Source organism: Mesorhizobium qingshengii (genome assembly GCF_900103325.1).
Taxonomy (GTDB): Bacteria; Pseudomonadota; Alphaproteobacteria; order Rhizobiales; family Rhizobiaceae; genus Mesorhizobium; species Mesorhizobium qingshengii.
In genome coordinates, this window is record NZ_FMXM01000011.1 from 1 (window position 1) to 57671 (window position 57671).

Consider the following 57671-nt stretch of genomic DNA (forward strand, 5'->3'; position numbering starts at 1 on the left):
CGCGAAACCGAGCGTGCCGAACTGGACAGACGTGGCGACCAGCGCGCCGAGCAGTTTCCGGAAATGAGGTTTGGTCATTTCTGCCTCCGTTGAACCGCGCCAAGTCTACCGAATTGATAGAAATAAGATGCATTCAATGTTGCCTTTTTTGCCCTCCTGAAGAAAATCTTCGACGAGATTTCGCCGTGTTGGGAAATATTTTCCTCGGCGTGCCCTGCGTGACGAATCCAGCCGCCACTTTGGCCTGTCTAGAAATGGGGGTTGTCGAGGCAAGGTCGTATGGAACTGGTCCCGCGATTTACTCTGCGGTAACCGCAAAATCGAAGCGCTCTTTCGCGAACGGTTCATCTGCCAGCGTGAAGTGCCACCATTCGCGGGCATAGTTCACAAAACCGCCGGCGCGCATGGCATCGACAAGCATCTTGCGGTTTGCCGCCGCTTCCTTGCCGAGCGGGCGGTGGGCGGTTTCGCTCATCGGGTCAAAGCAGTCGAAGCCGGTGCCGAAATCGAATGTGTCGGCATCGACAGCGCCGCACGCCGGTTTCGGGCTGGACCCGTGGTCGGTTCGGACGATGGCGAGATCGACGGTCGAGCCGCGCGAATGCGCCGACAGACGGGCGACATAGCCCTTGGCGATGAGATCGCCGCGCCTGACTTTCGGATACCATTGCGGATCGGGTGGCCCGCCTTTTTTCGTCCATTCGCCCATGTCGGCCACGGCGCGGACAGGGCGATAGCAGTCGAACACAACCAGCGTCAGGCCCCTGGCGGCAATTGCCTTCTGAACGCCGGAGAGGGCTTCCGCCGCCTGTCGGGTGAGGATGCAGGCCGGCGCGTCGTAGCCGGTCACCTTGCGGTGGAGGAAATTGTCGGATCCGGCGTAGTGGATGTCCTGGCGGATCGAGGCATCGATATGGGCGAGCCGAACAAAGCCGGCGGGCAGGGCGTCGGCATGTGCCGGCAGAACGAAGGCTGCAATCGTCAGAGCGCAAAAGCCAATGCGTTGAATCGCCTGGCGCATTCTATTCAAAGAACGCTTTCACTCGACAAAGACCTTCACGCTGGCCGCGCGTCCCGCGGCGTCGATGACGGTCAGGGTCGAATAGCCGGTCCCGTCCGGCTGCCAGGTCGCGGTGCGGCGGCGATCGATGCCGGTGAGCGGCTTGCCATTGGCCAACCATCGGAACGGCGCGCGGCCGCCTTGCAGCTTCAGCACCAGCGGCGAGGCATCGGCCGAGTTGGTGGCGAGATCGACTCGGGCGCCGTCAGGCGGGAAGATGATGGTCGGCGCGGGTTCCGTCACCGTTGCCTGCACCAGGCCGTCCGCGCCGGCGCCGAAGCGGGCGAGCGTTACCGGCAGGTCCTCCCGCTTGGGACTGAACACGCCGGGCGGCTTGCCTGGCAACGGCACGGTGGCCAGGCCAGAACGGACGAAGCCCTCGAACAGGATGGGGGCGGCCGAGACATAGCCGGACAGGCCCGGCACCGCGCCGGCATCGGGGCGGCCGACCCAGACGCCCAGCACATAACGGCCGTCGAAGCCGACCGACCAGGCGTCACGGTAGCCATAGGACGTACCGGTCTTGTAGGCGATGCCGCGCTGCGAGGCACCCTCGGGCGGCTTGACGCCCGACAGGATGTCGATGATCTGCCAGTTCACCTGATCGTCGAGGATGGTAGCGGTGGTGCGCTCGGCGTCTGCCGGCTCGGTGCCGTCATGCAGCGTGTGCGTCTTGCCGCCATTGGCGAGCCCTGTGTAGAGCTGGACGAGATCGCGCAACGTGATGCCGACGCCGCCAAGGCCTATGGCGAGGCCGGGCGCCTCGTTGACCGGCAGTATCGGGTTTACACCGGCCTGGCGGAAACGTGCGGTCAGGCGTGCCGGGCCGACCGCGTCGAGCACGCGGATCGCCGGCACGTTGAGCGACAGTTGCAGCGCTTGGCGGATGCTGACATCGCCCTGGTAGCCCATGTCGAAATTCTTTGGCCGGTAGCCGCCGAAATCGACCGGGCTATCCTCGATCAGCGTTTCCTGCGCCACCAGGCCTTGCTCGAAGGCGAGACCGTAGATGAACGGCTTCAGCGTCGAGCCGGGCGAGCGCACGATCTTGGTCATGTCGATCCAGCCGGAGCGGCTGGCGTCGAAGAAATTGGCCGAGCCGACTTCGCCAAGGATATCGCCGGTGCGAGCGTCGGCCAGCACCATGGCGACGGACAGGCGCGGTCCAAGCTTGGTGGCGGCATCCCTCGCCACCTGTTCCAGCCCCTCCTGGACGCTTTTGCGGATCGTCAATCGCAAGGGCTGGCCGGGCACCGCCTTGGGCAGCATCGCATAGGCGGCGTGGGCGGCGAGCGCCGGCAGCGTGCGGCGCAGGCCCGACACATCATCAAGCGCGGCGCGTGCCGCCTCGCGTTCGCCGAGCAGGCCGGAGGACACCATGCGGGTCAGCACCCGGTCGCGGGCGGCATGCGCAATCCGCAGATTGCGGTCGGGCCGGCGCTTTTCCGGAAGCTGCGGCAGAGCAACCAGAAGGGCGGCTTCCGAGACAGTCAGCCGCTTCGGCTCCTTGCCGAAATAGGCAAGCGAGGCGGCGCGCACGCCTTCGAGATTGCCGCCATAGGGCGCCAGCGTCAGGTAGCGCTCAAGAATCTCGCGCTTGGACAACCGCCGCTCGATCTGGATGGCGCGCAGCATCTGCTTGATCTTGGAGCCGAGGCTGCGGCTTTCGCGGGGTTCGATCAGCCGAGCCAACTGCATCGACAGCGTCGAGCCGCCGGAGACGATATGGCCGCTGGTGCCGAACTGACCGGCGGCACGGGCCAGCGCCAGCACGTCGACGCCCTCATGATCCCAGAAGCGCTTGTCCTCATAGGTGACCAGCATGTCGACGAACTGCTTGTCGACCTGGTCGAGTCGGGTTTCGAGCCGCCAGTAACCGTCCGGCGTGGCGAAGGCGCGCAACAGCTGGCCATCGCGGTCCTGGACTTCGGTGGAGACGGTGAGTTCTGCCGGGAGCGGGGGCGGGAAGGCGCGGTCTAGCTCCCAAAGGGAGGCGACGGAGAGGGCTGCAAGGCCGGCGCACGAAGCTGCGGTTATGGCAGCCCGGCGGAAGAATTTCTTGGAGAGCATGGCGCCGCCCCTCATCCCGCTGCCGCCACCTTCTCCCCGTATAGTGACGGGGAGAAGGGAGCTGTGATGAGCGCAATCGCCATTTGCATGATCGCCACCATCGGGCCTTACGGCGCCTTGATCTCCATCATGCCGGTGGCGGTGCGGGCCGAATATTGCGGCCGGTACATGTCCTCCACCGTTGCCGCCGGATGGGCATAGGTGCCCGGCGTCACCGCGCGCACGACATAGGCGAGCGTGATGTTGCGGTCGCCGTCGCCCTCATTGGGGTTGAAGGCCGCGACGAAACGGTCGTCGCGGAATTCGAGGTGGGCGGCATCGGTCTGCGCCAGCCAGGAGAAATTCGACAATTGCGCGCTGGACACCAGGCCCGGATTGTCGATCTCGAAACCTGCCGGCAACAGGTCGGTGATCAGCAGGCGCGAAGGCCAGCTGTTCTGCTCGTAGATCTTGAGCACGACAACATAGCGTTCGTTCTGGGTCGCTTCGGTGACGTTGGCTTCGGTGCCATCGAGCTTGTAGTAGGTGCGGTCGATGGTGAAGCCGTCGCCGCTCGCCGGCAAGGGCTGGATCGGCGACGCCACCGTGGTGACGACGGCCTGCAGCGGGGTCTTGCCGGTGTTGGCGATGGTCAGCGGGCTGTCGACCAGGTCGCTACCGTTGATCTGGTCGGAATAGCCGCCGGCATGCGGCGCGCCATTGACGGTCAGCGTTATCGAATCATTGCCTTCCTTCAACGCACGGGCCGCCAGCAGCATCCAGGATTCGTCCTGGGTGCTGGTCCAGCGGGCTTCGGCGCGTTCCCTGGTCACCAGCTTGATCAGCTCCGGCACGATCGTCGGCACCGGCTTCGATTCCGCCGCCAGCGCTAGCATCGCCGCGCCGTCACGCAGCGGCGAGCCATAGTCGGAGCGGTAGTAATCATACTCGGTGGTCGATTTGGCGAGCTGCAGGGCAGTCCGGAACGTGGCTTCCGAGCGTGGCGTGTCGCCGTAGAGCGCCAGGCTCGCCGCCAGCTGGGCAACCGCCATCGGGCTCGAGAAGGCTTCGAGCTGCGTGTCGGCATAGTAGCGCAGATCGCCGATCGAGGCCTTCTTGTTGCGGGCCAGAACGTAGAGGGCGTAGGCGATCTCGCTGCCACGGTCCTGTACGCTCTGGTCGTAGCCGAGCGAGTTCTGCAAATTGCTCAGCGCCTGGTTCATGGCGAGGCTCGGCACGTCGTATTTCTGCTCGCGCGCCCTGGTCAGGAAGTCGGTGACATAGGCGTCGAGCCACAGATCGCCGGAGCCCGGGCCCCACAGGCCGAAGCTGCCGCCCGCGGCCTGGTAGCTCAGCACCTTGTAGATGGCGTCCTGGACGCGGCCATGCAGGTCGGGGTCGCTGGCCATACCGATGCCGGATGCCATCTCGTTGACGTAGAGAAGCGGCATGGCGCGGCTGGTGGTCTGCTCGGCGCAACCGTAGGGGTAGCGGTCGAGCGTCATCAGCAGCGACGGCACGTCGAAGGCTGCCGCCTGCGAAACGCCGACACTGACCGAAGCGCCGTCAAGCAGGCTTGCCGCCAGGAGCTCCTTGTCGACGCGCAGCGCGCCGCCATTGCCCTTGAGGTCGACGACCAGGCGGGTGGTGACCGGCAACTGCGCCGGGCGCACCGGCACATAGAGCGTCTGTTCGACAGCTGTGCCGTCGGCATGGGCAAGCTTGACGGTGATCGAGGCATTGCCCGCCGTCTGGGCGACCAGCGGCACGGTCAGCGTCTGGCGTTTGCCTTTTGCCAGCGTCAGCTTTTCGGGCAGCGGCTTGTCGCCGGTCGACAGATCACCCGTCGTATCGATCGACAGCTTGTAGTCGCCGGCCGGACCATCGGTGTCGGCGACATCGAGGCGCATGACGGCGGCGTCACCAGGCGAAAGGAAGCGTGGCAGGCCGGCGGTGATCACTATGGGATCACGCACGATGACGTCCGTCTGGGCATGGCCGACCGCTTCCTTGGTCCAGGCGACGGCCATGACGCGCACGGTGCCGTTGAACTGCGGAATGTCGAAGTCGATCCGCGCCTTGCCGTCGGCGTCGAGCTGGACCGGGCCGGAGAAGAAGGCGACCAGCTTTTCGGTCGGCGGGCTGCCTTGCGTCTGCATGTTGGCGCCGTCGCCGCCGGTCCTGAGCTTGCCGGCGTTGCCCAGCGAGCCGTCGATCAGGCGGCCGTAGATGTCGCGTATCTCCATGCCCAGCATGCGCTGGCCGAAGAACCAGTTTTCCGGGTCCGGCGCCTTGTAATTGGTCAGGTTGAGGATGCCGACATCGACGGCGGCAACCATGACATAGGCGTTGCTGCCCGGCTGCACGCCGGCGACGGCGACGGGGATCGACAGTTGCTGGCGCGGCATGGTCTTGTCCGGCGGCGTCAGGGCAACAGTGAGCTTCTTCGAGCCCGGATCGACCTTCAGCCATTTCACGCCGATGGCGCGGGCCGGCATGCGCGTTTCCTGCGCATCGCCGGGCCGGAACAGGGTTGCCGTGACATAGGCGCCGGCGCCCCAGTCGTCGCCGACGGGGATATCGACGGTGCTGCCGCCGGCCGGCACGGTTGCCGTGACGGTCTTCAGCAGCTTGTCGGCGCCAATGTTGATCAGGAGTTCGCCGGCAAAATGCGGCGAGACCTTGAGCTTGGCCACTTCGCCAGCGGCATAGGTATCCTTGTCGAGGGCGATTTCCAGGCCATCTGGCGTTTCGGTGGTGGTCGAGGCGACATACCAGCCGGCATCGAACTCGTAGCTGGTCGCCGGTCCCTCGGGATCGGATGTCTCGACCTCGAGCCGATACTGGCCCCAGTCGACCGGTACGGAGACTGTCGCATCGCCATCGGCGCCGAGGTCGATCTGGCCGTTGGCGATCGACTTGGTGAAGGTGACCGGCTCGTAGTTCCAGGAGTTGTTGGAGCGGTACCACTGATAATTGCGCTCGACCTTGACCAGCGTCCACAGCGCGCCTTTCAGCGCTTCGCGCTTGCCGTCGGGGTCGACGGCGATCAGGCTGAACTTGGCCGTGCCGCCCTGCGGCACTTCACCATCGGCGAAGTCCGGACGGATGCCGATCATATGGCCTTGCGGACGGATGCCGATGTTGAGCGAACGCTCGATGGCGCGGCCACCGGTTTCGCGCATGCGCACCGTCACCTTGGCGTCGACCAGCTTGGTGGTCGAGGGCAGTTGCTCGACGGAGACCGGGAAGGTCACCTTGCCGTCATCGCCAACCACCGGCAGACCGGTGAGGGGGGTGACGGAGGGTTCGGCCGACTGCTCGTCGGCGAGGCCGAAGGAAAAGCCCTGGAAGCGGTCCCAATCGCGGGACGTCGACAGCGTCAACTCGCCTTCCAGCGCAAGGCCCGCCGCCGGCGCGCCATAGAGGAAGCGGCCGTCAATGTTGATGTTGGCGGTTTCGCCCTGCGCGATCTCCTTTTTGTCGGCGGTCATGTCGAATTCGATGCGATCCGGCACGAAATCCTCGACCAGAAACATCTGGCTGGCCACGGCCGGCTGCTTGGGATCGGTGTAGATAGACACCGACCAGGTGCCGCGCATGGCGTTGGGCTCGAGCGGCAGGTCGACGGCATGGCCGCCGGCCGATGCGCCGTCGCTGACGATGCGGCGGTCCTCGACGCCGTCGGGGCGCGAGAAGATGAAGGTCAGCGGCAGGTTCTCGACCGCCTTGGCAGCACCGTCGCGGGCAAGGGCGGCGACATGAACATCCTCGCCGGCGCGGTAGATGCCGCGTTCGGTCCAGGCATAGACGTCGAGCGCGCCGGGCGCCGCGCGTCCCGTGACACCACGGTCGGACAGGTCGAAGCCGGCCCGGCCCATGTCGAGGAAGACGAAATCATTGTCACCCTGCTTGGCCATCAATACGGCCGGCACCATGCCGCCGTCGCCGCGCGTCAGGCCGGGGTTGAAGACGGCGTGGCCGTCGGCATCCGATGTCGCGGTGCCGAGAACCTCGTTGTTCCGGGCAACCAGCGTCAGTTCGGCGCCCGCTATGGGCTTGGCGCTGCCCAGCGAACGGGCAAAGACATTGAGCCCGTCCTGGCCGGTATAGGTCGACAGGCCGATGTCGGAGACGACGAACCACTGCGTGGCCATCGAATTGTAGTCGTCGTTCTTGTCGTTGACGGCCTGGGCGGTCAGCACATAGACGCCAGGCTTGCGCTGCGGCAGCGCTTCGTCGACCGGGAAGGAGGTGGTGACCTCCTTGTTGAGGTCATTGACGATGTCGAGCTGGCCCTGCCAGACCGGCGCGCCCATCTGCTCGGAAATGTTGGAGATGTCGTAGCCGTCGAGCTGGTGGAGGAACTGGTAGCCAGACAGAAGCTGGGCCAGCGAGCGGTCGCCGATGCGGTAGAGCTTCATCTCGGCAGCGTTCATGTTGACGGTGACGACCGGAATGCCGCGGCGCGCGCCGGCCGGCAGCACGAAGCTGTCGCCGGTGAAGCGGGCGGACGGCGCTCGGTCCTGCACATAGATCGACAGCACCACGGGAGCGGCGGTGACTTCGCCTATTGCCGCCGGCAGGCCGGCGCGGAAGGTGACGTCGTAATGCTGGCCGTGCTCCAGACCCTCGACACAGATCTGCTTGTCCTTGGCCTCGACGCCCTTGGGCGGCGCATTGTCGACCGTAACGAATTGCGCGTAGTCGACGCCGGTCTTGACCAGGTCTTCGGAGAATTGCGCGCAGATGCGCGGCGCGCTGGTGTCGGCATCGACGGTGTGGTCGATGACGCGGAAACCCTTGCGGGCTTTCAGATCGGCATAGTCGGCCTGGACGGCCGGCGAGGGCACCAGCGCAAGGCTCGCCTCATAGGCCTGCAGGGCCGGCCGGTAAAGGTCGCGCTTGTCGAGGCCGTTGCCGAGCAAAGCCAGTACCTCGGCGCGCGTCTTGGTGGTGCGTAGCAGCTTGTAGGCGTTGAAGGCGGCCGAAGTGCCGTTTGCCGGCAGAGTGGAGGCATCGGATGTGTTGGCGGCGGGCTGCACCGCCAGCGTTTCGCGCGCCAGGTTTAGCCAGAGCTGGCCGTCATCGGGCATGACCGACACGGCGCCTTCGTATCTGAGCATGGCGGAGCGGTGGTCGCCGGTAAGCACGGACTGCTCGGCGGCGCTCGTCAGCGCCGCCAGCCCGTCGGTCGGCTTGATATAGGCCGGGCCGAGCAGCTTGTTGCGGTATTGCTGGGCCTGGTCGGCCATCCAGTTGGGGAAGAAGGCGAGGTCCGGTGGCGCGCCGATGTCGGGATCGCCATCGATTTTGACGACCTTGCCGGCGACCGCACCGTTGAAGGGCTTGAGCTGGTTGTAGTCGGATTTGAGGAAACACCATTTTGCCTTGGTGTTGTATGTGAATGCGCGGCAGGCCGGATCGCCCAGACATGTCGTCTTGCACTGATCGAGCGTGACATTCTGGTCGGACCTGAGGTCAAAGCCGAAATAGTCGGAATTGGCGGTGGTCGCGATTCGCCGGGCTTCGGCCGCTTGCGCGACGCCACTCCAGGCGAAGACATTGGCCCAGGCGAAAAACAGAAGGATCAGGATCGACAGACCACGAGCCGCGCGCATTGTCATAACACCCTCCAGACACTGCTGACGTCCGGGCATGATCAAGCTTCAGTCAAGCTTGTCAACACAGGGACGCGGCAGGGTTCCGCCTGCCAACGGTTTCCTTTCCGGCCGATGGCCGGTAGTACCTCCATAGGACAGGGGATCACGCATTCTTGCGGCAACGCAAAGAGGTGTGAATTCCAAGCCCGTGCTATTTCAGACAATTGGATTGTGGCCCCTTTACGAGCGCTTCAGAACTTCATTCCAATTTTAGTTTTATAACCTAGGTTGTCTTAATGCCGGCGCATGAAGAGCAGATGTCAGGAGGTACCGCGCCAGGGCGTGTGCTTTCGCGCGCCCTGCTTTTGGCGATGGTGTGCTCGACCGCGCTTGTCGCCGAATCGAGGCCGGCGGCCGCTTTCGAGCTTTTCGGCATCAAGCTGTGGGGTTCCTCCAGCGACCAGGATGCCGACATCGTCGATCCGCTGCGCTATGCCGTGACCATCAATGCGCCTGATGCCGACAAGGATCTGGTCAAGAAGCTCGAAAACGCCTCGACCCTCAAGGGCGACGAGGGGCACCCGGTTTCCGGGTCGCTGGGGCTGCTGGCCAAGGCGCGCAGTGATCGCGAACAGCTTGTCGCCGCCCTTTATGCCGATGCGCGCTACGAAGGCGTCGTCACCATCACCATCGACGGAAAGCCGCTTGACGATTTGCCGCCGGATGCCGAATTCAAGGGCCCGCAACCGGTCCCGGTGGTCGTCGACATCGCCAGCGGCCCGAAATTCACCCTCGGCAATATCCGGCTGGAGGGCGATGCGGCGGGGCTGATGAGCGCCGATTACGGCCTGATCGCCGGCGGCGACGCCGGGTCCGGCGCGGTGCTCAAGGCCGAGGCGCTGATCGTGCTGGCGCTGAAGCAGGAAGGCAGGCCGCTGGCCAAGGTGACGGATCGCCAGATCGTCGCCGATCATGCCACCTCGACGCTCGACGTGACGCTGACGGTCGCAGCCGGGCCGGTCGCCGGCTACGGCGATACCACGGTGGAGGGCACCGAGAAGGTCGACCGCGACTTCACCGAATACATGACGGGCCTCAAGCGCGGCCGGCAATACTCGCCCCAGGAGATCAGCGACGCGCGCGACAGGCTGCTGGCGCTCGAGGTCTTCAACAGCGTGACGTTGAAGGAGGCCGACAAGCTCGACGCCGACGGCAACATTCCGATCAGCGTCCAGGTCAGCGAGCGCAAGCCGCGCTATTTCGGGCTTGGTGGTACCATTTCCAACACCGAGGGGCTCGGCCTGGAAGGCTATTGGGGCCATCGCAACCTGTTCGGCCGGGCCGAGAAGCTGCGCATCGACGGCGCCATCAGCGGCATCGGCAACAACGACCTGAGTGAACTCAACTACAATGCCGGCATCATGTTCGAAAAGCCGGGCGTGATCGGGCCGGCGTCGAAATTCTTCGCCCGCTTCAAGACCGTGCTCGAGCATCCGGACGCCTACGATCATTTCTCGGTCAAGGGCAGCACCGGCCTGTCCTACGAACTGACCAAGAAACAGACGGTGTCGGCCGAGGTCGCGCTCGACTATTCACGGATCCATGACGCCTTCGGCAAGCACAAATATCTGATCGCCAGCATTCCGCTGCAATATGTCTATGACAACAGGGACAATCGGCTGAACCCAACCAGCGGCTTCAGGTTGCTGGCCTACGCGGAACCAAGCTACGACATCTTGAGCGGCGCGGCCTTCCTCAAGCTGAAGGGCGAAGGATCGGCCTATCAGTCGCTGGACACGGCTTCGAAATTCGTTCTGGCCGAACGTGTTACGGTTGGCTCGATCGTCGGCACCGGGCTTCAGAACGTTCCGGCCGACCGACGCTTCTACTCCGGCGGCGGCGGCTCGGTGCGCGGCTACGCCTATCAGGGCATCGGCCCCAAGGATTCCACCGGTCAGCCGATCGGCGGCCTGTCCTTCTTCGAGACCTCGGTCGAGATGCGGATTGCCGTCACCGACACGATCGGCATCGTGCCGTTCGTCGATGCCGGCACGGTGTCGACCAGATCGGTGCCCAACTTCTCCGACGTCAAGGTCGGCGCCGGTGTCGGCCTGCGCTATGTCACACCGTTCGGGCCGCTGCGCATCGACGCCGCCGTGCCGCTCAACCGGGATCCGGGCGACCCGCATTTCGGCATCTATGCCGGCATCGGACAGGCGTTCTGAGCGATGAAGATATTCAAGCGCATCCTTCGCATTGTCCTTTACACGCTGCTCATCGTGGTCGCCGGGGCGATCGGCGCGCTCGTCGTGCTGACCAAGACCGAGCGCGGCCGCGACAATCTCGCCGGCATTATTTCGCGCCTGGCATCGAGCGACGACCGCAAGATCACGATCAGCGGCATAAACGGTATCTGGTCGGGCGCCTTGACGGTGGATGATGTCGTGCTGGAAGACCGCGAGGGCGCCTGGCTGGTGGCCCGCAAGGTCGCCGTTGACTGGTCACCGCTGGCGCTGCTGTCGAAGAATTTCAGTGCCGACCGCATTGCCGCCGACCGTATCGAACTGGCGCGGCTGCCGGTGGCCGGTACGCAACAGCCCGCGCAGAGCGGTACCACGACGCTGCCTGTCTCCATCGACATCAAGCAGATCGACCTGCCTGAAATCGCGCTTGGCCAGCAGCTGGCCGGCAGCGGCATCGCCGAACTTGCCGCCAAAGGAATGCTCAAGGCCGATGCCGCGCCGCTGGCGGTCGAGACGAAACTCAACATCGCCCGCCATGACGGCAAGCAGGGCAATGTCGACGCCAAGATCCACTTTGCGCCAGCGGACAACAGGCTCGACCTCGACCTCAAGGCCTCGGAGCCGGCAGGCGGTATCATTGCCAACCTGCTCAAGCTGCCCGATACGCCGCCAGTCGACATAACCGTGTCGGGCACGGGACCGCTCGCCAACTGGAACGGCATCGCCACGTTCACGGTTGACGGCAAGATTGTCACTCAACTGACGGGCCGCCACCAGTCGACCGACAAGGGCAGCCATGTCGAGGCCAAGGGCGACGGTGAGTTCGAGCGTTTCCTGCCCGAAAATCTGAGGCCGCTGTTTGCCGGCAAGACCAGCTTCGATGTCGCGGGCACCGCAACATCGGCCGGTGGCATCAGTATCGATCGGGCCAGCATCGACACGGATGCCGTGCATGGCACCGCGACCGGAATCGCCGATCCTGCCGGCGCCAGCGATCTCTCGGTTGAACTCGCCGCCAAGGGCGCGCCTGTGCAGATCACCGTGGGAAGCGCCGCGCAGCCGATCGCGCTGGCGATCAGGAATGCCACTGCCCGTGCATTCGGCGACGGCAAGGCGCCGATCGTCGATATCAGTGCCTCGCTGGCTTCGGTGGTGGCTGGCGGCACCCAGCTGAACGATCTGGCCGCGCAGATACACTCCGACGGCTTCGATATCCAGAACCGTGCCGGGCTGGTTGCCGTCAAGCTGCAGGCGGGTGGCCTGAAGACCGATGTCGCGACGCTGGCGCCGCTGATTACCGGCAAGGTCGATGTCGACCTGGTAGGATCGGTCAGCAAGGACGCCATTGCCATCGACCAGGGCACGTTGCGCTCCGACGCGCTCAACGCCTCGCTCACCATGACGGTCGCGCTTGCCGATCTGTCGATGCAGCTCAAGATGAATGCCGACGCCGTGTCGACGGCGTTGCCGCCACAGATCAGTTCGGTGCTCGGCGAGCGGGTGAAATTCTCGGCCGCCGCGACGCGCGATCCGCAGGGGTCTTTTTCCGCCAATTCGATCTCATTCACCTCCGGTTCGCTCAGCGCCAGCGGCACCGCCAGCGTGCAAGGCACCGACATCCAGGCCGATATCAAAGGCAGGCTGGGCGACGTCTCGGTGCTTTCGCCGATGGTCGGCGTGCCGGTTGCCGGCGGCGTCGATTTCGCGCTGTCGGCCAGCGGACCCAGGACAGCGCCGGATTTCACGGTTTCCGCCGACAGCGACAGCCTGACGGCGTCCGGACGAACGGTGAAGGCGATCAAGCTCACCGCGAGCGGCAAGGCCGACATATCAAGCCCTTCCGCTGACGTTTCGCTGACCGGCTCCGTCAACAACCAGCCGCTCGACATCAAGGCTGCGCTGGTGACCAGCGAGGGCAAGCGTTCGATCAATGGTTTCCTGGTTTCGCTGGGCGACAACAAGGTTTCGGGCGACCTGGCGCTGGACGACAAGTTCATGCCGCTCGGCACGCTGACGCTCGACGCGCCGGCCATCGATCAGTTGGCGGCACTTGCCGGCCAGGCGGTGACGGGCGACATCAATGGCACCATCCGCTTTGCCAAGGAGGGCGACGCGCCCTCCGTCGCCATCGATGCGAAGAGCACGTCGATCGCGCGCGGCGAGGTGACGGCCAAGGCCATCACCGTCAACGCGCTGATCGCCAACTATCTCAAGGCGCCGGCGATCTCCGGCACCATCAAGGCCGACACCGTCACTTCGGGCACCACCGAAATCAGCGGCATCGGCGTCGACCTGAAACGCGATGGCGACTGGACCAATTTCACCGGCGGCGCCACCATAGCAGGCATTCCGGCGACCGCGGCTGGCCGGGTGAAGATCGCCCAGGGCACCACCAGCGTTGAAATCGCCTCGGGCGAGGCCACCGTTCGCGGCATCAAGGCGGCAATCGCGGCACCGTCGACGCTGACCATCGCCAACGGCACCACCAGCGTCGAAAAACTGGCGCTCGATGTCGGCGGCGGCTCGGTGGCCTTGTCCGGCACCGCCGGCCAGACGCTCGATCTGGCAGTGGAATTCTCCGTGCTGCCGGCAGCGCTTGCCAATGATTTTTCGCCCGGCCTCGATGCCGTGGGCACACTCGGCGGCACCGCACAGGTTACCGGTTCGCCGTCCGCTCCCGAGGTTCGGTTCAACGCGCAACTGGCTGGTGTCGAGACCAGCCAGACCCGCCAGGCCGGGCTCGGGCCGCTCGCGGTCGACGCGGCCGGCAGCTACACCATGGCCGGCGGCGTCGTTTTCGACCATGCGACGCTCTCCGGCGACAAGATTTCAGGCAAGGCAGCCGGTACCATCAATCCGAACGGCACCAGCGATTTCGCCGTCGATCTTACCTCGTCCGGTCCCAGCCTGCCGCTGACGTTCGGCAGTGCCGCGAGCCCGGTGAAGATCGAGATCCAGTCCCTGTCGGCAAAGGTTGCGGGCGAAAGCACGAAGGCCCGCCTGGATGTCTCCGCGATCCTACCGTCAGTCATCACCAGCCCGGCCAAGGTGGACGGGCTTGTCCTGGCATTGCATTCGGACGCGTTCGATCTCAAGAGCCGCGCCGGACCGGTTTCCGGCACGGTGTCTGTGGACAAGGTTGGTCTCGACAACGCCGCCATCGCGCCGCTGATCGCCGGCAAGGTCACGGCAGCGCTCAACGCCCGGCTGACATCGGACGCCGTCGCCATCGACAGCGGTTCGCTCAAGAGCGATGCGCTCAACAGCCAGGTCGCCGGCCAGGTATCCCTCAGCGACGGCGCCATCGACCTCAAGCTGAGCGCGGATGCCCCGTCATCGGCCTTGCCGGCGGCGGCGCGGGGCATGCTTGGCGAACGCGCGCAGATCAGCGCCACACTGACGCGCGACCCGAACGGCGGCATCAATGTCGATGGGCTGAAGCTGGTCTCGGGCGCACTGACCGCACAGGGGCAGGCGAGCCTTGCCGACAACAAGCTGGCCGCTGACATCACCGGCTCTCTTACCGATGTCTCGTTGCTGTCCAAAGACGCCAAGGGCGCCATTGCCTTTGCGCTGAACGCCCAGGGGCCGGCCATCGCACCGGATTTGTCGCTGACGGTCAACAGCGATCGGCTGCTGGTGGCGGAGCGCGAGATCACCGGGCTGAAACTCATCGCCACCGGCAAGGCGGATGCGGCCAATCCGGCGGCGAATGTGCAACTGACCGGCAATGTTGCCGGCCAGGCGCTGCAGGGCAGCGCGGTGCTGGCTACCGCCGACGGCAAGAGCGCCATCAACGGCCTGCTGCTGTCGCTCGGCAAGAACAGGATTTCCGGCGATCTGGCGCTGGACGAGAAGTTCGTGCCGGTCGGCACCATCTCGCTCGATCTGCCCGATATCGGACCGCTTGCAGCACTGGCGCTGGAAAAGGCCGAAGGCGACGTGCGCGGCACGATCGCCTTCTCGAAGAATGGCACAGTACCCCAAGTCGCGATCAAGGCGGCGGCGGCCTCGATCACGCGCGGCGACCTCCAGGCGAAAGCCGTCTCGGTCGATGCGCTGATCGTCAACTATCTGGCGGCACCGGTGATCTCCGGAAAGATCCGCGCCGACACCGTCATCTCGGGCGGCACCGTGATCAGCGGCATCGACGTCGATCTGACGCGGGACGGCGACTGGACCGGTTTTTCCGGTGGCGCCACCGTCAAGGGCATTCCGGCCAAGGCCACGGGTCGGGTGAAGGTGGCCAACGGTACCACCACCATCGAGCTTGCATCCGGCCAGGCCACCGTCCAGGGCATCAAGGCGGCCATCGCCCAGGCCTCGACGATCAGCATCGTCAATGGCACGACGACCCTGGACAGGCTGGTGCTCAACCTCGGTGGCGGGACGGCGACGGTGACCGGCAAGGTCGGTCAGGCGCTCGACATCAACGCGGCGCTGGCGCGGGTGCCGATGTCACTCGCCAACAGTTTCTCGCCGGGGCTCGATGCCGCCGGATCGATTTCGGGCACGGTAAAGGTGACGGGCGCGCCGGCAAGCCCCGCCGTTGCCTTCAATATCGACGCGACCGGCGTGCAGACGTCGCAGACCCGTGCCGCGGGTCTCGCCGCGCTGAGCGTTTCCTCTTCCGGTGCCTTTGCCGCCAACAAGCTGACCTTCAATGCCAATATCGGCGACGGCGCCGGCCTTGGCCTCAAGGGCGGCGGCACGGTGACGACGTCGGGCACGCCGGCGCTGGTGCTCGACTTCAATGGCGGCGTGCCGTTTGGTATCCTGAGCCAGAAGCTCGCGGCACTGGGCCTGTCGCTGAGCGGGACGGCCAATGTCAATGTGCAGGTGCGCGGTCCCGCGACATCGCCTGTCATCGGCGGCAGCGTCAGCACGTCAGGCGCCCGCCTGATCGATGCGCGCTCGGGGCTTGCCGTCAACAACATCGCCGCCGACGTGTCGATCGGCGGCGGCGTCGCCAGGATCAACCGGCTGACCGGAACGCTGTCGACACGCGGCAGCCTGTCGGCCAGCGGCACGGTCGGTATCAATCCGGCGCAGGGTTTCCCGGCCGACCTGTCGATCAAGCTGGTCGACGGCCGCTATACGGACGGCCGGGTGGTGACCGCCAATCTCGGTGGGGACCTGACGATCAAGGGACCGCTGACGTCGGCACCGGTGATTGCCGGAACCATCAATCTCGCCAAGACCGTGATCACGGTTCCGGACAAGCTGCCGGGCTCGCTGGCGGCGCTCGACGTCAAGCACAAGAATGCGCCGGGTGCGGTGCGGGCGCAGGACAAGGCGTTGCGCCCGGCGACGACCAGCGGCAGTGGCGGCGGCAGCGGTCTCGCCCTTGACGTCACGGTCAACGCGCCGAACCAGATCTTCATTCAGGGCAGGGGCGTCGATGCCGAACTCGGCGGCTCGCTCAGGCTGACTGGCCCGGCCTCGTCGCCGCAAGCGGTCGGCACTTTCACCCTGCAGCGCGGCCGGCTTTCGATCCTCGGCAAGCGGCTGACCTTCACTGAAGGCACAGTCGGCTTTTCCGGCTCGCTGGTGCCTTATCTCAATCTGACGGCGACAACCACGACTACCAGCGCCACCGTTACCATTGTCGTTTCGGGTGAGGCGACCAATCCGAAATTCACTTTCTCCTCGGTGCCGGCATTGCCGGAGGACGAGGTGCTGGCGCAATTGATCTTCGGTCGCTCCATGTCGAACCTGTCGCCGCTGCAGATTGCTCAACTCGCCGAAGCGGCCGGGCAGTTGGCCGGCGTCGGCGGCTCGACGTCGCTGCTTGAAAACCTGCGCAGCGCCATCGGCGTCGACGATCTCGACGTTACCACCGACGACAAGGGCGGCACCGCGGTTTCGGCCGGTAAGTATCTGAACGACCGCACCTATGTGACGATCCAGAAAGGCGACAAGCCGGGTTCGGGCAAGGCGACCATCGACCTCAATGTCGGGCGCGGCGTCAAGCTGCGCGGCGAGGCCAACGATGCTGGCGAAGCCAAGGGCGGCATCTTCTACGAGAAGGAATATTGATGTTTCGGCCGGGTTTTGGCCTTGTCGCGGCTTGAGACTGGCGCTGTCCGGCCCTGGGTAAATGTCTCAGTTTAATCAACTATCGAGATTCCAGCGGAATCCGTCGGGCAGTAGCAATTTTGCGTCAAGACTGTCGTTATCACGCGAACCGCCCCCCTTCCAAAGTTGCACATTCCTGGACATGTTCCCAATCCATGTCGTCTTTGACATCAGGGCCTGGATGCGGAATGTTAAAAGGCGGAAAGCCAACAATGGGAGTTAAGTCATGACGATTTACAAGAGTAATGGCGATCGCGTTCCGGATCACATCCTGGCCATGGCCGAAGAAGCCAAGGCAGGCAAGGTCGATCGCCGCGAATTCCTGGCCATGGCCAGCGTGTTCGGTGCATCGACGGCGATGGCCTACGGCTTGCTCGGCCTCGCCGACCCGACGCCGGCCAAGGCCGAAGAGGTAAAAGGCAAGAAGGGCGGCACGCTCAAGGTCGCGCAGTGGATCAAGGATCCGAAGGACCCGCGCAAGTCCGACTGGTCGGAAATCGCCAATGCCGAGCGCCAGGCGCTCGAGCCGCTGGTGAAGTACACCACCGAATACACGTTCCGCCCCTATCTGCTGGAAAGCTGGGACGTGAACGACGACGCCACCGAATACACGCTGCATGTGCGCAAGGGCGTGACGTGGTCGAACGGCGATGCATTCACCGCCGACGACGTCATCTTCAACCTGAAGCGCTGGGGCGACAAGAAAGCCGAAGGCAATTCCATGCCCGGCCGTCTCGGCTCGCTGGTCAAGGACGACAAGCTCGACGAAAGCGCGGTGACCAAGAAGGACGATCACACGGTCGTGCTGAAGCTCACCAAGCCTGACATCGCGCTCATTCCGAACATGTGCGACTATCCCGGCCTCATCGTCCACAAGAGCTTCGACGAGAAGGGTGGCGACTTCAAATCCTGCCCGATCGGCACTGGACCGTTCGAGCTCGTGTCCTACGATGTCGGCCAGAAGGTGGTCTACAAACGCCGCGCCGACAACAAGTGGTGGGATGGCGAGGTGTTCCTCGACGGCATCGAGTTCATCGACTACGGCACCGATCCGGCGGCCATGGTCAGCGCCTTCGAAGCTGGCGAAGTGCACACCAACTTCGAAACCTCGGCCGACTATGTGTCGATCCTCGACGGCATGAACCTGGTGAAGTCGGAAGTGGTGACCGCGGCGACCATCGTGTGCCGCACCAACGTCAAGAACAAGCCCTATGACGACCAGAAGGTGCGCAACGCGTTGCAGCTCGGTGTCGACAACAATGTCGTCCTCCAGCTTGGTTACGGCAATGCCGGCACCGTCGCCGAGAACCACCATGTCTGCGCCATTCATCCGGAATACTTCCAGCTGCCGCCGATCAAGCGCGACCCGGCCAAGGCGAAGGCCCTGATGGCGGAAGCCGGCCAGGCCGACTTCGAGCACGAACTGATCACCGTGGACGAGGACTGGCACAAGAACACCGGCGACGCGATCGCCGCCCAGCTGCGCGACGCCGGCATCAAGGTGAAGCGCACCGTGCTCCCGGGTTCCACGTTCTGGAATGACTGGACGAAGTATCCGCTGTCGATGACCAACTGGAACATGCGCCCGCTCGGCGTCCAGGTTCTGGCCATCGCCTACCGCACCGGCGAAGCCTGGAACGAGGCGGCCTGGTCGAATCCCGATTGGGATGCCAAGCTCAACGCCGCGCTTTCGGTCGCCGATGCGGCCAAGCGCAAGGAGATGATGAAGGATATCGAGCAGATCCTGCAGGATTCCGGCATCATCGTCCAGCCATACTGGCGCAAGCTCTTCAGCCACTCGGTCAAGGCGGTGCAGAACTACAAGATGCACCCGACCTACGAGCATGACTACGGCAAGGTCTGGCTCGACCAGGCCTGATCCGGATCGAAGGGGAGAGGGGCCTTGCTCCTTTCCCCTCACTCTTTAGCAGCGATCTGAAGCCACGAGTGTGCACCGCAAAAAAATGCGGACTCCCCGGACAAGGTCGTGCAATAAATCAAGAGCTGATCGCATCCGAGGGCCTGTTTGACAGCCGCCCCGCCGGTAACGGCGGGCAAGGCTTTGGAGCCGGCTCAAACCCCAACCCCATCGGCAGGGGGCCGCCATGCTTTCTTTCGTTATCAGGCGTCTCGGCACCATGGCATTGACGATGCTGTGCCTGACGATGATCGTCTTCTTCCTGATCAATCTCGAGCCCAATCTGAAGAAGCTGGCGATCAGCCAGACGGAGATGCACACGTCGGCCGAGCAACTCGAAGGATGGCTGGCCAATCACGGCTACCGGCAGAACTTCTTCGTCCGCTACGGTCAGTGGCTTGGCGTCCTGCCCAAGCAGCCGGTGACCGACCCGACGACAGGCAAGCCGGCGCAGCGTTTCACCTTTTGCAACGATCCGGTGGTGCCGACCTTCTCTGGCGTTCTCGAAGGCGATTTCGGCTGCTCGACCAAGTTCAAGGCGACGGTCGCCTCGAAGCTGTTCCCCGCTCTTGGCGCCACCGGCATCCTGATGTTCTGGGTGCTGGCGGTGATGGTGCCGATCTCGCTCTTGATAGGCATCCTGGCCGGCATGCGCGAGGGGTCGCGAACCGACCGCGTGCTTTCGGTGGCCTCGATCGCCTCGACCGCGACACCTGAATATGTGTCGGGCGTCATCTTCACCGTCATCTTCGCCTCATGGCTCGGCTGGCTGAACGGTTCGGCCGCATCGGCAAGCCAGGGCATCACCTTCTATAATTTCACGCTGCCCGTCATGACGCTGGCGATCTACGGCATCGGCTATATCGCCCGCATGACGCGCGCTTCGATGGTCGAGGTGATGACTCAGCAATATATCCGCACTGCCCGATTGAAGGGGCTCTCCTTCGGCAGCGTGGTTGTGAAACATGCGTTGCGCAATGCGTTGATCGCGCCCTTCACGGTCATCATGCTGCAGTTTCCGTGGCTGCTCACCGGCGTCGTCATCGTCGAAGTGATGTTCCGCTATCAGGGCTTCGGCTACACGCTGGTCGAGGCGGCCGGCAACAACGACATCGATCTGCTGCTCGGCTGCTCGCTGGTCTCGGTGTTCATCGTCCTGATCACGCAGCTCATTTCCGATGTCGGCTACGCGTTTCTCAATCCGCGTATCAGAGTCCAGTAGGAGATCAGGCGGATGCAGGTCGAATATATCAGCGCCGTCAATGTCGTACTGGGAGTGCTGTCGCGCTTCTGGCCGGTGTGGATCGCGCTCGTCATCGTGATGGGAGCAAGCTTCGCCTACAAGAAGAAGCTGGCGCTCTACGGGCAGCTGTTCGACAGCGGCGTCGGCATCGTCGGCGTCGGCATCTGCCTGTTCTGGCTGTTCACGGCCATCTTCGCCGCGACCATCTCGCCCTTCGATCCGCTCGCCCAGGTGCCGATCATGAAGGACGTGTTGCCGGGCGGGATCGAGCCGCAGTCGGGGCTGGTCTATCTTTTCGGCGGCGACAAGCTGGCGCGCGACGTGTTTTCGCGCATGGTCTATGGCAGCCAGATCGTGCTCATCATCGCCCCTGCCGCGACGGGCTTCGCGCTGATGGTCGGCATCACGCTCGGCCTGCCTGCCGGCTACTATGGCGGCAAGATCGACACCGTGCTGTCGTTCCTGGCCAACCTCGTGCTCGCCTTCCCGGTCATCCTCTTGTTCTACCTTCTGGTGACGCCGGGCATCATGGATACGCCGATCCCTTATGCGCTGGCTGGCGTGTTCTTCCTGTTTCCGATCATCTTCTTCAGCGTGCTGTTCTGGACGCGCTACAAGAACCGGCCCGACCGGATCTACATCCTGCTCGGCCTGACCTTGGTGATCGGCGGCTGGATCTATGTCGGCCTCGTGTTCGACCGTGACCCGCTGCACATCGTGCATATCGATCCCAACCAGCTCAATATCTTCGTGGCCGTGGTGTTCGCCTCCAGCCCCGGCGTGTTCCGCATCGTGCGCGGCCTGGTGATGGACATCAAGACGCGCGACTATGTGGCGGCGGCGCAGACGCGCGGCGAATCACCCTGGTACATCATGCTGTGGGAGATCCTGCCCAATGCGCGCGGGCCGCTGATCGTCGATGCCTGCCTGCGCATCGGCTACACCACCATCCTGCTCGGCACGCTCGGCTATTTCGGCCTGGGCCTGGCGCCGGAAAGCCCGGACTGGGGCACCGCGATCAAGGACGCCAGCCGTCTGCTGCGCTCCTTCATCCACCCGGCGCTGCCGCCGACGATCGCACTGATGTCGTTCGTGCTGGGGCTCAACCTGCTCGCCGACTCTTTGCGTGAACAATCGATGAAAGACTGATTGACGGGCTTCGGCCCGCATCTGGTAAAATTGGATTGGAGCGACCCATGAATGAGGCAGTTCGAAATCCCGCCAAGCCGACCAATGGGCCGATCATCGAGATCGAGAACCTGTCGATCTCCTTCTTTACCCGCAAGGGCGAGATACCGGCCGTCATGGATTTTTCCTGCACGGTCATGCCGGGCGAGGCGATGGGCATCGTCGGCGAATCCGGCTGCGGCAAGTCGACCGTGTCGCTCGGCATCATGCGCGACCTCTCCAACATCGGGAAGATCGTCGGCGGCAAGATCAAGTTCCAGGGCAAGGACATGGGCGAGCTCTCCGACGAGGAGCTGCGTGCCATCCGTGGCAACAAGATCGCCATGATCTACCAGGAGCCGATGGCCAGCCTCAACCCTGCGATGAAGGTCGGCCAGCAGCTGATGGAAGTGCCGCTGATCCACGACAAGGTGTCGAAGGAAGAGGCTTACAAACGGGCGCTCGAAATGGTGCGCTCTGTCAAGCTGCCCGATCCCGAGCGCATGATGCGCTCCTATCCGCACCAGCTTTCGGGCGGCCAGCAGCAGCGCATCGTCATCGCCATGGCGCTGCTGTCGAAGCCGGCGCTGCTGCTGCTCGACGAGCCGACGACGGCGCTCGACGTGACGGTGGAGGCGGGCATCGTCGATCTGGTCAAGGGGCTGGGCGAGAAGTTCGGCACCTCGATGATCTTCGTGTCGCACAATCTCGGCCTGATCCTCGAGACCTGCGACCGCATCACGGTGATGTATTCGGGCGAGGCGGTGGAGACCGGCAAGATCAAGGACGTGTTCGACCGGATGCGCCATCCCTACACGCAAGGGCTGTTCCGCTCGATCCCGCTGCCCGGCGCCGACAAGAATTCGCGGCCGCTGATCTCCATCCCCGGGCAATTGCCGCTGCCGCATGAGCGGCCGAAGGGCTGCAATTTCGGTCCGCGCTGCCACCATTTCGTCGAGGGCGTCTGCAACGCCGCCGAGATTCCGATGATCGCGGTCGAAGGCCATGAAGGCCATTTCTCGCGCTGCGTGCGCTTCAACGAGATCGACTGGGAAGCGCTGCCGCCCGGCGCCAAGAAGGTCAATGAGCGCGTCGTGCCCGGCGCGCCGGTGCTGAAGATCGAGGACCTGCGGAAGTATTACAAGGTCGGCGGCAACGAGGTGTTCGGCTCGAGCGAGGGGCGTGTCGTCAAGGCCAACGAGACGATCTCGTTCATGGCGCGCGAATCCGAGACCGTCGCCATTGTCGGTGAATCCGGCTGTGGAAAGTCGACGCTGGCCAAGGTGCTGCTCGGACTTGAGACGGCAAGCTCGGGCACTGTCACGCTGGGCAACAAGGAAATCCAGTCGACCGGCGTCGAGAGCCGCAGCGTCGATACCGTGTCGTCGATCCAGATGGTGTTCCAGAACCCGTTCGACACGCTCAACCCCAGCCATTCGGTCGGCTCGCAGATCATCCGCACGCTGGAGAAATTCAAGGTTGGCAAGACGGTTGCCGACCGCCGCAAGCGGATGCTGGAACTGCTCGACCTGGTGAAGCTGCCGCGGGCCTTCGAAACCCGCAAGCCGCGCCAGCTTTCGGGCGGCCAGAAGCAGCGCATCGGCGTGGCGCGCGCCTTTGCCGGCGACGCCAAGGTGGTGGTGGCCGACGAGCCGGTCTCGGCGCTCGACGTGTCGGTGCAGGCCGCGGTGACCGAACTCTTGATGGACATCCAGCGCAAGAACAAGACGACGATGCTGTTCATCAGCCACGACCTGTCCGTCGTGCGCTACATCGCCGACCGCGTCGTCGTCATGTATCTCGGCTATATCGTCGAGCAAGGCACGACCGACCAGATCTTCGCGCCGCCCTATCACCCCTATACCGAGGCGCTGCTGTCGGCGATCCCGATCGCCGACACCAGCGTGGTGAAGCGGCATATCGTGCTGGAGGGCGACATTCCCTCGGCGATGAACCCGCCATCAGGCTGTCCGTTCCAGACACGTTGCGGCTACAAGAAGCTGGTGCCGGACAATCTGTGCGAGACCAAGGTGCCGCCGGTGAAGCATCTCGGCAACGGCCATATGAGCCTGTGCTGGCTTTCCGACGATGTGCTGGCCAAGATGGAGCCGGTGATCAAGTTCGACAAGGAACATGCCGCGCGTGAAGGCGTGCCGGAGGACGCGCCGCATGTGACGGACGCGGGCCCGACGGCCGCCGCGCCCAGGCGCCCACGTGGCAAGAAGCCGAGCTGACCGATCGAGGTTAGAGGCGCGGCGCGTTCAGTTGCCGCACTGGCTCAGCTGCTTTTCATAGTCCCGAGCCATCTTTTCGGTGGCCCGGGCATAGCCCTGGACGCCGGCGTCGCCGCGGTTGCCGCGGCCATAGGCGGTCCAGCCGAGATAGTAGGCGAGATAGAGATTGTAGGTGTCGTTGCGGGCAACACCGTAGGTGTCGGCGGTCTTGGAATGGTACCAACCGACGAAATCGACGGCATCGGCGAATTTCGTCCGCCGCGCCGCCCAGTTGCCGGTTTCGTTCTGATATTGCGACCAGGTGCCGTCCAGCGCCTGCGAGAAGCCGGTGGCCGACGAGACGTGCGTCCACGGAATGAAGCCGAGCAGCTTGGTGCGCGGCGGCCGGGCATTGCTCTTGAAACCGGATTCCTTGCGCACCGTCGCCATAAGCACGGGAACCGGCACGCCGTATTTCTGTTGCGTGCGCTCAGCCGCCGACTGCCAGTTGTCGAACCAGCCGTCGTTCTGGTCGAAGACGGCGCAGACATTGTTGATGTGGCTGGGTGCCGTCGCGCAGGCCGAAAGTGCCAGCAGCACGCCAACCGCTACAATTTTACTAAAACTCGACCTACGCATTGGCAGAGCAATAGGCCGAAATCATAAACGGAATCTTGCCGCCGTCGTTAACCGCTCGCCAGCGCATTTGCCCGGGAAGATACCATATTGATAATCCGACGCATTTCGTCGTTTTTTCTAAAGAGATATTGCATAAATGCCGCCTTGGCTAAAATCGCGCCCGCAAACGGCGTATTTCTGACAGCTTGGCTGGTTCGCCGGGGCTTTGATGCCGGGCATGAACGAGCCAAGACGCAAACGTGGCGCCGAGCGCACCAGCAACAGGGGCCCAACGCCCATTCCGCAACTGCCGCTCAGGCGGGTAACCAATCCCTATCCGCCGATGGCCCTGCTGTCGCCCGACCAGATCGAGCAGATCCACCAGGCGTCGATGCATATACTGGAGAATTTCGGCATCGAGGTGATGAGCCCGCGGGCGCTGTCGCTGTTCGAGAAGGCAGGCGCCACAGTCGATCATGCGACGGCGAATGTCCGTATCGACAGGGGCCTGGTCGCAGAAGCGCTGAAGACCACGCGGTCCAGCTATGTGTTGACGCCACGCAATCCGTCGCATGCCGTTCATCTCGGCGGCAACACCATCAATTTCACGCTCGTTGCCGGACCGCCCAATGTGCACGACATGGAGCGTGGCCGCCGCGCCGGCAATCTGCGCGACTACGCGGATCTCACCCGTCTGGCACAGCATTTCAACTGCATTCACATGCTCGGCAACCAGGTCTGCGCGCCGGTGGAACTGCCGGCGAATTCCCGTCATCTCGACACCTATTTCACCAACCTGACGCTGACCGACAAGAGCTTCCATGTCTCGGCGATCGGCCGGGGCAGGGCGCTGGACGGCATCGAGATGATGGCGATCGCGCGCGGGCTGACACTGGACCAGATGCGCGATGATCCCGGCATCACCACCATCATCTCGGTCAATTCGCCGCGCCGTTTCGACGAGATGATGGCGGAGGGGCTGATGACGATGGCCGAGTTCGGCCAGTCGGTGGCGGTGACGCCGTTCACGCTGATGGGGGCGATGAGCCCGGTGACGCTGGCCGGCGCGCTGGCGCAGCAGAATGCCGAGGCGTTGTTCGGCGTGGTGCTGACGCAGCTGGTGCGTCCCGGTGCACCGGTCATGTATGGCGCCTTCACCTCCAATGTCGACATGAAGTCGGGCGCGCCGGCCTTCGGCACGCCGGAGAACACCAAGGCCAACGTCGCGTCGGGGCAGCTGGCGCGGCGCTACGGGCTGCCCTACCGCACGACGCCGGGCTCGGCCTCCAACGCCGCCGACGCGCAAGGGGCCTATGAGACGCTGATGGCGCTGTGGGGCGCGGTGCTCGGCCACGGCAACCTCGTCTATCACGCTGCCGGATGGCAGGAGGGCGGGCTGACGGCCTCGTTCGAGAAGTTCATCATCGATGTCGAGATGATCCAGCACATGATGGAATTCTTGCGGCCGATCGAGGTCAACGAGGCCGAGCTTGCCGTCGAGGCGCTGGGCGCGGTGCCGACCGGTGGCCATTTCTTCGGCGAGCCGCATACGCTGGAGCGCTATGCCACCGCCTTCTACCAGCCGATGCTCTCCAACTGGCAGAACTACGAAGCCTGGCAGGAGGCCGGCGGGCTCGACGCCACGGCGCGCGCGACGCGACTGTGGAAGAAGGCGCTGGAAGAGTACGCCGAGCCGGTGATGGATGTCGCCGTGCGCGAGGCGCTGGAGGCCTATATGGCCAAGCGCAAGGAAGCTATCGGGCAGGGCGAGCCGTGATGCGCCAGTCTTCCTGTCTTGATTCACTTCATTCATCCAACACTCTGAAATAACGAGAAAACCTATGAAGTCGCATGCAAAGGTCGTGGTCATTGGCGGTGGCGTCGTCGGGTGCTCCGTGCTGTTCCATCTCGCTCGCCACGGCTGGACCGACGTCGTGCTGCTGGAGCGCGATGAGCTGACCTCTGGCTCGACCTGGCACGCGGCCGGCGGCATGCACACGATCAATGGCGACCCCAACGTTGCCAAGCTGCAGAAATACACCATCAGCCTCTACAAGGAGATCGAGGAGCTTTCCGGCCAGGCTACCGGCGTGCACCTGACCGGCGGCGTTCTCCTGGCGGCGACCGAGGCGCGCCTCGACTGGCTGCGCGGCGTCGTCGCCAAAGGCCGCTATCTCGGCATCGAACTGGAGGAAATCTCACCGAAAGAAGCAGCCGAACTGATGCCGCTGCTTGATCCCAAGCAGTTCGTTGGCGCCGTCAGAAACAAGGAGGACGGCCATCTCGATCCCTCCGGCGTCACCCATGCCTATGCCAAGGCCGCGCGCAAACTCGGCGCCGAGGTCGAGCGCTTCACCAAGGTTGAGGACATCGTGCGGCGTGCCGACGGGATGTGGCGTGTCATCACCAACAAGGGCGAGGTGGTGGCCGAGCATGTCGTCAACGCCGGCGGCCTGTGGGCGCGCGAGGTCGGCCGCATGGTTGGCCTCGAACTGCCGGTGCTGGCCATGGAGCACATGTACCTGATCACCGAGGACATGCCCGAGGTCGCCGCTTGGAACCAGAAGACCGGTACCGAGATCATCCATGCGGTCGACTTCGACGGCGAGCTCTATCTGCGCCAGGAGCGCGGCGGCATGCTGATGGGCACCTATGAGAAGGCCAACAAGCCGTGGTCCGAATTCGAGACGCCATGGAATTTCGGCCATGAACTGCTGGCGCCCGACATCGACCGCATCGCGCGGTCGCTGGAGGTCGGCTTCCGGCATTTTCCGGCCTTCCAGAACACCGGCATCAAGCAGATCATCAACGGCCCGTTCACCTTCGCGCCGGACGGCAATCCGCTGGTCGGGCCGGTGCGCGGCCTGCCGGGCTTCTGGGTCGCCTGCGGCGTCATGGCTGGTTTCTCACAAGGCGGCGGCGTTGGCCTGGCGCTGTCCAACTGGATGATCGAGGGCGATCCCGGCGCCGACATCTGGGCGATGGATGTCGCGCGCTATGGCGACTGGGCGACGATGGCCTACACCAACGCCAAGGTGCGCGAGAATTACTCGCGCCGCTTCTCGATCCGCTTCCCCAACGAGGAACTGCCCGCCGGGCGGCCGCTGAAGACGACGCCGGTCTATGATCTGTTGTCGGCCAAAGGCGCACGTTGGGGCGTCGCCTATGGGCTGGAGGTGCCGCTTTGGTATGCGCCGGAAGGCGTCGAGGACGAGTTCTCCTGGCGTCGCTCGAGCGATTTCACGCATGTGGCCAACGAGGTGAAGACGGTTCGCACCGGTGTCGGCCTGTCGGAGATTTCGAGCTTCGCCAAGTACAAGGTGACGGGTGAGGGGGCCGCGGCGTGGCTCGACCGCCTGCTTGCCTGCAAACTGCCGAAACCCGGCCGCATGACGCTGGCGCCGATGCTGAAGGAAGATGGCAAGCTGATCGGCGACTTCACGCTGGCCAATCTCGGCAGTGGCGGCTGGTTCCTCGCCGGCTCGGGAGTTGCCGAGCAATACCACATGCGCTGGTTCGAAAAGCACCTGCCTGATGATGGCTCTGTCCGCATCGAGGCGCTGGGCCAGAAGCTCACCGGCTTGTCGATCGCCGGGCCGAAGGCGCGCGATGTGCTGGCAAAGGTTACGCGCTCGGATGTTTCGAATGCCGCGTTTCCATTCATGGCCATTGCCAGCATGGATATCGGCATGGCGCCGTGCCTGGTCGGCCGCGTCAGCTACACCGGCGATCTCGGCTACGAGATGTGGGTGGCGCCGGAGTATCAGCGCGCCGCATTCCGGGCTCTGATGGCGGCCGGTGAGGAATTCGGCATCGGCCTGTTCGGTTCGCGCGCGCTCAACGCGTTGCGGCTGGAGAAGAATTACGGCTCATGGGCGCGCGAATACCGGCCGATTTACGGGCCGCTGGAAGCAGGGCTCGACCGCTTCGTCGCCTATGGCAAGGAGGCCGATTTCATCGGCAAGGCGGGAGCGCTGGCCGAGCGCAAACAAGGCGGCAGGCTTCGCCTGCGTGCCTTCATCGTCGATGCCGACGACGCCGATGTCATCGGCGACGAGCCGATCTGGTTCGGCGGCTCGGTGCGCGGCTGGGTCACCTCGGGCGGCTACGCGCATCATTCGAAAAAGTCCGTCGCCGTCGGCTATGTGCCGAAGGAGATCGCCGACGAGAGCGATGGTTTCGAGATCGAACTGCTTGGCAAACGCCACGCGGCGCGCATGCAGGCGGCGCCGCTGTTCGATGCGAATTTCGAGCGCATGAGAGGGTGAAGGCTCACCCTCTGTTCCGGCCTCACCTGTTGCCGCGGTTGTCCAGCGCGAAGGCGCCGGCGCCAGCAAAGAACAGATAGAGGAAGATGAAGCAGAACGAGATTGCCGAATCGCCACCGTTGTTGACCGGGAAGAAGTCACGCGGCATGTGCGCCATGAAATAGGCGATCGCCATTTCGCCGGCCAGAAGGAATGCCACCGGCCGGGTGAAAAGCCCCATCGCCAGCAATATGCCGCCGGCGAATTCGAGGATGCCGGCGGTGAGCGTCAGCCCGGAGAGGGCGTGCGGGTCGGCACTTACGGGAAAATTGAACAGTTTTTGACTGCCATGCTCGATGAATTGCAGCGCGGTCATGATGCGCAGAACGCCAAGGGCCTGCGGCTGGCATCGGGCAACGCCTTCTAAAAGCTTCATCTAAAACTCCATTTCACCCTCCCGACCCGGCCATAGATTATCGCCCGGCAATGGACCATTCACTTCCCGTGGAATGCCATCAACAATCGGTGAGTGGAAATGTTCCCCAGTATGACTCTCAAATGTTCTCGTCAGGGTTGCATTCATATCGCCATGGTTGTATCGGTAGGGACACTCTAAACATCTGGGTCCCTTCGCCATGAAAAAAGTCATCATCAGCCTATTCGCAATCCTTGCAGGCACCAGCTTCGCCATGGCCGAAGACGCCGGCTGCGAGGCCTTCAAATGGCCGGTGACGCGGGAACAGGTGCTGTTTGCCGCGGCGCCCGCAACGCCGTCTGGAGCGACGCTGGCGGTGGGGGCTGCCGCGGATCTGGCCCTGGTCCCGGCGGAGAGAGCCGGTTTTACGCTGCCGCCCGAACATGCTCCTGCATCAGGCACGTTCGGTGCCGTCGCCAGCGTGGAGGTGCCGACCGAGGGGGCCATTCAGATAAGCCTCTCAGGCGAGGCCTGGATCGATGTCATCCAGGACGGCCACGCGATCAAGTCGGCGGGCTATAGCGGCGTGAAAACCTGCCCCGGCATCCGCAAGAGCGTGCGCTTCAAGCTCGCGGCCGGCCCGGCCACCGTCCAGTTCAGTGGCGCGAAAAAGGCTGAGCTGAAGGTCGCGGTGTTGACGCCGGAATAGGACGGCCAGGCGGAGGAATGCGACCTTTCATCTGTCGTGCGATGAGAGGTCGTCGCTTCGTGCCAGCGGTGTCTGTCGTCAGCGCACCGGCGCCATCAGCGCGAAATGTGCGCCTTGCGGGTCCGCGCATTGCACGATCCAGCTGCCGCCGGGAACTTCCATTGGCCCCATCAGGTTCTTGCCGCCATTGTCGGTGACGCGTTTGGCCGCCGCGTCGATGGCCGGGACGTTGAAGTAGAACTGCCAGACCGGCGCCGGGATCTGTTCGGGCTTGTTCATGATGCCGCCGCCGGATTCGGGGCCGGCCGTAAAGGTCTGGTAGATGCCCATCGGGCCCATGTCGAAGTCACCCGCATTGGCCCAGCCGAACTGGTCGGAATAGAAATCGAACGCGGCCTTCCAGTCCGATGTGTAAAGCTCGTGCCAGCCGATATGGCCCGGCGTTGCGGCCGGCACGATGGGCTGGTCCGGACCGTTCGGCTGCAGGAACATGAACGTTGCGCCTTGCGGATCGGCGACGACGGCAAAGCGGCCGACACCGGGGATGTCGTCGGGCTCGCGGGGGACAGCTCCGCCGGCAGCCTTCAGTGCCTTGGTCGAGGCATCAACATCCTTGGTGTGGATATAGCCGAGCCAGGCGGGCGGCATGCCCATCTTGGCGGCGTCCTCGGGCATCGTCATCAGGCCACCTACGCCACGTTCGCCGACATTCATGACGATATAGCGCGGCATTCCGGGGGCCTTGTCGAAAGGCTGCGCCGTCCAGCCGACCACCTTGGTGTAGAACGCCTCGGCGGCGTCGAGGTTTGATGTCATCAACTCGTACCAGAAGAAGGGCATCGGGGATTTCGGCATTGTCGGTCTCCTCACCTTTATGGATCGATCGTCGTCCGATCCATCCTAGGACGATCTTCACGACGGAAATCCGACACCCGCCCGGACAACAATGGCCGACTTGGAGCAAATGTTCCCAGGCTTGCGCGCGCCGTGGTTTTCGATTTCTCTGCGACAAAGACAAAGAGGGGACGTCGTTTCATGCGCCGGATGTCGCTCACGCCCGAGCTTGTCGCACTGTGCCATCGGGAGGAAGCCGATCCCGGCCCGGACCCGAACTGGACGCCTTTGGACGACGAGGATTTCCGGACCCTTGCCTCGCGGCTGTCCGGTGAAGCCGACGCGGGGCCGCTATGGGTGTTCGCCTACGGGTCGCTGATCTGGAAGCCGGAATTCGAGTCAGTCGAGCAACAGCTCGCCACGGCCTTCGGCTGGCACCGCTCCTTCTGCCTCGACATGGTGCGTTGGCGCGGCAGCGCCGACCAGCCGGGGCTGATGATGGCGCTCGAGCGGGGCGGCCGCTGCAACGGCGTGATCTACCGCTTGCCGGAGGGCGAAAAACCGGCCCAGATCGAAAGGCTGCTGCGGCGCGAGATCAGCGACCACGAAAGTATCGACTCGGTCAGGTGGCTGCCGGTGCATACGGGCCAGGGCGCGCTGCGAGCGCTTGGCTTCTGGGTCGGCGTGAAGGGCAGGGGGACGTCATTGAGCCAGCCGCTGGAGAGGGTGGCCGGCGTGCTGGCCAGGGCCTGCGGGCATATCGGCTCCGGCGCCGAATATCTCTACAACACGGTCAGTCATCTCGAAGCGTTCGGCATCCACGACCGCAATCTGTGGCGGCTGCAGCAGCTGGTCGCCGACGAGGTCCGGGCCATTCATGGCCACGCGCTCGATTTCGGTCGCCCGGGCGCTGTAGACGCAACCGACCGCGCAATAACATGAGTGAAAAAATCATATTATTACGCAGTCTTTTCAGTGCCTTGCTCCGAAAATTGACCAATTGATAAAAAAACAAAACGTGCTAGCCTTTCCCAAAACGAAAACATGGGGAACTGAGAATGCCAGAAGGCCAGTTCAGGGACGGCATCGCAGGCGGCAGGCTCTCGGCCGACCAGTACGCGGACAATTTTTCCGACCTGCACCCGCCGCTCGATCATCACGAGGCGCTGGTCGAATCCGACCGCTGCTATTTCTGCTACGACGCGCCGTGCATGAATGCGTGCCCGACCTCGATCGACATTCCGCTGTTCATCCGCCAGATATCGACCGGCAATCCGATCGGTTCGGCCAAGACGATCTTCGACCAGAATATTCTGGGCGGCATGTGCGCCCGTGTTTGCCCGACCGAGACGCTGTGCGAGGAGGTCTGCGTGCGCGAGGTGGCGGAAGGCAAGCCGGTGCAGATCGGCCGTCTGCAGCGCTACGCCACTGATATCGCCATGGCCGAGAACAAGCAGTTTTATCCGCGCGCCACGCCGACCGGCAAGACGGTGGCCGTGGTCGGTGCAGGGCCGGCCGGCCTTGCCGCCGCGCACAGGCTCGCCCGCCATGGCCACGACGTCACCATCCTGGAAGCGCGGCCGAAGGCCGGCGGGCTCAACGAATACGGCATCGCAGCCTACAAGAGCGTCGACAATTTCGCCCAGGCTGAAGTCGAATACGTGACCGCCATCGGCGGCATCGACATCCAGAACGGCAAGGCGCTTGGCCGTGACTATCAACTGTCCGACCTGATCCGCAATTACGACGCGGTGTTTCTCGGCATGGGGCTTGGCGGCGTCAACGCGCTGCGCGCCGACGGCGAGGACGCCGACGGCGTCACCAATGCGGTGGAGTTCATTGCCGAACTGCGCCAGGCCAGCGACCTCGCCAGCCTGCCGGTTGGCCGCCGCGTCGTTGTCATCGGCGGCGGCATGACGGCGATCGACGCCGCCGTGCAATCGAAACTGCTTGGCGCGGAGGAGGTGACGATCTGCTACCGGCGTGGCCAGGAGCACATGAACGCTTCCGAATTCGAACAGGATCTGGCCGCCGCCAACGGTGTCACCATCCGCCACTGGTTGCAGCCGAAACGGGTGATTGCCGAAGGCGGCAAGGTGTCGGGCATCGAACTCGAATACACCGCGCTCACCGGCGACAAGCTCGCCGGCACCGGCGAGACGCTGACACTCACCGCCGACCAAGTGTTCAAGGCGATCGGCCAGAGCTTTGTGCCGGCAGCGCTCAACGGTAGCAGTGCGGCGATCGAGCTCGAAGCCGGCCGTATCAAGGTCGATGCGGAAGGTCGCACTTCGCTGGCCAATGTCTGGGCCGGCGGCGACTGCATCTTCGGTGGCGACGACCTCACCGTCTCGGCCGTGGCGCAAGGCCGCGACGCGGCCGAGAGCATGCACAGGAGTCTGATGCAGGGATAGGGATCATGGCCACGCTGGAACCGGGCATCGCCCGTCACTACGACATATCGGGCCTGGAGGAACGGATCCTTGCCGCGCTCGCCGATACGGGCGTGGACGTTGCCCATCTGCGCGCCGGTGATCTCGAAGCGGCTGACGAATTCCACATTGGCGGCGTGGCCGCCACCAAGGAACTCGTCGATCAGATGGACCTCAAGCCCTCAGCCAAGCTTCTCGACATCGGATCCGGCATCGGCGGTCCGGCCCGCTTCGTCGCGAACAGCGCCGGTGCCGAGGTCACCGGCATCGACCTGACGCAGAGCTATGTCGATATCGCGACAAGCCTGTCGAAGCGAACCGGAATGGCTGGCAAGACGCGCTTCGTGCAGGGCAGCGCGCTGGACATGCCATTCGCAAACGACAGCTTCGATGCGGCTGTCATCCTGCATGTCGGCATGAACCTTCCCGACAAGCCGAAGCTGATGAGCGAGACCGCCCGCGTGCTCAAGCCGGGCGGCATCTTTGCCGTCTACGACGTGATGCGCCTGAAGGACGGAGCGCTATCCTATCCCTTGCCCTGGGCATCCGATGAAACCATGTCCTTCGTCGCCACGCCCGACGACTATCGCGCGGCTGCCGCCGCAGCGGGATTTTCGGTGATCGCCGAGCGGCGACGTGGCGCCTTCGCCGTCGAATTCTTCGCCACGATGCGTGCCCGGATGGCCGCCGCGCAGGCGGAAGGCAGGAAGCCGCCGCCCGGCGTCGGCCTCGTCATGGGCGAGAACGCCCGGACCAAGATCGCCAACCTTACCGCCGCGCTTGAAGGCGGCATTCTCGCACCCGTCGAATTGATCCTTCGTCTCGGCTGAAAGGGACCTGTCATGGCAGACATCCGCAACAATTTCGTCGGCATCAAGTCGCCAAATCCGTTCTGGCTGGCCTCGGCGCCGCCGACCGACAAGGCCTACAATGTCATCCGCGCCTTCAAGGCCGGCTGGGGCGGCGTGGTGTGGAAGACGCTGGGCGAGGAAGGCCCTCCGGTGGTCAATGTCAACGGCCCGCGCTACGGCGCGATCTGGGGCGCCGACCGCCGCCTGCTCGGCCTCAACAACATCGAGCTGATCACCGACCGCGACCTGCAGGTCAATCTGCGCGAGATCAAGCAGGTCAAGAAGGACTGGCCCGACCGCGCCATCGTCGTCTCGCTGATGGTGCCATGCGTCGAGGAGGCCTGGAAGGCGATCCTGCCGGTGGTCGAGGAGACTGAGGCCGACGGCATCGAGCTCAATTTCGGCTGCCCGCACGGCATGTCGGAACGCGGCATGGGTGCCGCCGTCGGCCAGGTGCCGGAATACATCGAAATGGTGGTGCGCTGGTGCAAGCAGAACACCCGCATGCCGGTCATCACCAAGCTGACGCCCAACATCACCGATGTGCGCAAGCCGGCGAGGGCAGCGCTTGCCGGCGGCACCGACGCGGTGTCGCTGATCAACACCATCAATTCGATCACCGGTGTTGACCTCGACCGTTTCGCACCACAGCCGACCATCGACGGCAAGGGCTCGCATGGCGGCTATTGCGGCCCGGCGGTGAAGCCGATCGCCATGAACATGGTGGCCGAGATCGCGCGCGATCCCGAAACGCATGGGCTGCCGATCTCCGGCATCGGCGGCATCACCACCTGGCGTGACGCGGCCGAATTCATGGCGCTGGGCGCCGGCAATGTGCAGGTGTGCACGGCGGCGATGACCTACGGCTTCAAGATCGTGCAGGAGATGATCGCCGGCCTGGAAAACTGGATGGACGAGAAGGGCCATGCCTCGCTCGACGACATTGTCGGCCGCGCCACGCCAAACGTCACCGACTGGCAGTATCTCAACCTCAACTATGTCGCCAAGGCGCGTATCGACCAGGACGCCTGCATCAAGTGCGGCCGCTGCCACATCGCCTGCGAGGACACCTCGCACCAGGCGATCACCAGCATGGTCGACGGCGTCAGGCACTTCGAGGTGATCGAGGCCGAATGCGTCGGCTGCAATCTGTGCGTCAATGTCTGCCCGGTCGAGAACTGCATCACCATGGAGCCGCTGGCGGCGGGCGTGATGGACCAGCGCACCGGCAAGCCGGTGTCGCCGATCTACGCCAACTGGACGACGCACCCGAACAACCCGATGGCCAAGGTGGCGGCTGAGTAGCCGCGCCTTCTGACGAAAAAGCGGCGCCTTCGGGCGCCGTTTTTCACTTTCCTATTGCAGATAAAAATTATCCACGATAAAAGATATCCATGAAAAGGAGAGCCACACAATGAAGCTGGGCGAGGGCGTCGAGGCAGCCATTCATTGCGCCGCCACGCTGGCGAGTGTCGATGGCAACAGTACCATGCCCGGCTCGGCCCTGGCCGAGTCCTTCGGCCTGTCGCCGAGCTATCTGCTGAAGCATCTGAATATGCTGACCGCCGAGCGCATCCTGGAATCGGTATCGGGTCCGGCGGGCGGCTACCGACTGGCGCGGCCGGCCGAGCGCATCACGCTGCTCGACATCGTGCTGGCGATCGAAGGGCGCGAACCGGCATTTCGCTGTGGCGAAATCCGCCGCAACGGTCCGGTCAAGCTCGATGCATCCGCCTATGTCAAACCCTGCGGCATCAATGCAGCGATGCTCAGGGCTGAGCGCGCCTATCGGGCAGCGCTCGCCGAAACAAAGCTGTCCGACATCGTGGCGGACTACGCGGCGGAGGGCGATCCGAGATCCTTTGCCGCGAGCTGCGCCTTCGTGGCGCGCCATCAGCGACCGCAGAAATCCAGTTCAACCAAGCAGACGTGAAAGGAAGACGATGAAACAGAGGCTGCAATTTTTCGCCAAGGCGCCGGAAATCATGAAGGCGGTGTCGGCGCTCAACAAGGCGGTGGACGAATGCGGGCTCGAGGAAAGCCTGCTGCACCTGATCAAGCTCAGGGCCTCGCAGATCAATGGCTGCTCCTACTGCGTCGAGATGCACAGTCGCGAGGCGAGGCGTGACGGCGAGACCGAGCAGCGGCTCTATCTGGTTTCGGCCTGGAAGGAATCGCCGCTGTTCTCCGAGCGTGAGCGCGCTGCCTTCGCCTGGACCGAGGCCGTGACCCTGATCGCCAACAACGGCGTATCGGACGAACTCTACGCTCGCACGCTCGAGCATTTCTCGGAAGAGGAACTGATCAAGCTTTCGGTGGCGCTCGGCATGATCAACACCTGGAATCGGCTGTGCATCCCGTTCCAGGCCATTCATCCGATGCCGGCGGCCAAGGCTGCCTGATCGACCGATTGTGTTTTGGAGCGCCGTCGAGAGGCGGCGCTCCACCTGTTTTTAAGGGGAGAGTTTGGTGCCCACCGATTTGCCTTCGACGTTTTTGTTTCTCGGCCGCCTGTTGCTCGGCGGCGCCTTCGTCTTCGCCGGCCTGCGCAACATCCAGAACAGAGCCTTCCTGACGGGGCTTATGGCCGCGCGTGGCGTGCCGCAGGCGCGATTGGCACTGCGGGCCGGCATCGTCCTGCAGATCATTGCCGGCCTGTTGGTGATGGCGGGCCTGTGGACCGCGACTGCCTGCGCGGTGCTGGTGCTGTTCCTGATCGTCGCCACGCCGATGTTCCACAATTTCTGGGACCATCAGGGCCCGGATCGCGCGTCCCGCATCAATGGCTTTGTGGGCAATGTCGCGCTGGGCGGGGGTTTTCTGACGCTGATCGCGCAATCGCTTTAGGGACAGGATTGGCAAACAGGCGCCGTTTGACTTCGGCAGGGGACGCTCTACCCTGCGTCAGCGACTTCTTGCCTAGGGGGTGGCCATGTCAGTCGTCTATCGACCTGCCCGCGCGCAAGATCTGAAGCGAGCTGACGAGCTTGTCGTTGCCAGCATCAACGAGCTTACCGAACGCCATGGCTTTGGGCCGATGGCTGTCTCGCGCCCAACCAATTTCCAATCGTTTTCCTTGAAGGATGACGCCGCTGGTTTGTGGGTGGCGCAAGACGCTGATGAAATCCTCGGCTTCGCCTGGAGCTGGGTTTGCGGCGATCTGTGGTTTCTCGCCCAGTTGTTCGTGTCGCCCGGTCATCAGGGCAGCGGGATCGGCAACGAACTGCTGAAACGAACGCTGGAGCATGCGCGGCAATCCGGTGCTACCAGCAAGGCCCTGATCACCTTCAGCTTCAATACGGTGTCACAAGGACTCTATATCAGGCACGGATTGTTCCCGCGATTTCCGATTTACAATCTCAGCGTCGCGCGGGATGTCCTCACAACTCGATTGCGAAATGCACCGCTGCGATGCTTGCCCCTGAAGGACACAGCTTCGCATGTGCGCAATCTTGCCCGGATCGACAGTCTGGCCTTGGGTGTTTCACGCGAGAAACATCATCGATATCTGATCAACGACGACGCGACGACAGGTTTCGGTCTCTATGACGGAGATGACTGCCTCGGCTACGCCTATGTCGGTAGCAACGGTCACATTGGACCACTTGCCGTCATGCAACCCGACGTTCTCGACGCCGCCTTCAGGACCGCGCTGAACCTGGCTGCGGAGACAGGTTCTTCGTCGGTGTCGGCGTTTCTCCCTGGCACGACGGACAGCGTTCTAAGCTCCGCTGTCGAGCACGGGATGCGCATCACGCTTCCCATGGTTCTGATGTCAACGCGGGATCTGGGCGATTGGTCGCAATATGTACCCCGGAATCCTGGTTTCATGTGACCGAGACATGCGCTGTTTGGCGACCGCGTGCTGCAGCGCCGCCGGGATCGATCATTAAATCGGAACCAATCGAGCCGTTGACGCATTTCGCACCTGTATGCCGAGCATCCAGGATGAAATATGAAGATCGCCCATGTCGCGCCGCTTTATGAATCGGTGCCGCCCAGACTCTATGGCGGCACAGAGCGCATCGTCTCGTACCTGACCGAAGCGCTGGTCGATCTGGGGCATGAGGTGACGCTGTTTGCCAGCGGCGACAGCCACACCTCAGGAACGCTGGTAGCGGGCCGGGAATGCGCGTTGCGCCTCGATCCGCGCCCGTTGAAATCCGAGACGGCGGCGCATCTTTCGATGCTTGCCGAGGTGAGGCAACGCGCGCGCGAGTTTGACGTCATCCATTTCCACCTCAGCCACTTCCTGCACTTTTCCTTCTTCGAGGACATGGCGCAGCGTACGGTGACGACGCCGCATGGCAGGCTGGATTACGTCGACCTGACGCCGGCCTATGAACGGTTCCCGCGTTTTCCGATGATTTCCATTTCGCGCAGCCAAAGGGCAGGCCTTGCCAAGGCCAACTGGCTGGCGACGATCCACCACGGATTGCCGACCGATATCTACGAACCGACTTTCGAGACGACGGCGGAAGAACCCTATCTTGCCTTCCTCGGCCGGTTTTCACGCGACAAGCGCCCCGATCGCGCCATCGAGATCGCCTTGCGTTCCGGGCTGAGGCTGAAGCTTGCGGCAAAGATCGGTGATGACGATCGCGCCTATTTTCACGAGGTGGTCGAACCTTTGATCGATGGTGATCGCATCGACTATGTCGGCGAGATCGAGGAGGATCAGAAGGCGGAGTTTCTCGGCAAAGCGGCCGGCTTGCTGTTCCCCATCGACTGGCCGGAGCCGTTCGGTCTTGTCGCCATCGAGGCAATGGCCTGCGGCACGCCGGTGATCGCCTGGAATTGCGGCGCGCTGCCCGAGATCATCGATCACGGCGTGACCGGTTTTATCGCGGATTCGGTGGATGGCGCCGTCGCCGCTGTGCCGGACCTGCTGCGGCTCGACAGGCGGAAAGTGAGAGCCGTTTTCGAAAAGCGGTTTTCCGCCAGAAGAATGGCCGGCGACTATCTGGCTGCCTATGCGCGCCTGGTCGGCGTCCCGACGCAAGCGAAGGCGTCGTGAACAGCGCCGCGTTCTGCCGACGGGAACGAAACGACAGGGATCTGTGACGAATGGCCCAACTCGACGAGCGCCAACTCGATCCCGCCGTAGCGCTTGCATCGCTCGACGCGACCGCTCCTCGTGAGCCACACCGGCTGTTCGCGCTCAAGCAGGGCGACTGCTTTGTCGTCGCCGATGCCTATGGCGACATACGTGGCGCCGGCGACGGTTTCTTTCGCGACGACACGCGGGTGCTCTCCGAATTCCGGCTGACTGTCGGCGGCAGGCAGACATCGTTGCTGGGCGCGTCGCTCAGCCAGGACAATGTGCTGTTCACAACCAACCTGACCAACCTGCCGATGCTAAGTGCCGGCGGCCACGACATTCCGCAGGGCGCGATCCATGTCGAACGCGTCCGGCTGCTCTGGCAGGACAGGCTGTTCGAACGCATCACCCTTTCCAACTACAGCCGGGAAAATTCGACGATCGGGGTTTCCCTGCACTTTGCCGCCGATTTCCGCGATATGTTCGAAGTGCGCGGCTCGACGCGGCTCAGGCGCGGCATGGCTCATGCGGCCGAGACTGGTGTGGCATCGGTCCTGCTGCGTTACGACGGGTTGGACGGGCTGGCGCGCGCATCGGCGATATCGTTTTCGCAGGCACCGGATCAACTGACGGCCGACCGCGCCGATTTCCTGCTCGCGGTGACCAAGCGCACCAGCAAGGTGCTCTATGTCGAAGTCGGTGCCGAGGCGGCGGACGCGCCTGATCGCGACCGGTTCCGTGCCGCCGCCGCCCGGGCGCGCTTTGGCATGCGGGCCAAGCGTCGCCATGGCGCGACAGTGCACAGCTCCGGCCGCGTCTTCAACGACTGGGTCGAGCGCGCCCGCGCCGATGTCGCGCTGCTGACCACCGAGCTTTCGACCGGACCCTACCCCTATGCCGGAATCCCCTGGTTTTCGACGGCGTTCGGACGCGACGGCGTCATCTCGGCGCTGCAGATGCTCTGGCTCAATCCGGGCCTTGCACGGGGCGTACTGGCCTTCCTTGCGCAGCATCAGGCGACCGAGACGTCGCCGTTCAGCGATTCGCAACCGGGCAAGATCATGCACGAGACCCGCAAGGGCGAAATGGCGGCGCTGCGGGAGCTTCCCTTCGGCCGCTACTATGGTGGCGTCGATACGACGCCGCTCTACATCCATCTCGCCTGCGCCTATGCCGATCGAACCGGTGACATGGCGTTCATCGACCGCCTTTGGCCGTCGCTGTGCGCCGCGGCCGAATGGACGGAGGAGGCTGGCCGCGAGACCGGGTTCGTGACCTATCTGCGGGCGGCGGAGTCCGGCCTCGCCAACCAGGGGTGGAAGGACAGCTTCGATTCCATCTTTCATGCCGATGGCCGCATCCCCAAGGGGCCGATCGCCCTGGTCGAGGTGCAAGGCTATGTCTTTGCCGCCTTCCGGGGGCTGGCGAAACTTGCCCGTCGCCGTGGCGAGGACGAGAAAGCCGATCACTGGGACGGCCGCGCCGAGGCCATGCGGGCCGCGGTGGAACGCGATTTTTGGCTGGATGATCTCGGCTTCTATGCCGTGGCGATCGACGGATCCGGGGAGCCTTGCAAGGTACGGACCTCGAATGCGGGACATCTTCTGTTTGTCGGGCTTCCCGAGCCGGCGCGGGCGCAGATGGTCGCCGAGCAGCTTCTTTCCGCCTCCTTCCATTCCGGCTGGGGCTTGAGGACGCTTGCCGACGACGCCGTGTTTTTCAACCCGATGTCGTACCACAATGGCTCGATCTGGCCGCACGACACCGCGCTCTGCGGTGCCGGCCTGGCGCGCTATGGCGAGCGTGAAAGCGTGGTTCGCCTGATGAGCGGCACGTTCGAGTCGGCGGTCCATTTCAACATGCGGCTGCCCGAACTATTCTGCGGTTTTACGCGCGCCCCGGGCGAAGCACCGATCGCCTATCCCGTTGCCTGCCTGCCGCAAGCGTGGTCGGCGGGTTCCGCCTTCATGCTGATGCAAGCCTGCCTTGGCCTGGAGATCGACGGCTGGGACGGGGAAATCCGCGTTACCCGCCCCAGGCTGCCGATCGGCATCGATACGCTCACTCTGCGGCATCTGGGCGTTGGCGACACAAAGGTCGACCTGACGTTCCAGCGTGTCGGCGATCGGGTGGTCGCTTTTCTCGCCGACCGGCATGAAGGGCTGGTGCCGCTCATCGTCCGGACATGATCCGGGTCAGGACATGATCCGGGCCAAATTGGCCGGAACCGATCCCGTCCTTGTGCGTTGCAAAATGCGGGTCCGAACGGCGGCCAAGTCGCCGACGGACAACTTCAGACCAGAAACACGAACAAATCGGCCGCCGAACGGCCGGAAACGAGTTGGCATTCAATGACAGACTATGGCGCGGACCTGCTTTGGGTTCTGATTCTTGCGAGCCTCGGCTTTTCCGCTTTTGCTGTTTTCTTCTCCATATCGCGGCAACGCCGCAGTCATCCTCCGGCGGTTATACATCCCGCCGGCGAAGACGTCGCGGCGGAAGCGGCGCGCAAGGTGATACGCGAGTTCGAAAAGAACGGCCAATCGGTCGATGCCGCCCTGGTGACATGGTCGCCCGAAACCCTGCGCAAGATCCTGGCCGACGATCTGCCGGATGCCCAGGTCATCGTGGTGTCCAACCGCGAGCCCTACATCCACAACAGCAAGGATGATGGCATTGAATTGCTGGTGCCTGCCAGCGGCCTGGTTTCGGCGCTCGAGCCGATCACCCGCGCCTGTGCCGGCACCTGGATCGCCTATGGCGGCGGAACGGCGGACCGTCTTACGGTCGACAAGGACGACCGCGTGCAGGTGCCACCCGGCAATCCTTCCTACACGCTGCGCCGGGTCTGGCTGACGGAGGAAGAGCATCAGGGCTATTATCTCGGCTTCGCCAATGAGGGCCTGTGGCCACTTTGTCATATCGCCTTTACCCGGCCGATCTTTCGCGCCTCGGACTGGGAGGCCTATGAAGCCGTCAACCGGAAGTTCGCCGATACGGTGGTTGCCGAAGCGCGCAACGAGCGGCCGATCGTGCTGGTCCAGGACTACCATTTCGCGCTGTTGCCACGGATGATCCGCGAGCGCCTGCCCGAGGCGATCGTCATCACCTTCTGGCACATCCCGTGGCCGAACTCGGAGGTGTACAGTATCTGCCCGTGGCGTGAGCGCATTCTCGAGGGGTTGCTCGGCAGCTCGATCATCGGCTTCCACACCCAGTTCCACGCCAACAATTTCACCGAGAGCGTCGACCGCTTCCTGGAAAGCCGCATCGAGCGGGCCGATGCGGCCATCTCCTATGGCGGACAAACAACGCTGGTGCACGCCTACCCCATCTCCATAGAGTGGCCGGCGGAACTTCTGGCAAAACTGCCTGATGTGGATGCGTCCCGCGCCAGCCTGCGCGAGCGGTTCGGACTGAAGGCGGACGTCAAGCTGTGCGTCGGCGTCGAACGCCTCGACTACACCAAGGGTATTCTCGACCGCTTCCAGGCGCTGGAAGAATTGTTCATCAAACATCCCGAATGGGTTGGGAAGCTGGTTCTGCTGCAGATCGCGGCACCCAGCCGCGGTACGCTGCCTGCCTACAAGCAACTCCACGACGAATGCCACCGCTACGCCGAAGAGCTCAACCAGCGCTATGGCAGCGAGGGCTACAGGCCGGTGGTCATGGTGGCCGAGCATCACTCGCAGGAACAGGTCTACGAGATCTACCGGGCCGCCGACATATGCATGGTCACCAGTCTGCATGACGGCATGAACCTTGTCGCAAAGGAATTCGTCGCGGCGCGCGACGACGAACAGGGCGTGCTGTTGCTCAGCACGTTTGCCGGAGCCTCGCGCGAACTGCTGGAAGCCCTGATCGTCAATCCCTACGATCCGGCAATGATGGGCGAGGCGCTGTTGCAGGCGCTGACCATGACGCCCGACGAGCAGCGCCAACGCATGCGCCCGATGCGCGAGATGGTCCGCAACAACAATGTCTATCGCTGGGCCGGCAGCATGCTTCTGGATGCGGCGCGCTTGCGCAAGCGTGGTGACGTCGATCGGGCAACGGGCACTGCCGACCGGCCGCCAGGTATCGACAATGTCGTTTCCATGTTCGAACGCAAAAGGGTGGCAATGTCATGAGCGACACCTTGCAAAAGCCGCAGACCTTGCTGACCGGCGAATGGGCGCTGTTCCTCGACATCGACGGCACCCTGCTGGAACATGCGGAACACCCAGATGCTGTCTCGGTCAGTGACGAGCTTCGCTCTTTGCTGCAAGGCCTGGATCACAAGTTGAACGGAGCATTGGCCTTCATCACCGGCCGCTCCGTTGCGGCTGTAGACCATCTGTTTCAGCCTCTGAAGCTGCGCGCAGCCGGGCTTTATGGTCTGGAACACCGGCTCCTGCCGGACGACGACGTGGAGGTCGCGGGAGAGCCGGCGGATATTGCCGCACTTGCCGAAGAGATAGAGGCAGAGCTCGGTCGCGGGCAGGTCTATATCGAACGCAAAGGGCGGGTGCTGGCCATCCACACGCGCGCCGCCCCGCATCTGCTTCCGCGCGCGACGCAGCTTGTCGAGCAAGCGTTGGCCAGCCTGCCCAAGGGCTACCGGGTGGTTCCGGGCAATGCCGGTGTGGAACTTTTGCCGCTCGAGGCCGCCAAGGGCGCCGCGATCCGGCGTTTCATGGACATCGCGCCCTTCACAGGCCGCCGCCCGGTCTTCCTGGGCGATGACACGTCGGACGAAAACGGCTTCGAAGCCGTAAATGATGCCGGCGGCATATCAATACGGGTCAGACCACCAACGCATACCACCGCGCGGTACGGCCTTGCCGGTGTTGCCGAAACGCTCGCCTGGCTGAGAGGTCAACTTTAGGGAGAGCCGAGGGACGCAACGCGATCGGGCATCTTGGAAAAGGTATTTCGGTCAGGAAAGGAACGTTCAATGGGACGCTTTGCACGTTTGGTTCGCGAGATCACGCCGAGCTGGCTTAATCCTCAATCCCGCCATGGGGCCGCTGGCGCCTCACTGTCCGGCGACGCGGATTCGAGTTGGCGGGAAGCGATCGATAACAAGATGTATGGGGCCGATACCTCCGACTATTCCCATGTCCCGGAACAACCTGCTTCAGGAGCGGCGAGACCGGCCGGCGACAGGCCCAAGAAGATGGCTCCAAGGAAAGCCAAATGAGGTAGCAGATCCTGGCGGTGCCTGATGGCTCGCCATGATCTTTGTTCGCCGCGCCTGCTTTCCCACTTTGACAGGTCTGGGGCGGCCTCACGGCCGCCACAATGACGTCCATCAGGCCGCAAACCGCAGGCCGCCGTCGCAGGTCAGCACCTGGCCAGTCATGAAGCCGTTCGAGACGAGAAAGGCGATGGCGTCGGCGACGTCCTCGGCGCGGCCGATACGGCCGACCGGGGTCTTGCCGGCATAGTCGGCAAAGATTGCCCGCCTTTGCTCTTCGGCCAGAAAGTCCCACCAGGGCGTGTCGATGACGCCGGGCGCCACGACATTGACGCGCAGCGGCTTCAACTCCACCGCCAGGATCGGCACCACGGTCAAAAGCATGCCGTTGATGGCGGCAATGCCGGCGACACCCGGCATGGCGAGCTGAGCCGAGACCGCCGAGATGAAGGTGACCGACCCGCCCTTGTTCAGGGTCGGTAAGGCGGCCTGCAGGCAGGACAATTGTGGCCTTACTTTCTCGTCGACGCCGCTGCCGATGTCGGTCAGGTCAAGCGTATGGAAGGGGCCAAGGCCCTTGCCGCCGCTGGCCGCCAGCACCAGGTGATCGAAAGGGCCTAGGCGTTCGAAGAAGCTGCCGACCTCGTCCGGCTTCGAGGCATCGAAAGCAGCCTTCTCGGCGGCGCCGCCAATGCTCTTCCACGCGCTGTTGAGCTTGTCCTGGTTGCGCCCGGTGATCGTCACCTTCATGCCCAGCCCAAGCAGTTTGCGCGCGGTCGCGAGGCCGATGCCGGATGAGCCGCCGATGATGACGGCGTGTTGGATTGTCTCGGTCATGAATGCTGTTCCTTGGATGGTGGGGAAGTCGGGCCGACGAGGTCGAGGCTCAAGGCTCGCAATTGCTGTCTTGCCTTGGCGTCGTAGGTCTGGGCGTCGGCGCGGGATTCGCGCAAGCCGTCGAAATAGAGGCCGCTGCGCCCTTCCAGTGCCGGGGAGGTGGCCAGATTGAGGATGGCGTCGGCGCCGGTCTCGACCGAACTCCATGGCGTCACGCCGGCCTGGCGGACCATGGTGGTGTTCATGTAGCTGGCCGGATGCAGCGCGTTGACGGTGACGCCGCTGCCTTTCAGGTCCTGCGCCAGGCCGACGGTGAACAGGATCTGCGCCAGCTTGCTCTGGCAGTAGGCGCGCACGCCGTCATAGGAACGGGTCAGCATGACGTCGCTGAAATCGATCGCCTGCTGGCCGGCCGAGGCGACATTGACGATGCGCGCCGGAGCGCTGGCCTTGAGCAATGGCAGGAGCTCCGCGGTCAGCAGGAAACCGGCGAGATAGTTGACCGCGAAGCGCAGTTCGTAGCCGTCGGCGCTGACCTGCCTTTTGGCGCCTTGGCCTGCCGTGCCGATGCCGGCATTGTTGATGAGGATGTCGAGCCGGTCTGTCCTGGCGCGCACGGTCTCGGCGAGACGGCGGACCTCGGCCAGCGAGGAGAGGTCGGCGACCAGAAGCTCGGCCTTGCCGCCGGCGGCTTCGATTTCGGCCACGGTCGCCTTGCCGCGCGCCGCGTCGCGGCCGTGCACCAGGACGCGGGCGCCAGCGGCGCCGAGCCTGTGCGCCACGACACGGCCGACGCCGTCGGTCGAGCCGGTGATGAGGATTGTCTTGTCTTTCAGTTCCATGTTCGGAGCCTCCATTTCGTCGCTCCGAACCAAACATGGGACAGCTGGCGCGCGCCAAACAGTTCAAACTTTATCCTGGTATCAATACTGCTATAATGTGCCCATGGAATCCCGACCCCCCACTCAGTCCGCTGAAGACAGCCGCCGACGTGAGCTCGGCGCTTTCCTGCGTTCGCGCCGTGAAAGGCTGACGCCTTCGGCCACGGGCATCGCCACCGGATTGCGGCGGCGCACGCCCGGGCTTCGGCGCGAGGAGGTGGCGATGATCGCCGGCGTCGGCACCACTTGGTACACATGGCTGGAGCAGGGGCGGGACGTCAGGCCCTCCGCGGAAGTGCTGACGGCCCTCGGCGAGGCATTGCGCCTCGACGCCGCGGAAAAACAGCATCTGTTCATTCTCGCCGGCCGCCAGCAGCCGGAGCGTCGTGCCGTGGCGCCGGAAAAGGTCGATGGCCCCTTGCTGCACATGCTGCAAAGCCTCGTCCTGCAGCCAGCCTATGTGATCGGCCGGCGCTGGGATGTTCTGGCCTGGAACCCGGCGGCGGTGGCGGTGTTCGGCGACTATGGTCTGCTGGAGGAGGACGCCCGCAACATCGTCCACATGGTGTTCACCAGTCCGCACCACCGGCGCCTGCTGGTCGACTGGGAGCAACTGGCGCGCAGCGTGCTGGCCTCGTTCCGGGCCGCAAGCGCCAGATATGTCGGCGATCCGGATTTCGAGCGGCTGATCGAGTTGATGACGCGATCAAGCCCGGAGTTCCGCAGTTGGTGGCCGCAGCGCGACGTCGCGCGCCGATTGTCGGGGGTGAAGCATGTGCGGCACCCGATCGCTGGCGCGATGACGTTCGAGCATATGAGCTTTTCGATCGACGACGGCTCCGATATGAAGCTGATCGCCTACATGCCGCTTGCCGAGCAGAACTCGGTCGCCAAGCTGCAGACATTGCTGGACGCACTGCCGGCCGAGCGGCGCAGCGCGTGAGCCCCGCCGGACAGGGGTCAGCTTTTCGGCTTCAGCCCCTCGAGGAACAATTGCTCCAGGAAGCGGGCGGCGTCCTCGAAACGGCCGTCGCCGCCACGGTTCGGCCCAAGCACGGCGCGGACCTGGACGTCGAAATCGGCATAGTGCTGGGTCGTCGCCCAGATCGAGAAGATCAGGTGCCACGGGTCGGTCCTGGCAATCTTGCCGGCGCGCATCCAGCCCTTGATGACGGCTGCCTTCTCGTCGACCAGCGTTTTCAGCTCGCCGGCCAGCAGCGGCATGATGCGCGGCGCCCCTTGCAGGATCTCATTGGCGAACAGCCGGCTCTCGCGTGGAAAATCGCGTGCCATTTCCAGCTTGCGCCTGATGTAGCTGCGCAATTCGGTCAGCGGATCGCCGATGTCGTCCAGCTCGCGCAGCGGCGCCAGCCAGGTATCGAGCAGCCGCTGCATCAGCGCCTCGTGGATGTCCTCCTTGCGGCGGAAGTAGTAGAGCAGGTTCGGCTTCGACATGCCGGCGGCTTCGGCGATCTGGTCGATGGTCGAGCCGCGAAAGCCATGGGTCGAGAACACCTCAAGCGCCGCCTCGAGTATGAGTTCACGCTTTTCCTGCTGGATGCGGGTGCGGCGGGGAGCGTCCATGCTGGTGTTCACCGTTGCGAGCCCTCGCGTTGACGGTCATCTGGACCAATTCTCTGGACCAGTTTTTCCTTAGGCTGTGGAGCGCGCTTCCGATGCCGCATTTCCGCTAGTAATCCCTTGACCGCCGACAGGGCGGTGCTAACGTTTGTCCAATCGGTCAAAAATTTGCGTAGCATGAAAACGTCGCGAAGACCAACAGTTGGGAAGACCAAGCGTTAGGCGCACCGAAACAGTTACAAGGGGAAGTCTTGGTCATGTCCAACCGGCTGAAAGTCACGCCGAACGATCTCAGCGCATTCTGGATGCCGTTCACGGCAAACCGGCAGTTCAAGCAGGCGCCACGCATGATGGTGTCCGCCAAGGATATGCATTACACTACGAGCGATGGCCGCAAGGTGCTGGACGGTACCGCTGGCCTGTGGTGCGTCAACGCCGGCCACTGCCGACCCAAGATCACCGAAGCGATCCAGCATCAGGCCGCCGAGCTCGACTATGCGCCGGCCTTCCAGATGGGCCATCCGATCGTGTTCGAACTGGCCAACCGCCTGGTCGATCTCGCGCCGAAAGGCATGGACCATGTGTTCTTCACCAATTCCGGCTCGGAATCGGTCGAGACCGCGCTGAAGATGGCGATCGCCTATCATCGCGCCAGGGGCGAGGGCGCGCGCACTCGCCTGATAGGCCGCGAGCGCGGCTATCACGGCGTCAATTTCGGCGGCATCTCGGTGGGCGGCATCGTCACCAACCGCAAGATGTTCGGCACGCTGCTCGGCGGCGTCGACCACATGCCGCACACGCATCTGCCGGAGAAGAACGCCTTCACCAAGGGTGTGCCGGAACATGGCGCGGAACTCGCCAACGAACTGGAGCGCATCGTCGCCCTGCATGACGCCTCGACCATCGCCGCCGTCATCGTGGAGCCGGTCGCCGGCTCCACCGGCGTCATCCTGCCGCCCAAGGGTTACCTGCAGAAGCTGCGCGAGATCTGCACCAAGCACGGCATCCTGTTGATCTTCGACGAGGTCATCACCGGCTTCGGCCGCCTCGGCACGCCATTCGCCGCCGACTATTTCGGCGTGACGCCCGACATCATGACAACTGCCAAGGGCGTCTCCAACGGCGTCATCCCGATGGGCGCGGTGTTCGTGAAGAAGGAAATCCACGACGCCTTCATGACCGGCCCCGAGCACATGATCGAGTTCTTCCACGGCTACACCTATTCGGGCAATCCGATCGCCTGCGCGGCCGCGCTGGGCACGCTCGACACCTACAAGGAAGAGGGTTTGCTGACCCGTGGCGAGGAACTGGCGCCCTATTGGGAAGACGCGCTGCATTCGCTGAAGGGCGAGCCGAACGTCATCGATATCAGGAACATCGGCCTGATCGGCGCGATCGAGCTGGCGCCGATCGCCGGCCAGCCGACCAAGCGTGCCTTCTCGGCTTTCGTCAAGGCGTTCGAGCGCGGCGCGCTGATCCGCACCACCGGCGACATCATCGCGCTGTCGCCGCCACTGATCATCACCAAGGGCCAGATCAACGAACTGATCGACCATGTGCGTGATGTGCTGCGCTCGGTAGACTAGATCTAGCTTGCCTGGACGGGTGGCGGCGGGAATCGCCGCCCGCCCAGGATATGAAATGGAAGGACTTTGAATGGCCGCGCCCGGCGAGAATCTGCGAATCAATTCAGACCGTTTGTGGGATTCGATAATGGAAATGGCGAAGATCGGCCCCGGCATTGCCGGCGGCAACAATCGCCAGACCGTGACCGACGAGGACGGCGAGGGCCGGCATCTGTTCAAGCGCTGGTGCGATGCGGCAGGGCTCGAAATGGGCGTCGACGAAATGGGCACCATGTTCGCCCGTCGCGAAGGCACCGATCCCAGCCTGCCGCCGGTCTATGTCGGCAGCCATCTCGACACGCAGCCGACCGGCGGCAAGTATGACGGCGTGCTCGGCGTGCTCGGCGGGCTGGAAGTGGTGCGCTCGCTCAACGATCTCGGCATCAAGACCAAGCACCCGATCGTCGTCACCAACTGGACCAACGAGGAAGGCGCGCGCTTTGCGCCTGCGATGATGGCGTCCGGCGTGTTCGCAGGCGTGCTCGACCAGGCCGATGTCTACGAACATGTCGACAAGGACGGCAAGAAGTTCGGCGAGGAACTGGAGCGCATTGGCTGGAAGGGCACCGAGAAGGTCGGCGACCGCAAGATCCACGCCTTTTTCGAACTGCATATCGAGCAGGGGCCGATCCTCGAGGACGAAGGCATCGACATCGGCGTCGTCACCCACGGCCAGGGGCTGAAATGGCTGCAGGTCACGCTGACCGGCAAGGAGGCGCACACAGGTTCGACACCGATGCCGAAGCGCCGCAATGCCGGGCTTGGCATGGCGCGGGTGATCGAACTGGTGCACGAGATCGCCATGGACTATCAGCCCGACGCCGTCGGCGCGGTTGGGCACATGGAGGTCTATCCGAACTCGCGCAACATCATCGCCGGCCGCACCGTCTTCACCATAGACATCCGCTCGCCCGAGAAGGAAGTGCTGGATGCGATGGACGGCCGCATCCGCGAAGGCATCGACACGATCTGCGAGGCGCTGGACATCCAGTACAAGATCGAGCAGGTCGGCCATTTTGATCCGGTCACCTTCGACAAGGGCTGCGTCAAGGCAATCCGCGATGCCGCCGAACGGCTGGGTTATACGCACCGCAACATCGTCTCCGGCGCCGGCCATGATGCCTGCTGGATCAACCGCGTCGCGCCGACCGCGATGGTGATGTGTCCCTGCGTCGACGGGCTCAGCCACAACGAAGCGGAAGAGATCACAAAGGAATGGGCTTCGGCCGGCGCCGACGTGCTGTTCCATGCGGTGGTGGAGACTGCAGTCATCGTGGAGTGAGCCTAGAAATCTGCATTCCAAACGCCGCTCGCAAAGAAGCGCGAAGAGAACAAGGGAACACAAAAATGACCAAAGTCATCAAGAACGGCACCATCGTCACCGCCGACCGCACCTGGAAGGCCGATGTGCTGTTCAGCCACGGCAAGATCGTCGCCATCGGCCCGGATCTGCATGGTGACCACGAGTTCGATGCCACCGGCTGTTACATCATGCCGGGCGGCATCGACCCGCACACCCACCTCGAAATGCCGTTCATGGGCACCTACTCGGCCGATGATTTCGAATCCGGCACGCGGGCGGCGCTCGCCGGCGGCACCACGATGGTGGTCGATTTCTGCCTGCCGGCGCCGCAGCAGTCGCTACTCGAAGCCTTGCAGATGTGGGACAACAAGACCTCGAAGGCGTCCTGCGACTACTCCTTCCACATGGCGATCACCTGGTGGGGCAAGCAGGTGTTCGACGAGATGGCCACTGTCGTCGACAAGGGCATCACCTCGTTCAAGCACTTCATGGCCTACAAGGGCGCGCTGATGGTGGACGACGACGAGATGTATGCGTCGTTCCAGCGCTGCGCCGACCTCGGCGCGCTGCCGCTGGTGCATGCCGAGAATGGCGACGTGGTCGCAGCCCTTTCACAGAAGCTGCTGGCCGCCGGCAACAATGGGCCGGAGGGACACGCCTATTCGCGTCCGCCGGAGGTGGAAGGCGAGGCGACCAACCGCGCCATCATGATCGCCGACATGGCCGGCGTGCCGCTCTATGTCGTGCATGTCTCCTGCGAGCAGAGCCATGAGGCCATCCGCCGGGCGCGCCAGAAGGGCATGCGGGTGTTCGGCGAACCGCTGATCCAGCACCTGACGCTGGATGAGAGCGAATATTTCAACAAGGATTGGGACCATGCGGCGCGCCGCGTGATGAGCCCGCCCTTCCGCAACAAGTTGCATCAGGATTCGCTGTGGGCGGGCCTACAGGCGGGGTCGCTGCAGGTGGTGGCGACCGACCATTGCGCCTTCACCACCAGCCAAAAGCGCAACGGCGTCGGCGACTTCACCAAGATCCCCAACGGCACCGGTGGTCTGGAAGACCGTTTGCCGGTGCTGTGGACCACGGGCGTCAACACCGGCCGGCTGACGATGAACGAGTTCGTCGCGGTGACCTCGACCAACATCGCCAAGATCCTCAACATGTACCCGAAGAAGGGCGCCATCGTCGAAGGCGCGGATGCCGACATCATCGTCTGGGATCCGAAGCGCAAGAAGAAGATCACGGCCAAGAAGCAGCAGTCGGTGATCGACTACAACGTCTTCGAAGGGTTCGAGGTGACCGGCCTGCCGCGCTTCGTCTTCTCGCGCGGCGAACTGTCGATCCAGGAAGCCGAGGTCAAGGCCAAGCCCGGCCATGGCGAATTCGTCGGCCGCGAACCGAATGCGGCGGTCAACCGCGCCCTGTCGACGTGGAAGGACATCACCGCGCCGCGCAAGGTGGAACGCACCGGCATTCCGGCGACCGGGGTTTGATGGTGAGGCGCGCGGGGCTCTTTTCAGCCGCTCTTCTTGTCCTGGCCACCGGCCATACGTCGGCTGCCGGCATCGATCTGTCCAAGCCCTATGGCAACAAGTCCGGCTGCATCAACAAGAACGGCCAGCAAGTCTATGCGGAGGACATGCTGCTGCTGAACGATACGGAATTCATCACCGCGACCAGCGCCTGCACCTTTACCGAGAAGAAGACACAGGCTGACGGTTCGCTGGTGGTGAAGTCAATGTGCGAGGCGGAAGGCGAGGATGGTCAGTCGCCGATACAGTTCACCGTAAAGCGCAGCCCTAAGAACGCCAAGAAGCTGATGATTGCCGACGAGGACGGCACTGTCTACGGGGAAGTGTCCCGTTGCCGATGACGGCCTCTGCATCGATGCCGACTTCAGGCGACCAGCGCATCCAGATCCGGCAACAGGACGACGCTTTCCTGTTCGTTGGGATCGGTGCGGGAAATGACGGCCGAGGCGGGAGCGCCGCTCAGATTGGCCGGCAGATGCGGCACGCCGGCGGGAATGTAGAAGAGATCACCTGCCTTGACGACGATATGATGCTCCAGCCGGTCGCCGTACCAGGTGTGGACTTCGCCGGAGAGCACGTAGATCGCCGTTTCATGGCTTTCGTGCATGTGCGCCTTGGCACGGGCGCCGGGCGGCATGGTGAGCATGTGCATGCAGATGCCGGAGGAGCCGACCGTTTCGGCGGCAATGCCGGCGAAATAGGTCAATCCCTGCTTGCCTTCATAAGAGCTTTCAGGGCGGATAAGATGACAAGTCGGTTTAGGCGACATCGGGGAAACTCCGGGCGTCGATCGAGTGGGACAGGACCAATGGGACGGGGCGAGTGGAAAACAACATCGCGATAAAAGCAATCGGAATCCGGCCGGCGCCCCAGGGACGGGAACAGGCAGGCCGTAGCCGATGACAGGGACTTCGCCAGCCGTCGTTGCGGCAAGCAGACTCGGACTGACCTTCCAGACCAATGACGGGCCGGTGCAGGCGCTGTCCAATGTCGACCTGACCATCGGCAAGGGTGAGTTCGTCTCCTTCATCGGGCCTTCGGGCTGCGGCAAGACCACCTTGCTGCGCGTCATCGCCGATCTGGAGAAGCCGACCTCGGGGACGATCTCGGTCAACGGCATGACGCCGGAACAGGCGCGCGAGAAACGTGCCTATGGCTATGTCTTCCAGGCAGCGGCCCTGTTTCCATGGCGCACCATCGAGCGCAATGTGGGGCTGCCGCTCGAGATCATGGGCCTGTCCAAGGCTGAGCAGGCGGAGCGCATCAAGCGCACGCTCGACCTCGTCAACCTGTCCGGCTTCGAGAAGAAATATCCCTGGCAGCTGTCGGGCGGCATGCAGCAGCGCGCCTCGATCGCCCGCGCGCTGGCCTTCGACGCCGACCTTCTGCTGATGGACGAGCCGTTTGGCGCTCTGGACGAGATCGTGCGCGACCATCTCAACGAGCAATTGCTGGAACTGTGGGGTCGAACGAACAAGACCATCTGCTTCGTCACCCACTCCATTCCCGAAGCCGTCTATCTGTCGACGCGGATCGTCGTCATGTCACCGCGGCCGGGCCGGGTCAGCGACATCATCGAATCGACGCTGCCGAAGGAGCGGCCGCTCGACATCCGCGAGACGCCGGAGTTCCTGGCGATCGCGGCCCGGGTTCGTGACGGGCTCCGGGCAGGGCACAGCTATGACGATTGAGGCGGTGAGCAAGCGAGCGGCCAGCCACGCCTTCGTCATCCTAGGGCGGAGCAGGCGCGAAGCGGCCTGCGTAGACCCTAGGATCCATGCCGTGACGCCGGCCGAAGGATGCAGGCGGTTCAGAATGTCTGCGCGGCAAGCGATGTTCCGTACCGTTGCGGAGCGGGAAGGTAACGGCATGGATCCTAGGGTCTGCGCCGCGTCGCTTCGCTCCTTGCTTCGCCCTAGGATGACGAAGGATGGGTATAGCCGCTCTCTCCCGTTGCGGAGAGGGGGGGAGCTCTGCTGATGGACTCCTTCCGCGACAAGCTCATTCCCGTAACCTCGATTCTCGCCGGCGTGGTCGTCCTCTGGTACGTTTTCGCCGTCATCCTCAACGCGCCGTTCCAGCGCGATCTCGACCGTCGCGCCAATGAAACGCCGGCCTTGAGCGAATTCATCGGCAAGACGCTGTCGCAGCCGAAGCCGACGCTGCCGGCGCCGCACCAGGTGGCGGTGAACTTCTTCGAAAACACCTTCCTGCGGCCGATCAATTCGAACCGCAGCCTCGTCTACAACGCCTGGGTGACGCTGTCGTCGACGCTGCTCGGTTTTGCTTTCGGCACCGCGCTCGGCATCATCATTGCCGTCGGCATCGTACATGTGGCGACGCTCGACCGCAGCCTGATGCCGTGGATCATCGCATCGCAGACCATTCCCATCCTGGCGGTGGCGCCGATGATCATCGTCGTGCTGGCGGCGATCGGCATCACCGGCCTGATCCCGAAGGCGATGATCTCGACCTATCTGTCGTTCTTCCCGGTGACGGTGGGCATGGTGAAGGGCCTGCGCTCGCCCGAGATCATGCATCTCGACCTGATGCATACCTACAATGCCAGCGGCGCGCAGACCTTCTGGAAGTTGCGCGTGCCGGCCTCGGTGCCATTCCTGTTCACCTCGATGAAGGTGGCGGTGGCGGCAAGCCTCGTCGGCGCCATTGTCGGCGAACTGCCGACCGGTGCGGTCGCAGGCATTGGCGCCAAGCTGCTGGCCGGCGCCTATTACAGCCAGTCCATCGACATCTGGTCGGCACTGGTCGCCGGCTCGGTGGTGGCGGCACTTCTGGTCATGGTGGTCGGCATTGCCGGCCGCATCGTCGATCGCGCCATGGGCGGGAGGCCGGCATGAGCTGGCTGAAACCCTCCTGGCAAGCGGTGTTGGCCATCGTGCTGTGCGTGGCCGGACTTGCGCTTGGCGCGATCGCCGCGCCAAAAGTCGATCCGCTGGTGCAGCCCGCGGGGACGTTGATATATCCCTATGCGGCGACGAGCTGGCTGATCTTCGGCGCGCTGCTTCTCGCTGCTTTGATCTCGATGGCCAGAATACCGTCCGTCGTCGAAGCTGTCGTGCTTTTCATCGGCGCGCATCTGGTGGCCTGGCTGCTGATTGGTGGCATCGCCGGCTTCGAAGGTCTGGCGCGGGCACCGTATTTCCTGCTGCTCACGGCTGCCTGGCTGCTTGGCTGGCGCTGCGTGGCCGTGCTGTCGGGGCTTCGGCCGATGGCGAGCTGGGCCCGGAGCGCGCTGCGTCTGGTCATACCGGCCATCTTCGGCGCCTGGATCCTGATCCTCTGGGAAGCGGTGACGCGCGGCGCCGGCATCCCCTTCATCCTGTTGCCGCCACCGAGCGCTATCGGTCAGCGCATCGCCAGTTCGCTGCCGGTGCTTGGCGCCGATGTCCGGCAGACCATCTTCAAGGCGGTGATCTTCGGCTACATCGTCGGCAGCGGCGCCGGCTTCATCACCGCCGTGCTCGCCGACCGCGTGCCGTTTCTGCGGCGCGGGCTTTTGCCGATCGGCAACATGGTCTCGGCGCTGCCGATCATCGGCGTGGCGCCCATCATGGTCATGTGGTTCGGCTTCGACTGGCAGTCCAAGGCGGCTGTCGTCATCATCATGACGTTCTTCCCGATGCTGGTGAACACGGTCGCCGGGCTTGCCGCTTCCGGCCATATGGAACGCGACCTGATGCGCACCTACGCGTCGGGCTACTGGCAGACGCTGCTGAAGCTTCGGCTGCCGGCCGCCGCCCCTTTCATCTTCAACGCGCTGAAGATCAACTCGACGCTGGCGCTGATCGGCGCCATCGTCGCCGAGTTCTTCGGCACGCCCGTCGTCGGCATGGGCTTCCGCATCTCGACCGAGGTCGGGCGGATGAACATCGACATGGTCTGGGCCGAAATCGCAGTTGCAGCACTTGCGGGTTCGGTCTTTTATGGCGTGGTCGCTCTGGTCGAAAGAGCCGTCACGTTTTGGCATCCCTCTGTCCGTGGTGGATAGGGGCGGTGGGTTTAAGGGTGCTAACTTCAGAGGGTAAAAACATGAAAAGACTTGTTATTCCTGTTCTGGCCGGCGCGATGTCGCTGGCTGCGTTCCAGGCGATGGCCGCAGACAAGGTGACGTTGCAGCTGAAATGGGTCACGCAGGCCCAGTTTGCCGGCTACTATGTCGCCAAGGCCAAGGGTTTCTACGAGGCCGAGGGTCTCGACGTCGACATCAAGCCGGGCGGCCCCGATATCGCGCCCGAGCAGGTGATCGCCGGCGGCGGTGCCGATGTCATTGTCGACTGGATGGGCGGTGCGCTGGCCGCACGCGAAAAGGGCGTGCCGCTTGTCAACATCGCCCAGCCGTTCAAGAAGGCCGGCATGGAGCTGGTCTGCCCGAAGGACGGCCCGATCAAGACCGAAGCCGACTTCAAGGGCCACACACTCGGTGTCTGGTTCTTCGGCAACGAATATCCGTTCTACGCCTGGATGAACAAGCTTGGCCTCAAGACCGATGGCGGCCCGGATGGCGTCACCGTTCTCAAGCAGAGCTTCGACGTGCAGCCGCTGATCCAGAAGCAGGCGGATTGCATCTCGGTCATGACCTACAACGAGTACTGGCAGCTGATCGACGCCGGCTACAAGCCGGAACAGCTGACCGTGTTCAACTATTCGGCGATGGGCAACGACCTGCTCGAGGACGGGCTCTACGCGTCGGAAGACAAGCTCAAGGATCCGGCCTTCGAAGACAAGATGGTGCGTTTCGTGCGTGCCTCGATGAAGGGCTGGAAATACGCCATCGACAACAATGACGAGGCAGCAGGCATCGTCATGGACGGTGGCGGCCAGGACGAGAACCACCAGAAGCGCATGATGAGCGAAGTCGCCAAGCTGATCGACAATGCCGACGGCAAGCTCGACCCGGCGACCTACGAGCGCACCGCCAAGGCGCTGCTCGACCAGAAGATCATCACCAAGGAGCCGAAAGGCGCTTATACCACCGCAATCACCGACAAGGCGGTCAAGTAAGCCTCGCCGGCAACATCTCGATCTTGAGAACGGCGCCTCTGGCCAAGTGTCAGAGACGCCGTTCCTTTATGGTGTTCATGACGAAGCTGGTTTCGATCGAGGCGACGCATTTCAGCCGCGCGATCTTTTCCTTGATAAAGCGCTCGTATTGTTCGAGGCTGCCTGTCACCACTTTCAGCACATAGTCGCGCGAACCGGTGACGAGGTGGCATTCCAGCACTTCTTCCCAGCCGCGGATCGCGTCCTCGAACATGACGATCTCGTCCTCGTTCTGGCGGCCGAGCCGGATGGTGGCGATGGCGACCATGCTCCAGCCGAAGGCGGCCGGATCGACCAGCGTGGTGTAGCCCCTGATAATTCCGGTCTCCTCCAGCCGTCGCACCCGCCTCAGGCAGGGCGACGGTGACAGGCCGATGCGCTCGGCAAGCTCGTTGTTGGTGATGCGGGCGTCGGCCTGCAATTCACGCAGGATCTTGCGGTCGAAATCGTCGGCTATCTTCTGCTGCATTTTTGCGCTCTTTCAGCAATTCGTTGCGCAAACGCAGCCATAGCAGCCCAGAAATAGCAAGGACTGCGTGCTGGAGATCGAATAAATTGCCGCGCAATACGCTCGAAAAGTAGGAAAAAGCCATGCCAGCGCCACGCCCGTCGAAAACCCATATCGGCAACCACAAGCTCCATCCGGAGACGCTGATGCTGAGCTATGGCTTCGATCCGCAGCTTTCGGAGGGCGCGGTCAAGCCGCCGGTGTTCCTGACCTCGACCTTCGTGTTCAAATCGGCCGAAGAGGGACGCGACTTTTTCGACTACACGTCCGGCCGCAAGGAGCCGCCGAGCGGCACTGCGTCCGGGCTCGTCTATTCGCGCTTCAACCACCCCAACAGCGAGATCGTCGAGGACCGGCTGGCGATCTATGAAGGGACGGATGCCTGCATCCTGTTTTCGTCCGGTATGTCGGCGATCGCGACGACGCTGCTCGCCTATGCC

42 protein-coding genes (1 of these 42 running past the window's edge) are annotated in these 57671 nt (G+C 63.7%); 31 read left to right on the top strand and 11 right to left on the bottom strand.

Translation table 11 applies throughout. The annotated features are described in order from the left end of the window. Positions 1-298: 298 nt before the first annotated feature. The 3 genes from BLS48_RS18170 to BLS48_RS18180 all read right to left on the bottom strand — a co-directional run bounded on the left by BLS48_RS18170 (position 299) and on the right by BLS48_RS18180 (position 8736). Positions 299-1021 (bottom strand): M15 family metallopeptidase, encoded by a 723-nt coding sequence (locus BLS48_RS18170; RefSeq protein ID WP_091580115.1) that lies wholly within the window; start codon positions 1019-1021, stop codon positions 299-301. Positions 1022-1039: 18 nt separating this feature from the next. Beyond that, on the bottom strand, positions 1040-3130 hold the full coding sequence (pbpC, locus tag BLS48_RS18175) for a penicillin-binding protein 1C (protein ID WP_244529694.1): 2091 nt from the start codon (positions 3128-3130) through the stop codon (positions 1040-1042). 107 nt (positions 3131-3237) lie between these two features. Then, positions 3238-8736, bottom strand: a complete 5499-nt coding sequence (locus BLS48_RS18180; RefSeq protein ID WP_091580120.1) for an alpha-2-macroglobulin family protein — start codon at positions 8734-8736, stop codon at positions 3238-3240. 272 nt (positions 8737-9008) lie between these two features. Here BLS48_RS18180 and BLS48_RS18185 point away from each other — a divergent pair, with 272 nt between their 5' ends. The 6 genes from BLS48_RS18185 (at position 9009) to BLS48_RS18210 (ending at position 23595) form a co-directional block, all read left to right on the top strand. Continuing rightward, complete coding sequence (locus BLS48_RS18185) at positions 9009-10937, top strand: autotransporter assembly complex protein TamA (protein ID WP_091580123.1); 1929 nt, start codon at positions 9009-9011, stop codon at positions 10935-10937. Positions 10938-10940: 3 nt separating this feature from the next. Beyond that, positions 10941-16994, top strand: a complete 6054-nt coding sequence (locus BLS48_RS18190; RefSeq protein WP_091580126.1) for a translocation/assembly module TamB domain-containing protein — start codon at positions 10941-10943, stop codon at positions 16992-16994. A gap of 265 nt (positions 16995-17259) precedes the next feature. Then, positions 17260-18912 (top strand): ABC transporter substrate-binding protein, encoded by a 1653-nt coding sequence (locus tag BLS48_RS18195; protein ID WP_091580128.1) that lies wholly within the window; start codon positions 17260-17262, stop codon positions 18910-18912. Between the two features lie 226 nt (positions 18913-19138). After that, the gene (locus BLS48_RS18200; RefSeq protein ID WP_091580131.1) at positions 19139-20173 is read left to right on the top strand and encodes an ABC transporter permease; all 1035 of its coding nucleotides are present in this window, start codon (positions 19139-19141) and stop codon (positions 20171-20173) included. Positions 20174-20185: 12 nt separating this feature from the next. Next, complete coding sequence (locus BLS48_RS18205; RefSeq protein WP_091580134.1) at positions 20186-21343, top strand: ABC transporter permease; 1158 nt, start codon at positions 20186-20188, stop codon at positions 21341-21343. A 47-nt stretch (positions 21344-21390) separates the two neighbouring features. Further along, positions 21391-23595 carry a dipeptide ABC transporter ATP-binding protein gene (locus BLS48_RS18210; protein WP_091580138.1) on the top strand — a complete coding sequence of 735 codons (2205 nt, stop codon included), beginning with the start codon at positions 21391-21393 and terminating at the stop codon, positions 23593-23595. A 27-nt stretch (positions 23596-23622) separates the two neighbouring features. Here the strand turns inward: BLS48_RS18210 and BLS48_RS18215 are convergent, their stop codons facing one another. Next, positions 23623-24213: a transglycosylase SLT domain-containing protein gene (locus BLS48_RS18215; protein WP_091580141.1), complete on the bottom strand. Its 591-nt coding sequence runs from the start codon at positions 24211-24213 to the stop codon at positions 23623-23625. A gap of 217 nt (positions 24214-24430) precedes the next feature. On the opposite strand from BLS48_RS18215, the gene BLS48_RS18220 reads away from it, so the two are divergent. Both BLS48_RS18220 and BLS48_RS18225 read left to right on the top strand, forming a co-directional pair. After that, positions 24431-25969: a trimethylamine methyltransferase family protein gene (locus tag BLS48_RS18220; RefSeq protein WP_167365141.1), complete on the top strand. Its 1539-nt coding sequence runs from the start codon at positions 24431-24433 to the stop codon at positions 25967-25969. Between the two features lie 64 nt (positions 25970-26033). Beyond that, the gene (locus BLS48_RS18225; RefSeq protein ID WP_091580147.1) at positions 26034-28460 is read left to right on the top strand and encodes a GcvT family protein; all 2427 of its coding nucleotides are present in this window, start codon (positions 26034-26036) and stop codon (positions 28458-28460) included. Between the two features lie 22 nt (positions 28461-28482). Here BLS48_RS18225 and BLS48_RS18230 read toward each other — a convergent pair whose 3' ends face one another. After that, the gene (locus BLS48_RS18230; RefSeq protein ID WP_091580150.1) at positions 28483-28875 is read right to left on the bottom strand and encodes a DoxX family protein; all 393 of its coding nucleotides are present in this window, start codon (positions 28873-28875) and stop codon (positions 28483-28485) included. Between the two features lie 199 nt (positions 28876-29074). Here BLS48_RS18230 and BLS48_RS18235 point away from each other — a divergent pair, with 199 nt between their 5' ends. Next, positions 29075-29563, top strand: coding sequence for a hypothetical protein (locus BLS48_RS18235; RefSeq protein WP_091580152.1), 489 nt, complete (start codon positions 29075-29077; stop codon positions 29561-29563). Positions 29564-29641: 78 nt separating this feature from the next. Here the strand turns inward: BLS48_RS18235 and BLS48_RS18240 are convergent, their stop codons facing one another. Beyond that, positions 29642-30418, bottom strand: coding sequence for a VOC family protein (locus BLS48_RS18240; RefSeq protein WP_091580155.1), 777 nt, complete (start codon positions 30416-30418; stop codon positions 29642-29644). Between the two features lie 180 nt (positions 30419-30598). Here BLS48_RS18240 and BLS48_RS18245 point away from each other — a divergent pair, with 180 nt between their 5' ends. The 12 genes from BLS48_RS18245 (at position 30599) to otsB (ending at position 43588) form a co-directional block, all read left to right on the top strand. Further along, positions 30599-31339 (top strand): gamma-glutamylcyclotransferase, encoded by a 741-nt coding sequence (locus BLS48_RS18245; protein ID WP_091580157.1) that lies wholly within the window; start codon positions 30599-30601, stop codon positions 31337-31339. A gap of 116 nt (positions 31340-31455) precedes the next feature. After that, positions 31456-32811, top strand: coding sequence for an NAD(P)-dependent oxidoreductase (locus tag BLS48_RS18250; RefSeq protein ID WP_091580160.1), 1356 nt, complete (start codon positions 31456-31458; stop codon positions 32809-32811). A gap of 5 nt (positions 32812-32816) precedes the next feature. Beyond that, a complete protein-coding gene (locus BLS48_RS18255; RefSeq protein ID WP_091580163.1) occupies positions 32817-33659 on the top strand; it encodes a class I SAM-dependent methyltransferase in 843 nt (280 codons plus the stop codon). 12 nt (positions 33660-33671) lie between these two features. Then, the gene (gene preA / locus BLS48_RS18260; protein ID WP_091580165.1) at positions 33672-34985 is read left to right on the top strand and encodes an NAD-dependent dihydropyrimidine dehydrogenase subunit PreA; all 1314 of its coding nucleotides are present in this window, start codon (positions 33672-33674) and stop codon (positions 34983-34985) included. A 109-nt stretch (positions 34986-35094) separates the two neighbouring features. Beyond that, the gene (locus BLS48_RS18265; protein ID WP_091580168.1) at positions 35095-35613 is read left to right on the top strand and encodes an RrF2 family transcriptional regulator; all 519 of its coding nucleotides are present in this window, start codon (positions 35095-35097) and stop codon (positions 35611-35613) included. A 10-nt stretch (positions 35614-35623) separates the two neighbouring features. After that, the gene (locus tag BLS48_RS18270; protein WP_091580170.1) at positions 35624-36082 is read left to right on the top strand and encodes a carboxymuconolactone decarboxylase family protein; all 459 of its coding nucleotides are present in this window, start codon (positions 35624-35626) and stop codon (positions 36080-36082) included. A gap of 67 nt (positions 36083-36149) precedes the next feature. Then, positions 36150-36527, top strand: a complete 378-nt coding sequence (locus BLS48_RS18275; RefSeq protein ID WP_091580173.1) for a DoxX family protein — start codon at positions 36150-36152, stop codon at positions 36525-36527. Between the two features lie 85 nt (positions 36528-36612). Then, the gene (locus BLS48_RS18280; protein ID WP_091580175.1) at positions 36613-37515 is read left to right on the top strand and encodes a GNAT family N-acetyltransferase; all 903 of its coding nucleotides are present in this window, start codon (positions 36613-36615) and stop codon (positions 37513-37515) included. Between the two features lie 120 nt (positions 37516-37635). Next, positions 37636-38697, top strand: coding sequence for a glycosyltransferase family 4 protein (locus BLS48_RS18285; RefSeq protein ID WP_091580178.1), 1062 nt, complete (start codon positions 37636-37638; stop codon positions 38695-38697). A 50-nt stretch (positions 38698-38747) separates the two neighbouring features. Further along, positions 38748-40910 carry an amylo-alpha-1,6-glucosidase gene (locus BLS48_RS18290; protein WP_091580181.1) on the top strand — a complete coding sequence of 721 codons (2163 nt, stop codon included), beginning with the start codon at positions 38748-38750 and terminating at the stop codon, positions 40908-40910. A 162-nt stretch (positions 40911-41072) separates the two neighbouring features. Beyond that, complete coding sequence (locus BLS48_RS18295) at positions 41073-42851, top strand: alpha,alpha-trehalose-phosphate synthase (UDP-forming) (RefSeq protein WP_091580578.1); 1779 nt, start codon at positions 41073-41075, stop codon at positions 42849-42851. Further along, the gene (gene otsB, locus BLS48_RS18300) at positions 42848-43588 is read left to right on the top strand and encodes a trehalose-phosphatase (protein ID WP_091580183.1); all 741 of its coding nucleotides are present in this window, start codon (positions 42848-42850) and stop codon (positions 43586-43588) included. The genes BLS48_RS18295 and otsB overlap by 4 nt, the downstream gene beginning before the upstream one ends. Before the next feature lie 426 nt (positions 43589-44014). Here otsB and BLS48_RS18310 read toward each other — a convergent pair whose 3' ends face one another. Both BLS48_RS18310 and BLS48_RS18315 read right to left on the bottom strand, forming a co-directional pair. Continuing rightward, a complete protein-coding gene (locus tag BLS48_RS18310) occupies positions 44015-44737 on the bottom strand; it encodes an SDR family oxidoreductase (RefSeq protein WP_091580189.1) in 723 nt (240 codons plus the stop codon). Further along, positions 44734-45579, bottom strand: a complete 846-nt coding sequence (locus BLS48_RS18315) for an SDR family NAD(P)-dependent oxidoreductase (protein WP_091580191.1) — start codon at positions 45577-45579, stop codon at positions 44734-44736. Before BLS48_RS18315 ends, BLS48_RS18310 begins: the two co-directional genes overlap by 4 nt. Positions 45580-45682: 103 nt before the next feature. On the opposite strand from BLS48_RS18315, the gene BLS48_RS18320 reads away from it, so the two are divergent. Then, complete coding sequence (locus tag BLS48_RS18320) at positions 45683-46561, top strand: helix-turn-helix transcriptional regulator (RefSeq protein WP_091580194.1); 879 nt, start codon at positions 45683-45685, stop codon at positions 46559-46561. Positions 46562-46578: 17 nt separating this feature from the next. On the opposite strand, the gene BLS48_RS18325 is transcribed toward BLS48_RS18320, so the two are convergent. After that, on the bottom strand, positions 46579-47202 hold the full coding sequence (locus BLS48_RS18325) for a TetR family transcriptional regulator C-terminal domain-containing protein (RefSeq protein WP_091580580.1): 624 nt from the start codon (positions 47200-47202) through the stop codon (positions 46579-46581). 254 nt (positions 47203-47456) lie between these two features. Between BLS48_RS18325 and aptA the strand changes: the two genes are divergently transcribed. The 4 genes from aptA (at position 47457) to BLS48_RS18345 (ending at position 52003) form a co-directional block, all read left to right on the top strand. Further along, complete coding sequence (gene aptA / locus BLS48_RS18330) at positions 47457-48785, top strand: omega-aminotransferase AptA (RefSeq protein WP_091580197.1); 1329 nt, start codon at positions 47457-47459, stop codon at positions 48783-48785. 70 nt (positions 48786-48855) lie between these two features. Continuing rightward, positions 48856-50106: a Zn-dependent hydrolase gene (locus BLS48_RS18335; protein WP_091580199.1), complete on the top strand. Its 1251-nt coding sequence runs from the start codon at positions 48856-48858 to the stop codon at positions 50104-50106. A gap of 65 nt (positions 50107-50171) precedes the next feature. After that, a complete protein-coding gene (hydA, locus tag BLS48_RS18340; RefSeq protein ID WP_091580202.1) occupies positions 50172-51623 on the top strand; it encodes a dihydropyrimidinase in 1452 nt (483 codons plus the stop codon). Next, positions 51623-52003, top strand: a complete 381-nt coding sequence (locus BLS48_RS18345) for a hypothetical protein (RefSeq protein ID WP_091580205.1) — start codon at positions 51623-51625, stop codon at positions 52001-52003. Before hydA ends, BLS48_RS18345 begins: the two co-directional genes overlap by 1 nt. 23 nt (positions 52004-52026) lie before the next feature. Here the strand turns inward: BLS48_RS18345 and BLS48_RS18350 are convergent, their stop codons facing one another. Beyond that, entirely contained in the window at positions 52027-52431 is a 405-nt protein-coding gene (locus BLS48_RS18350) for a cupin domain-containing protein (RefSeq protein WP_091580207.1), read from the bottom strand. A gap of 130 nt (positions 52432-52561) precedes the next feature. Here BLS48_RS18350 and BLS48_RS18355 point away from each other — a divergent pair, with 130 nt between their 5' ends. The 4 genes from BLS48_RS18355 (at position 52562) to BLS48_RS18375 (ending at position 56684) form a co-directional block, all read left to right on the top strand. Beyond that, complete coding sequence (locus BLS48_RS18355; protein ID WP_091580210.1) at positions 52562-53353, top strand: ABC transporter ATP-binding protein; 792 nt, start codon at positions 52562-52564, stop codon at positions 53351-53353. A 288-nt stretch (positions 53354-53641) separates the two neighbouring features. Then, entirely contained in the window at positions 53642-54520 is an 879-nt protein-coding gene (locus BLS48_RS18365) for an ABC transporter permease (protein ID WP_091580213.1), read from the top strand. Continuing rightward, positions 54517-55671, top strand: a complete 1155-nt coding sequence (locus BLS48_RS18370; RefSeq protein WP_091580215.1) for an ABC transporter permease — start codon at positions 54517-54519, stop codon at positions 55669-55671. The genes BLS48_RS18365 and BLS48_RS18370 overlap by 4 nt, the downstream gene beginning before the upstream one ends. Positions 55672-55712: 41 nt before the next feature. Next, positions 55713-56684, top strand: coding sequence for an ABC transporter substrate-binding protein (locus tag BLS48_RS18375; protein ID WP_091580218.1), 972 nt, complete (start codon positions 55713-55715; stop codon positions 56682-56684). Between the two features lie 49 nt (positions 56685-56733). Here the strand turns inward: BLS48_RS18375 and BLS48_RS18380 are convergent, their stop codons facing one another. After that, complete coding sequence (locus BLS48_RS18380) at positions 56734-57192, bottom strand: Lrp/AsnC family transcriptional regulator (RefSeq protein ID WP_091580219.1); 459 nt, start codon at positions 57190-57192, stop codon at positions 56734-56736. 122 nt (positions 57193-57314) lie between these two features. Between BLS48_RS18380 and BLS48_RS18385 the strand changes: the two genes are divergently transcribed. Continuing rightward, positions 57315-57671, top strand: the start of a protein-coding gene (locus BLS48_RS18385) for a cystathionine gamma-synthase family protein (protein ID WP_091580222.1). It continues 927 nt past the right edge of the window; 357 of the gene's 1284 nt are visible here — the first part of the coding sequence; it begins with the start codon at positions 57315-57317; the stop codon falls past the right edge of the window.

Excerpts from the sequence above, each read along its gene's own strand:
- preA (WP_091580165.1), top strand. The coding sequence starts at position 33,672 with ATGGCAGACATCCGCAACAATTTCGTCGGCATCAAGTCGCCAAATCCG.
- BLS48_RS18250 (WP_091580160.1), top strand. The coding sequence starts at position 31,456 with ATGCCAGAAGGCCAGTTCAGGGACGGCATCGCAGGCGGCAGGCTCTCG.
- BLS48_RS18355 (WP_091580210.1), top strand. The coding sequence starts at position 52,562 with ATGACAGGGACTTCGCCAGCCGTCGTTGCGGCAAGCAGACTCGGACTG.
- BLS48_RS18350 (WP_091580207.1), bottom strand. The coding sequence starts at position 52,431 with ATGTCGCCTAAACCGACTTGTCATCTTATCCGCCCTGAAAGCTCTTAT.
- BLS48_RS18255 (WP_091580163.1), top strand. The coding sequence starts at position 32,817 with ATGGCCACGCTGGAACCGGGCATCGCCCGTCACTACGACATATCGGGC.
- pbpC (WP_244529694.1), bottom strand. The coding sequence starts at position 3,130 with ATGCTCTCCAAGAAATTCTTCCGCCGGGCTGCCATAACCGCAGCTTCG.
- BLS48_RS18190 (WP_091580126.1), top strand. The coding sequence starts at position 10,941 with ATGAAGATATTCAAGCGCATCCTTCGCATTGTCCTTTACACGCTGCTC.
- BLS48_RS18370 (WP_091580215.1), top strand. The coding sequence starts at position 54,517 with ATGAGCTGGCTGAAACCCTCCTGGCAAGCGGTGTTGGCCATCGTGCTG.
- BLS48_RS18270 (WP_091580170.1), top strand. The coding sequence starts at position 35,624 with ATGAAACAGAGGCTGCAATTTTTCGCCAAGGCGCCGGAAATCATGAAG.
- BLS48_RS18235 (WP_091580152.1), top strand. The coding sequence starts at position 29,075 with ATGAAAAAAGTCATCATCAGCCTATTCGCAATCCTTGCAGGCACCAGC.
- BLS48_RS18345 (WP_091580205.1), top strand. The coding sequence starts at position 51,623 with ATGGTGAGGCGCGCGGGGCTCTTTTCAGCCGCTCTTCTTGTCCTGGCC.
- BLS48_RS18280 (WP_091580175.1), top strand. The coding sequence starts at position 36,613 with ATGTCAGTCGTCTATCGACCTGCCCGCGCGCAAGATCTGAAGCGAGCT.
- BLS48_RS18180 (WP_091580120.1), bottom strand. The coding sequence starts at position 8,736 with ATGACAATGCGCGCGGCTCGTGGTCTGTCGATCCTGATCCTTCTGTTT.
- BLS48_RS18200 (WP_091580131.1), top strand. The coding sequence starts at position 19,139 with ATGCTTTCTTTCGTTATCAGGCGTCTCGGCACCATGGCATTGACGATG.
- BLS48_RS18310 (WP_091580189.1), bottom strand. The coding sequence starts at position 44,737 with ATGACCGAGACAATCCAACACGCCGTCATCATCGGCGGCTCATCCGGC.
- BLS48_RS18170 (WP_091580115.1), bottom strand. The coding sequence starts at position 1,021 with ATGCGCCAGGCGATTCAACGCATTGGCTTTTGCGCTCTGACGATTGCA.
- BLS48_RS18290 (WP_091580181.1), top strand. The coding sequence starts at position 38,748 with ATGGCCCAACTCGACGAGCGCCAACTCGATCCCGCCGTAGCGCTTGCA.
- BLS48_RS18245 (WP_091580157.1), top strand. The coding sequence starts at position 30,599 with ATGCGCCGGATGTCGCTCACGCCCGAGCTTGTCGCACTGTGCCATCGG.
- BLS48_RS18325 (WP_091580580.1), bottom strand. The coding sequence starts at position 47,202 with ATGGACGCTCCCCGCCGCACCCGCATCCAGCAGGAAAAGCGTGAACTC.
- BLS48_RS18285 (WP_091580178.1), top strand. The coding sequence starts at position 37,636 with ATGAAGATCGCCCATGTCGCGCCGCTTTATGAATCGGTGCCGCCCAGA.
- BLS48_RS18380 (WP_091580219.1), bottom strand. The coding sequence starts at position 57,192 with ATGCAGCAGAAGATAGCCGACGATTTCGACCGCAAGATCCTGCGTGAA.
- BLS48_RS18240 (WP_091580155.1), bottom strand. The coding sequence starts at position 30,418 with ATGCCGAAATCCCCGATGCCCTTCTTCTGGTACGAGTTGATGACATCA.
- otsB (WP_091580183.1), top strand. The coding sequence starts at position 42,848 with ATGAGCGACACCTTGCAAAAGCCGCAGACCTTGCTGACCGGCGAATGG.
- BLS48_RS18375 (WP_091580218.1), top strand. The coding sequence starts at position 55,713 with ATGAAAAGACTTGTTATTCCTGTTCTGGCCGGCGCGATGTCGCTGGCT.
- BLS48_RS18205 (WP_091580134.1), top strand. The coding sequence starts at position 20,186 with ATGCAGGTCGAATATATCAGCGCCGTCAATGTCGTACTGGGAGTGCTG.
- aptA (WP_091580197.1), top strand. The coding sequence starts at position 47,457 with ATGTCCAACCGGCTGAAAGTCACGCCGAACGATCTCAGCGCATTCTGG.
- BLS48_RS18225 (WP_091580147.1), top strand. The coding sequence starts at position 26,034 with ATGAAGTCGCATGCAAAGGTCGTGGTCATTGGCGGTGGCGTCGTCGGG.
- BLS48_RS18265 (WP_091580168.1), top strand. The coding sequence starts at position 35,095 with ATGAAGCTGGGCGAGGGCGTCGAGGCAGCCATTCATTGCGCCGCCACG.
- BLS48_RS18320 (WP_091580194.1), top strand. The coding sequence starts at position 45,683 with ATGGAATCCCGACCCCCCACTCAGTCCGCTGAAGACAGCCGCCGACGT.
- BLS48_RS18315 (WP_091580191.1), bottom strand. The coding sequence starts at position 45,579 with ATGGAACTGAAAGACAAGACAATCCTCATCACCGGCTCGACCGACGGC.
- BLS48_RS18195 (WP_091580128.1), top strand. The coding sequence starts at position 17,260 with ATGACGATTTACAAGAGTAATGGCGATCGCGTTCCGGATCACATCCTG.
- BLS48_RS18210 (WP_091580138.1), top strand. The coding sequence starts at position 21,391 with ATGAATGAGGCAGTTCGAAATCCCGCCAAGCCGACCAATGGGCCGATC.
- BLS48_RS18335 (WP_091580199.1), top strand. The coding sequence starts at position 48,856 with ATGGCCGCGCCCGGCGAGAATCTGCGAATCAATTCAGACCGTTTGTGG.
- hydA (WP_091580202.1), top strand. The coding sequence starts at position 50,172 with ATGACCAAAGTCATCAAGAACGGCACCATCGTCACCGCCGACCGCACC.
- BLS48_RS18220 (WP_167365141.1), top strand. The coding sequence starts at position 24,431 with ATGAACGAGCCAAGACGCAAACGTGGCGCCGAGCGCACCAGCAACAGG.
- BLS48_RS18295 (WP_091580578.1), top strand. The coding sequence starts at position 41,073 with ATGACAGACTATGGCGCGGACCTGCTTTGGGTTCTGATTCTTGCGAGC.
- BLS48_RS18365 (WP_091580213.1), top strand. The coding sequence starts at position 53,642 with ATGGACTCCTTCCGCGACAAGCTCATTCCCGTAACCTCGATTCTCGCC.
- BLS48_RS18215 (WP_091580141.1), bottom strand. The coding sequence starts at position 24,213 with ATGCGTAGGTCGAGTTTTAGTAAAATTGTAGCGGTTGGCGTGCTGCTG.
- BLS48_RS18185 (WP_091580123.1), top strand. The coding sequence starts at position 9,009 with ATGCCGGCGCATGAAGAGCAGATGTCAGGAGGTACCGCGCCAGGGCGT.
- BLS48_RS18230 (WP_091580150.1), bottom strand. The coding sequence starts at position 28,875 with ATGAAGCTTTTAGAAGGCGTTGCCCGATGCCAGCCGCAGGCCCTTGGC.